Annotated in this window: 41 protein-coding genes and 2 pseudogenes (1 of these 43 running past the window's edge); 31 read left to right on the top strand and 12 right to left on the bottom strand. The window is 56.7% G+C overall.

Annotated elements, in window-relative coordinates:
- On the bottom strand, positions 1-792 hold the 5' portion of the coding sequence (locus tag PQU98_RS16820) for an MFS transporter (protein WP_272746128.1). It extends 567 nt beyond the left edge of the window; only the first 792 of its 1,359 coding nucleotides appear in the window; its start codon is at positions 790-792; its stop codon lies off the left edge, out of view.
- 67 nt (positions 793-859) lie between these two features.
- Entirely contained in the window at positions 860-1,996 is a 1,137-nt protein-coding gene (locus tag PQU98_RS16815) for an ROK family transcriptional regulator (protein ID WP_272746127.1), read from the bottom strand.
- A 396-nt stretch (positions 1,997-2,392) separates the two neighbouring features.
- Between PQU98_RS16815 and PQU98_RS16810 the strand changes: the two genes are divergently transcribed.
- From PQU98_RS16810 to PQU98_RS16800, 3 genes are read left to right on the top strand one after another with little or no spacing between them, the layout of a single operon-like run.
- Positions 2,393-4,969 (top strand): TonB-dependent receptor, encoded by a 2,577-nt coding sequence (locus tag PQU98_RS16810; RefSeq protein ID WP_272746126.1) that lies wholly within the window; start codon positions 2,393-2,395, stop codon positions 4,967-4,969.
- Positions 4,970-5,027: 58 nt separating this feature from the next.
- Positions 5,028-5,903 carry a phosphodiester glycosidase family protein gene (locus PQU98_RS16805; RefSeq protein WP_272746125.1) on the top strand — a complete coding sequence of 292 codons (876 nt, stop codon included), beginning with the start codon at positions 5,028-5,030 and terminating at the stop codon, positions 5,901-5,903.
- Between the two features lie 19 nt (positions 5,904-5,922).
- The gene (locus tag PQU98_RS16800; RefSeq protein ID WP_272746124.1) at positions 5,923-6,804 is read left to right on the top strand and encodes a hypothetical protein; all 882 of its coding nucleotides are present in this window, start codon (positions 5,923-5,925) and stop codon (positions 6,802-6,804) included.
- Positions 6,805-6,955: 151 nt separating this feature from the next.
- Here the strand turns inward: PQU98_RS16800 and PQU98_RS16795 are convergent.
- The 3 genes and pseudogenes from PQU98_RS16795 to PQU98_RS16785 form a co-directional block, all read right to left on the bottom strand.
- A pseudogene (locus tag PQU98_RS16795) lies at positions 6,956-7,605 on the bottom strand (IS1595 family transposase).
- A 284-nt stretch (positions 7,606-7,889) separates the two neighbouring features.
- Positions 7,890-9,206 (bottom strand): metal-dependent hydrolase family protein, encoded by a 1,317-nt coding sequence (locus PQU98_RS16790; RefSeq protein WP_272746123.1) that lies wholly within the window; start codon positions 9,204-9,206, stop codon positions 7,890-7,892.
- 46 nt (positions 9,207-9,252) lie between these two features.
- Complete coding sequence (locus PQU98_RS16785) at positions 9,253-10,704, bottom strand: M61 metallopeptidase family protein (RefSeq protein WP_272746122.1); 1,452 nt, start codon at positions 10,702-10,704, stop codon at positions 9,253-9,255.
- A 756-nt stretch (positions 10,705-11,460) separates the two neighbouring features.
- On the opposite strand from PQU98_RS16785, the gene PQU98_RS16780 reads away from it, so the two are divergent.
- From PQU98_RS16780 to PQU98_RS16735, 10 genes are all read left to right on the top strand, one after another.
- Positions 11,461-12,531, top strand: a complete 1,071-nt coding sequence (locus PQU98_RS16780; RefSeq protein ID WP_272746121.1) for an ABC transporter ATP-binding protein — start codon at positions 11,461-11,463, stop codon at positions 12,529-12,531.
- Positions 12,531-13,409, top strand: coding sequence for a carbohydrate ABC transporter permease (locus PQU98_RS16775; protein ID WP_272746140.1), 879 nt, complete (start codon positions 12,531-12,533; stop codon positions 13,407-13,409). The genes PQU98_RS16780 and PQU98_RS16775 overlap by 1 nt, the downstream gene beginning before the upstream one ends.
- Before the next feature lie 68 nt (positions 13,410-13,477).
- On the top strand, positions 13,478-14,242 hold the full coding sequence (locus PQU98_RS16770) for a carbohydrate ABC transporter permease (RefSeq protein ID WP_272746120.1): 765 nt from the start codon (positions 13,478-13,480) through the stop codon (positions 14,240-14,242).
- Positions 14,243-14,250: 8 nt separating this feature from the next.
- A complete protein-coding gene (locus PQU98_RS16765) occupies positions 14,251-15,552 on the top strand; it encodes an ABC transporter substrate-binding protein (RefSeq protein WP_272746119.1) in 1,302 nt (433 codons plus the stop codon).
- Positions 15,553-15,561: 9 nt separating this feature from the next.
- A complete protein-coding gene (gene arfA, locus PQU98_RS16760; RefSeq protein WP_272746118.1) occupies positions 15,562-17,076 on the top strand; it encodes an arabinosylfuranosidase ArfA in 1,515 nt (504 codons plus the stop codon).
- 331 nt (positions 17,077-17,407) lie between these two features.
- The gene (locus PQU98_RS16755; RefSeq protein ID WP_272746117.1) at positions 17,408-20,245 is read left to right on the top strand and encodes a TonB-dependent receptor; all 2,838 of its coding nucleotides are present in this window, start codon (positions 17,408-17,410) and stop codon (positions 20,243-20,245) included.
- An 82-nt stretch (positions 20,246-20,327) separates the two neighbouring features.
- Positions 20,328-21,344: an arabinan endo-1,5-alpha-L-arabinosidase gene (locus PQU98_RS16750; protein ID WP_272746116.1), complete on the top strand. Its 1,017-nt coding sequence runs from the start codon at positions 20,328-20,330 to the stop codon at positions 21,342-21,344.
- Positions 21,341-22,087 carry a FadR/GntR family transcriptional regulator gene (locus tag PQU98_RS16745; protein WP_272746115.1) on the top strand — a complete coding sequence of 249 codons (747 nt, stop codon included), beginning with the start codon at positions 21,341-21,343 and terminating at the stop codon, positions 22,085-22,087. The genes PQU98_RS16750 and PQU98_RS16745 overlap by 4 nt, the downstream gene beginning before the upstream one ends.
- A 30-nt stretch (positions 22,088-22,117) precedes the next feature.
- The gene (locus PQU98_RS16740) at positions 22,118-23,698 is read left to right on the top strand and encodes an alpha-N-arabinofuranosidase (protein WP_272746114.1); all 1,581 of its coding nucleotides are present in this window, start codon (positions 22,118-22,120) and stop codon (positions 23,696-23,698) included.
- 63 nt (positions 23,699-23,761) lie between these two features.
- Complete coding sequence (locus PQU98_RS16735; protein WP_272746113.1) at positions 23,762-24,955, top strand: ricin-type beta-trefoil lectin domain protein; 1,194 nt, start codon at positions 23,762-23,764, stop codon at positions 24,953-24,955.
- Positions 24,956-25,145: 190 nt separating this feature from the next.
- Here PQU98_RS16735 and PQU98_RS16730 read toward each other — a convergent pair.
- From PQU98_RS16730 to PQU98_RS16710, 5 genes and pseudogenes are all read right to left on the bottom strand, one after another.
- Positions 25,146-26,340: pseudogene (locus PQU98_RS16730) on the bottom strand (IS3 family transposase).
- A 280-nt stretch (positions 26,341-26,620) separates the two neighbouring features.
- Positions 26,621-26,905: a hypothetical protein gene (locus tag PQU98_RS16725; protein WP_272746112.1), complete on the bottom strand. Its 285-nt coding sequence runs from the start codon at positions 26,903-26,905 to the stop codon at positions 26,621-26,623.
- Complete coding sequence (locus tag PQU98_RS16720) at positions 26,905-27,348, bottom strand: hypothetical protein (RefSeq protein ID WP_272746111.1); 444 nt, start codon at positions 27,346-27,348, stop codon at positions 26,905-26,907. Before PQU98_RS16720 ends, PQU98_RS16725 begins: the two co-directional genes overlap by 1 nt.
- A gap of 589 nt (positions 27,349-27,937) precedes the next feature.
- Positions 27,938-28,648 (bottom strand): histidine utilization transcriptional repressor HutC, encoded by a 711-nt coding sequence (hutC, locus tag PQU98_RS16715; RefSeq protein WP_272746110.1) that lies wholly within the window; start codon positions 28,646-28,648, stop codon positions 27,938-27,940.
- Entirely contained in the window at positions 28,645-30,003 is a 1,359-nt protein-coding gene (locus tag PQU98_RS16710; protein WP_272746109.1) for a formimidoylglutamate deiminase, read from the bottom strand. Before PQU98_RS16710 ends, hutC (PQU98_RS16715) begins: the two co-directional genes overlap by 4 nt.
- A 147-nt stretch (positions 30,004-30,150) precedes the next feature.
- Here PQU98_RS16710 and hutI point away from each other — a divergent pair, with 147 nt between their 5' ends.
- The 7 genes from hutI (at position 30,151) to PQU98_RS16675 (ending at position 41,329) form a co-directional block, all read left to right on the top strand.
- A complete protein-coding gene (gene hutI / locus PQU98_RS16705; protein WP_272746108.1) occupies positions 30,151-31,365 on the top strand; it encodes an imidazolonepropionase in 1,215 nt (404 codons plus the stop codon).
- Positions 31,362-32,900: a histidine ammonia-lyase gene (gene hutH, locus PQU98_RS16700; protein WP_272746107.1), complete on the top strand. Its 1,539-nt coding sequence runs from the start codon at positions 31,362-31,364 to the stop codon at positions 32,898-32,900. The genes hutI and hutH overlap by 4 nt, the downstream gene beginning before the upstream one ends.
- Complete coding sequence (hutG, locus tag PQU98_RS16695) at positions 32,897-33,706, top strand: N-formylglutamate deformylase (RefSeq protein ID WP_272746106.1); 810 nt, start codon at positions 32,897-32,899, stop codon at positions 33,704-33,706. Before hutH ends, hutG begins: the two co-directional genes overlap by 4 nt.
- A 9-nt stretch (positions 33,707-33,715) precedes the next feature.
- Positions 33,716-35,395 (top strand): urocanate hydratase, encoded by a 1,680-nt coding sequence (gene hutU / locus PQU98_RS16690; protein WP_272746105.1) that lies wholly within the window; start codon positions 33,716-33,718, stop codon positions 35,393-35,395.
- The gene (locus tag PQU98_RS16685) at positions 35,392-35,937 is read left to right on the top strand and encodes a HutD/Ves family protein (protein WP_272746104.1); all 546 of its coding nucleotides are present in this window, start codon (positions 35,392-35,394) and stop codon (positions 35,935-35,937) included. Before hutU ends, PQU98_RS16685 begins: the two co-directional genes overlap by 4 nt.
- A 467-nt stretch (positions 35,938-36,404) precedes the next feature.
- The gene (locus PQU98_RS16680; protein ID WP_272746103.1) at positions 36,405-38,717 is read left to right on the top strand and encodes a TonB-dependent receptor; all 2,313 of its coding nucleotides are present in this window, start codon (positions 36,405-36,407) and stop codon (positions 38,715-38,717) included.
- 68 nt (positions 38,718-38,785) lie between these two features.
- On the top strand, positions 38,786-41,329 hold the full coding sequence (locus PQU98_RS16675; protein ID WP_272746102.1) for a M14 family metallopeptidase: 2,544 nt from the start codon (positions 38,786-38,788) through the stop codon (positions 41,327-41,329).
- A 102-nt stretch (positions 41,330-41,431) separates the two neighbouring features.
- On the opposite strand, the gene hutC (PQU98_RS16670) is transcribed toward PQU98_RS16675, so the two are convergent.
- Together hutC (PQU98_RS16670) and PQU98_RS16665 are read right to left on the bottom strand one after the other, a co-directional pair.
- Positions 41,432-42,163: a histidine utilization transcriptional repressor HutC gene (hutC, locus tag PQU98_RS16670; RefSeq protein WP_272746101.1), complete on the bottom strand. Its 732-nt coding sequence runs from the start codon at positions 42,161-42,163 to the stop codon at positions 41,432-41,434.
- A gap of 89 nt (positions 42,164-42,252) precedes the next feature.
- A complete protein-coding gene (locus PQU98_RS16665) occupies positions 42,253-42,903 on the bottom strand; it encodes an FMN-binding negative transcriptional regulator (protein ID WP_272746100.1) in 651 nt (216 codons plus the stop codon).
- Positions 42,904-43,118: 215 nt separating this feature from the next.
- Here PQU98_RS16665 and PQU98_RS16660 point away from each other — a divergent pair, with 215 nt between their 5' ends.
- The 11 genes from PQU98_RS16660 to gabT all read left to right on the top strand — a co-directional run bounded on the left by PQU98_RS16660 (position 43,119) and on the right by gabT (position 57,543).
- Complete coding sequence (locus tag PQU98_RS16660) at positions 43,119-44,168, top strand: phosphotransferase (RefSeq protein WP_272746099.1); 1,050 nt, start codon at positions 43,119-43,121, stop codon at positions 44,166-44,168.
- Positions 44,165-45,418, top strand: coding sequence for an aspartate aminotransferase family protein (locus PQU98_RS16655; RefSeq protein WP_272746098.1), 1,254 nt, complete (start codon positions 44,165-44,167; stop codon positions 45,416-45,418). Before PQU98_RS16660 ends, PQU98_RS16655 begins: the two co-directional genes overlap by 4 nt.
- Positions 45,419-45,533: 115 nt before the next feature.
- On the top strand, positions 45,534-46,931 hold the full coding sequence (locus PQU98_RS16650) for a P1 family peptidase (RefSeq protein WP_272746097.1): 1,398 nt from the start codon (positions 45,534-45,536) through the stop codon (positions 46,929-46,931).
- Positions 46,932-47,095: 164 nt separating this feature from the next.
- Complete coding sequence (locus tag PQU98_RS16645) at positions 47,096-49,228, top strand: TonB-dependent receptor (protein ID WP_272746096.1); 2,133 nt, start codon at positions 47,096-47,098, stop codon at positions 49,226-49,228.
- A gap of 66 nt (positions 49,229-49,294) precedes the next feature.
- On the top strand, positions 49,295-50,641 hold the full coding sequence (locus tag PQU98_RS16640; protein ID WP_272746095.1) for a peptide MFS transporter: 1,347 nt from the start codon (positions 49,295-49,297) through the stop codon (positions 50,639-50,641).
- A 12-nt stretch (positions 50,642-50,653) separates the two neighbouring features.
- On the top strand, positions 50,654-51,643 hold the full coding sequence (locus PQU98_RS16635) for a LysR substrate-binding domain-containing protein (RefSeq protein ID WP_272746094.1): 990 nt from the start codon (positions 50,654-50,656) through the stop codon (positions 51,641-51,643).
- Positions 51,644-51,813: 170 nt separating this feature from the next.
- Positions 51,814-52,989 carry a serine hydrolase domain-containing protein gene (locus PQU98_RS16630; RefSeq protein WP_272746093.1) on the top strand — a complete coding sequence of 392 codons (1,176 nt, stop codon included), beginning with the start codon at positions 51,814-51,816 and terminating at the stop codon, positions 52,987-52,989.
- A gap of 4 nt (positions 52,990-52,993) precedes the next feature.
- Positions 52,994-54,364, top strand: coding sequence for an aminotransferase (locus PQU98_RS16625; protein ID WP_272746092.1), 1,371 nt, complete (start codon positions 52,994-52,996; stop codon positions 54,362-54,364).
- Between the two features lie 2 nt (positions 54,365-54,366).
- Positions 54,367-55,827 carry an NAD-dependent succinate-semialdehyde dehydrogenase gene (locus PQU98_RS16620; RefSeq protein WP_272746091.1) on the top strand — a complete coding sequence of 487 codons (1,461 nt, stop codon included), beginning with the start codon at positions 54,367-54,369 and terminating at the stop codon, positions 55,825-55,827.
- Between the two features lie 70 nt (positions 55,828-55,897).
- Positions 55,898-56,269 (top strand): RidA family protein, encoded by a 372-nt coding sequence (locus PQU98_RS16615; RefSeq protein WP_272746090.1) that lies wholly within the window; start codon positions 55,898-55,900, stop codon positions 56,267-56,269.
- Positions 56,266-57,543: a 4-aminobutyrate--2-oxoglutarate transaminase gene (gene gabT, locus PQU98_RS16610; protein ID WP_272746089.1), complete on the top strand. Its 1,278-nt coding sequence runs from the start codon at positions 56,266-56,268 to the stop codon at positions 57,541-57,543. The genes PQU98_RS16615 and gabT overlap by 4 nt, the downstream gene beginning before the upstream one ends.
- Positions 57,544-57,671 lie beyond the last annotated feature (128 nt).

The following is a 57,671-nucleotide window of genomic DNA, read 5'->3' as shown; positions in this document are numbered from 1 at the left end:
ATAGGGCTCAAGTTTCTCAAAAAACGGCGATGTCCCCGACAGCGCTACCATCGCCAGCAGGATATAGATATAGGTGGGGCTGATCGGGCCGGGTTGCGTGTGCTGCGCGGATGCGTCGGGTATCAAATTCGCTGTGACAGGGGCTGGTGCCGTCTTAGTCGTGGCGTGAGCAAGATGCAGTAAAAACGAAAACCCGGCCGCAATCACACCCAGAGCCAGAGAGATAAGAAAAAAGTCCGTCTCGATATTGGCCTCAAATGACTTGCCTGTCTGGGTCAGGCCTGTCCGGCGCACCCATGAGGCGGTCAGGGCGGTGAGAAATAAAGTGGCCGCGCCACTGGCGATATAGCGAACCGAGGCCAGGGCAAAGCGCTCCTTGTCCGAGGTAGCTTTCAGCGCAAAATAGGTATTGTGGGGGACGTCATAAGTGGCATAGGCAATGCGGAATACAGTTAAGGTCGCAATACAATATAGGAGACGGCTGGCTTGCGGCACATGACCGGCATAGGTAAATGCGACGAAGCTTATGCCGGCGGCCACACTGCCGACGAACTGGGCGCGCGCGGCCGTTGCGGCCGTGTATACATAGCGCGTCATGACCCTTCCGGCGACGAGGTCGGCAAAGGCGTTCAGCACGAGCGAGCCGCTGATAATGGTGCCCGCGACCGCCGGTTCGAGCCCCACCGTTTCAGTCAGGAAGAAAATAAACAGCAGACTTGAAGCGTTCCACAGCAGCGCCTTGCCGAAACTGGCCAGGCCATAGATGAATTTCAGATGAGAAATCAGGAACATTACAGAGGCTTTCAAGGCGGCCCATCATAGACGCCCTTCAGTACACTGATGTGACAGGCTGCGATCGTCAGAAGATCTCGGTCTTAAAGACCCGCAGCTTGAGCGGTACGGCTGCGGCCCCAAGGGCGGTCGCGTCACCCGTGACTTCTGAAGGCACGATGCGGGGCTGGGGCCGGTAAATGCCTCTGCGTGGTGCGTGGCGCATATCTACGCGTTCGATCATGCGGGCCGCCAAAGCTTTCGGTACGCGTCCGCCGATAACAATCGCTTCGGGATCGACGATGGCCGCACAGGCTGAGCAGGCCAATGACAGGGAATCACCTATGCGGTTCAGCCAGTCGTTGACCGCCGGGGCTTCGACATCAAGGACGTTCAGCATGTCGCCGATCGTGTCAAATTCGTCGCCGCGGCGCGCAAAGCAATGGCGCAGGAGTTCAAGGGTCGGGGGCGTGTAGATAAATTTCGGCAGAGAGCCGGCAAATTCTCCGGCATTACCATGCACGCCTCGCATCAGTTGGCCATTGATGACCAGACCCCCGCCAAAGCCGGTGGCAATATACATATAGGCAAAGGTTCGCGCCCAGCGTCCGATGCCTAACAGGCTTTCTCCTGCGGCGGCGACGTTGCCGTCGTTGTCAGCCCACGCCGGCAGGCCAAAAGCGTCCTCGAAAATTCCGGCTACGTCGACGCCTGACCATTCATCCAGACTGCGGGGCCCGTTGAAGCGGCGGCCATCTTCCAGGGCAAAGCCGGTAATGCCAACCCCCATGCCGATCACCCTGTCGGTTTGCGCCCGGGCGGCTGCACACAGGCTTTCAAGGGCGTCGCGTACTGTGCCCAGCACCCCCTCGCGTGACATTACCGGCGGGCTCAGGCGCAGATATCCGCGCTCCCGCCCGGCCATGTCCATAAGCAGCACCGATACGGCATCGGCCATGATCGATATGCCAAGTGAGAACAGGTGGTCGGGATTAAGACAAAGAACTGTGCTTGGCTGGCCACGCCGACCGGACGAAATTCGTTCACCTGTCGTCAACAGACCCTGCGCGATCAGATCGCCGACGGTTCGGGAAACGGTCTGCTGCTTGAGTGCGGTGCCGGCGACTATATCGGCCTGCGTTGTGACCTTGCCGGTCTGGATCAGGCTCAGGATTTGCCACTCGGTGGAGGATGTCGGCAGCAGGCCGTCTCTGGGGAGGAACATGATTATCCAAACAAATTCGGTCGGTTAGAGCGTTTGCCAACAAATGAAGTCATTTGATGGATCGGAAAGAGCGACAGCCAAAAAACGAGAGCAAATTTATGATCCAGTCTGATCGAAATTTGCTCTCGCGCGTGGTGCCTTAATTGAGGCCGACTTCGCAAATACCGGCTTGCACCGCTATGTGCAAGTCATGACATCGCGTAATTAAAATTAAACCCATATAAAGTTTAAAATGATGAACATCTTCAGCATAAGGTGTAATTTTAGGCCAGATTGGGCGATAGTGGTTCCGTTTAGTGCACTTAGTGAGTGAAAATAATCGCTATCGTCACAAATAATACGCAATACGGGTTTAAATGGCTGCGGCAAGGTTAAGCCTGTATTGGAGGGTCTGTCATGCTTAAGTTCAATTTGCGCCGTGGGGCGTCACTGGTTTCACTGGCCTCGGTTCTGACGGGGATGGTAGCACTACCGGTCATGGCTCAGGACGTGACGGCATCATCGGATGATGGGGTTCAGGAAGTGGTGGTCACGGGCTTTCGCCTGCAAAACCGTCAGGCTATGATCGCCAAAGACAATGATGAGCGCATCGCCGAATTTATGACTGGCGACGAACTGGGCCAGCAGCCCGATTACAATATCTCCGACTCCTTTCGCCGTATGCCGGGCGTGCAGACTGAATTCGATGAGGATGAGGGCCGCTTTGTCGGTATCCGGGGTCTTGATCCCAACTTTACCGTCGGCGCGCTCGATGGCTCGACCATCGCCACGTCAGAGCGCGGCAACCGCCAACTCAACCTTGAATCGGTGCCAACCACGGCGGTCAAGCGTCTTGAAGTGTTCAAATCGCGCACGCCTGACATGGAAGGCAATGCCATTGGCGGCACGATCAACCTCGTTACCCGTTCGGCCTTTGATAAGCGTGGTCTTTACTGGGTAGGCTCGGCCTTCATCGGCATGGGCGACAGTCAGGATATTCCAGGCAAGGGCTATGGTCGCGATAGCGATGACGGTGTCAATTACCGCTTTGACGGCACGGTGTCGACCACCTTTGGTGATGCCGATCAGTTTGGCGTTCTGTTCACCGGCGCGTTTTCACGCAAGCGCCGCGATCAGGAGAGGTTCGTGCCGGGCGGCTATAACCTGACCAATGGCGTGCCGGTGCAAGCATCTCATCTGTGGTCGAGCTACCCTAACACGGTTGATCGTTACGGCGGTACGCTTAAACTGGAATGGCGTCCGATGGAGACCCTGACCACGGCCCTGACCTCAACCTATTATATTCAGGCCGATCAGGAACTGCGCCACTCCCACCAACTGACGCGCGGCGCGGTATCGACCGATCCGGCCCTGACATCCGGCAACAAGGCGCGGGTGACAACAGCGGGCGGTTTTGTGCGCTTTAACGATTTCCCGATCGATAAGCCGCTGACCATCGTGCAGGGCAGCGCTGACTGGACGCCGGATGATAATAACGTCGTCAAGTTCCGCGCCGCCTATTCAGAAGCTTCGTTTGTCGAGGCGTCCAATCAGTTGCAATACAATCTGGCAACCTCGGCAGCCAATGCCTATAACTACACGATCAATGACGGCATCCCGTCGGCGGTGCTAGATAACAGCGCAACCTTCCTCAATCCGTTCAACTACAAGTTCAACAGCTATAATCCCTACGAGGACGACAGCGATGAATATATCACTGAGGCCTCACTCGACTGGCGCTTCAATATGGAGCGCGGTGATTACGGTTGGGGTTTTGGTGCCGGCGCCAAGACGCGCGATCTGACCCGTGACTTCGACCGCTTTCAGAATGTCTATGCGCTCGCCTCAGGTCAGACCTCGACCCTTCAGGATGTGCTGATGCCGACCAACTATACCTCGGTCAATGCCACCACCCCGCAACTGTTTATTGACTTTGACAAGTTCCTGGCCGACAAAAACGCTAATCCGTCGAAATATATCTTGAATGCGGCAACTTCCAACCTTAACCGCATCAGCAACGACTATGTGGTCAACGAAGGCGTCGATGCGGTCTATGTGCAGGCTCGTCATGCCGGTGAGCGCCATAGCCTGATTTTCGGCGGGCGATACGAAGACACCACAACCGAAATTGACGGCTACCGCGTCAATGGCAGCACGGTGACGCCCCTCAGCCGTAAGGGTAATTACAACAACTTCCTGCCGTCGGCGGTGTTCAGCTACAATATTCTGGATAACATGAAGTTCCGGGCCGCCTATTATGAGGCTATCGGGCGGGCCAACCCTTCCGATCTGGGGACGAACGAAAGCCTTAACCAGACGGCACTCACCCTGTCGCGCGGGAATCCTGACCTCAAGCCGCGCAAGGCCAAAAACTATGATGCAGCGGTCGAAATGTACCTGCCGCGAAAGTCGGGCATGGTGTCGGTGGCGGTCTTCTCCAAAGACATCAAGGATGAAATCTACTCTATGACCCTGGGGACGACGACGATAGACGGCGCTCAATATACCATTACCCAGCCGCAAAACGTCGCCAATGCCAGTGTCTCCGGTCTGGAACTGAGCTTCGTCAAAAACGAACTCGATTTCCTGCCGGGTCTCCTGTCGAACCTTGGTCTGTCGGCCAACTATACCCGCTTGCATGGTGAGGCCGAACTGCCGAACGGTGTGCGTACCGACCGCCTGAACCGTCAGCCCGCCCATCAGGCCAACCTGGCGGTCTTTTATGAGGATGGCCCGCTCAAGGCGCGGGTGTCATACGCCTATACCGGTGAGCGTTATACCTCGTTCTCAACGAGTGATCCCGCCACCAATCGCTATGACAAGCCGTTCAAGCAAGTCGATTTAACCGCCCGCTATAATCTCGGCCGGGCGCAGATCATCGGCGAAGTGCGCAACCTGACCGATGAACATCGTGAAAACTACGATCAGTATGGTGTCCGCGACCTGAACTATTTTGGTCGTCAATTGTGGCTTGGTGTCGCATTCAAGCAGTAAGCCGTTTTATGACCGGCGGACAGGGCAAGCTGTCCGCCGCTTTGCTTTGGTTATGTCTATGAAATTTTTACACCTTTTTATCGCCATTTCGATGGTCTCTGCGGCGCCGGCCTGGGCTGATCCGGCGCGCCCGCTATTTGACGGCGTTACCTATGAACAGCGCGTGCGTGGAGGTGCGGCGCCCACGGTGTCGCACATTGTCACCCTTGATCTGACGCGTCCGGGCCTGCGCTTTGAAGTCACCCCAAAGGACGACAGTCGCGGCATGGAGCATGTTGCCTGGACGGCTAGTGAATACCAGCGCAAAACAAAGGCCCAGATTGTGGTTAACGCCAGTTACTTCCTGCCCTTTGCCGGTGGCAGCAAGGGGGCGGATGACTATTACCCTAAAAGCGGTGATCCGGTGAATGTATCGGGGGCCGCCTTGTCTAAGGGGACACAGGTTTCGCCGGTCGAAACCGATCTGGACATAAGGGTCAATGCCATTGTCTGTTTCAAGACGGCGCAGGTTCTGATTCGTGATGGTCAGGTCTGCCCGGCTGGGTCTGCTGATGCCGTCGCGGCCGGGCCGCGTCTGCTGGAAGACAAGGCTCCGCAAAGTTTTGAAGCTTTTGACAATAATTATGCCATGACCCGCGCGCCGCGCACAGCCGTGGGCCTGTCGGCAGATGGAAAAACCGCATGGCTGGTGGTCGTGGATGGCCGTCAGAAGGGCTACAGTGAGGGGGCTACTCTTGGCGAACTGACGGAATTGTTCATAAGCCTTGGGGCGTCGGACGCGATCAATCTCGATGGGGGCGGGTCATCCGCTCTGGTGCAGCAGGGCCGGGACGATCAGCCGCAAGTGCTTAATCGTCCGATTCACACCGGTGTTCCGGGGCGTGAGCGACCGGTCGCCAACCATATTGCCGTCTTTGCAAACCCGGCCCGATAAGATTCATCAGGAGACTAACATGCGGGCTATATCCCTTGCCCTGATTATGGCGCTTACCGCACCGATGGCCGGGGCGCAGCCTGCGGGCTTTCCCAAATTAGAAGCGTGGGAGCCGCCCGTTGTGCAAACCGGAACGGCGAAGATGGTCCGGGAATATCAGGCCCCTGAAGCGCGGCAGGGCGTGGCCGTTGATGGCAAATATGTCTACGCCATCGTCAACTCGATCATCGGTAAGTATGACAAGACGAGCGGTGAACTGATCGCCCGCTGGATGAGTCCGCGTCATGGCCCGATCCGGCATATCAATTCCTGCTATGCCGCGAAGAACGAATTGTGGTGCGCCAATTCCAACTTCCCCGAAGTGCCGATGGGGTCTTCGATTGAGGTGTTCGACACTCGCACTATGACTCACAAACATAGCCATAGTCTGGGCTTGCTGGATGAGGGCTCCCTGACCTTCTTCGAGCCCTATGGCAAGGGCTTTATCGCCGGGTTTGCTCATTATGACGACAAGATCGGTACGGGTTACAAGAACAGTCGATATGGCAGCGTTTTCACTTATGACGCCCAGTGGCGGCGCACGGGTGGTTGGCTGATCCCTGAAGCGGTGCAGACGCGTATGGCGCCGCACGCGGCCTCCGGCGGAGGCATTGGACCCGATGGCCTCCTCTATTTGCTCGGCCATGATCGTACGGAGATTTACGTATTAGCCAAACCCAGACTTGGGCCGGTCATGATTCATCTGGCGACGATCGACATTGCCGCCGAAGGTCAGGCTTTTGTGTGGGACCGGTCGGTTAAGGGCCGCAGGCTTTATGCCATAAGTCGCCCTAATGGTGTGATCCGCGCTTTCGATATACCCGAAGTCCACCTTGATCATCCCGATGCCAAGCGCTTCTAAAGTTTTAGTCTCTATCGTGAATGTGTTGCCAGTAATATGGGCGAAACGGATCAAAAATAGTATGTGTAGGGCGCCAGTCGGGCTCTGGCTTTTTTATTGAGGCCACCCATAGCCTTAATCCAATTAAAGTAGGGGCTGTCGTAGATAAGGATCAGAGTTTGGCCCAAAGTCGGAGTGTTTTGAGCTGCTCTTTGGGCGATCCGTGATTGAATCTAAACTCGCACTCCTTGATGAACAAGAAGAAGTTTTGCTTCGGGATGCCATTGTATTTTCTGAGCACACGCTTGGCCTGGTTCCAGAAATTCTCGATGCCGTTGATGTGGTTCTGTCCGTTGGCAAACAGCTTGGAGTGATTGATACGGCTGTGATGAAACTCGGATACATCGAGCGCGCTGTAGCTGCCGAATGTATCGGTATAGACGATGCTATCGGGTTGAATTTTCTTGCGAATAATAGGCATCAGGGGGTAGCCTTGGCGTCTGAAATAGGGACGACAAAGACTTTTCCGCCCCGTTTCAGCAAACCGAATACCGGCACCTTACCAAGCGCACCGCGACCCCGCTTGCCCTTGCGCACACCGCCGAAATAGCTCTCGTCAACCTCGACTTCACCGCCGAGCAATTCCTCGTTGGCTGCCGCCTGCTCGACGATCAGTTCGCGAACCTTGCGGTAAAACAAGGCCACTGTGTTGGCCTGCAAATCCAGCACATCCGCAGCCGAACGCGCGGTCACTTCCAGAACGAAAAATTCCAGAAGCCGCAACTGCACTTTTCGACTTAATTTACAGCGCTTTAAGCCCATATCGCCACCATAGATAAGTTGCCTTATCTACGACAGCTCCTTAAAGTAAGCTACCGCACTTGCGATGTACGATGTCTGCTAATGGGATTTTTCGGCATTTGCCAAATGTCCGCCTTGGGCGCGAAGTGGCGAACGGCCCGTAGTCGTGTCAGGATGAGATTTCGTTAGACGGAGAGCGGAATTCGCTCAGTAGCTATTTGTTGGCCCAAAGTCGCGGCTATGTTGGTAAGCCAATTCAAATATATAGCGGATGCCGCGTATTCGGCAAAGATGAGGGGCTCCGATTAGTTTGACAGAGAAGAGGCGCCCGCCTTGTTTTTATAAACGGTCCCGCCTTTCATAACGAAGTCAACATCTTCCAGTTCACGGATGTCAGCTAACGGATCGCCATCGACGGCAATCAGGTCCGCGAAACGTCCTGGCTGAACCGAACCCACGCTGTGGGTCGCACGCAGTAATTCTGCACCATTATAGGTCGCTGATTTTATCGCTTCCATAGGCGTCATTCCATCCTTTACCATAATGGCAAATTCGCGGGCGCTGCCGTCATATGGGACGAGTCCGGCAACATCGGTGCCAAACGCAATTTTGACGCCGGATTTTACCGCGGCCCTGAACATTGCCTGATGGACGGAAACTATTTTTCTAACCTTTTCTTGAGGACTTGGTCCGCCTAGGACGGGTTTGTCATCAGCCTGAGCGGCGACAAGTTCCGGCACAAGAAGGGTAGGAACTAAATAGGTTCCGTGGGATTTATAGAGTTTGAACGATTCCGTATCCCCATAAGTACCGTGCTCGATGGAGTCGACACCGGCGCGAATAGACGCATCGATAGCAGATTTTGAATGCGCATGGGCCGCGACCGGCATCCCAAGGCTATGCGCTGTGTCAACGACGGCTTTGATTTCTTCATCGGTCATGAGTTTCTGGCTTGGATCCGAACTGTCGCCAGAATTACCTACGGCGCCTGAGGGGAAAATCTTGATGACATCCGCGCCGCGACGCTTGTGCAGGCGAATCTGCTTGATCGCCTCGTCCTTGCCGTCGATGATATGGGAGCCCCAATGATCGTGGTGCCATCCTTCATCGATCCCGTTCTGAGGATCGCTGGGACCGCCTGTTGGGCCCAGATACTCCAGAGACACCCACATGCGCGGACCTTCGATATCGCCTCGCTTGATCGCTAATTTCAGGGCAAGATCAGTTCCGCCTTCAGAGCCAAGATTACGGATCGACGTGAAGCCGCTCATCAGCAGTTTTTTTACTTGCCCGACGCCGGCCAGTGCATCGGACATGTCATTGCCCGTTAGCCTTACCGACATGCCGCCCCGTCGATAGGCGACGTGGGCATGGGCTTCGATGAGGCCCGGTAAAACGGTTGACTGGCGCAGGTCAATGACCTCAGCCCCTTCAGGCGTCTGAAATCCCGGGCTTACAGAAACGATTTTGTCGCCTTTGATGATAATCGAGACATTATGGACAGGGCTGTCGCTTATCCCATCAATCAGATTCCCCGCGTGGATGACCTTGTCGCCAGCGATGGTTTGCACAGCGATCAAGTTGCTCACTGCAATCAGAGCTACGCCAAAAAACAATCTCATACCTTTGCCCCTTATTTTATGTCGGATTCTCACGGTAAGGAATATTTCAGAATGAACACCCATCGGATGGCCCGTTTTTAAAGTTCCATTTGTACCCTGTTATCACGGCGTCTTCGGTGGAAAAGCTAAACAGGGTGGGGGTGCTGCCCCTTTGAACCACAATGTCAACTTTCGGATCGGCGACCACATTGGCGGCGCTGTGGGCGATGCGTTCCCTTACGCCTGTAAACGAGATGATATCGTCGCCGTCTTTGAGGCCGCTTTTGTCTGCGGCGGATCCGGGAATAAGTCCCGTTACTTTGTAGGGTGTCATTAGAAAGCTGTCTTCGGACATGCCCAGGTTCGTTCTTGGGTGGTTTGATACCTGCCGTTTAAAGCACTGACCAAAGGCATCTGCCGTCGGGATAATGACCTTGCCCTGAAGCATCTGATCGAGACCTTCAATACCGCTTGCGCCCAACTCATCGAGCAGTAGTGCGCGCCAGGCCGTTTCATCGTAAGGTTGCCCTGAACGCTTTCGCTCAAGCATGGCGAGGACAAGATTATCAAGTGACCGCTTTCCCTCCGATTTCGTACGAATTTGAGCGTTCAGATCGACGAAGTACATAAACCCGCGAGAATAGGGGATAGACTGCGCGTCGCTTCCATCCCATCGGGCCTTGGCTAAGTCGCTATACGGCGTCGCTACAAGAGACGAAGCGTAATAGGTGCGGGTCATATAACCGATTTCGCGGCCAATATCATTGACATGTATCAGGCCCGCATCAAGTGTCAGCCGAAGCTTATAAAATTCCGCCAGCCCCTCACCATACCAGGCGACAGCGCTTGAATCGCCGTCCAGTCCACTTACGAAATGATGGATCATCTCATGAGCAAACATTATGCGACGGGACGCATCATCCATCCGGCCCTGACCATATTCCAGCATAAAGCCGCCGCGGGCAGCGCCACCACCATCGCGCGGCCGGGTGTAGGGCCGCATCAGAAGGGTATAGGGCGTTTTGTCCTGATCCTTAAAAAACGCTTCTAATGTCCCGAAGGTCTTGCTGGACCAGTCTGTCATCGTTTGCGTGTTAAATGGGGGAGTACCGATCCAATGAGCCTGAAACGACGAATGTTCGGCTTCGGTTCCTTTAACATTCCCGGTCAGAAAGAAGGTTGGATAAACCTCCATAGGCGCAAGTTGCGCCTTTATATTGGCGGGACCTGAGGTCGAAACCGTCTTGGCGCCAGAGGGTAATGCGCTGGTATCCCAGACCAGATTCAAATCGATTTTTGGTGCCTGCAGCGGCAAGAGTAAAAAGGAAAAATAGGCCCCTCCGGCGCCCCCTTCCGTGCCTCTGAGATCATAGGATGGTCCGCGTTTTCTGGGCGTGAAGGCTGGCGTTACTTTGGCGGTATAGGTAACTGTTATGGTGCCGGAGGTCTGGCGATTTGCCTTGAAATGCCGAAATTGCAGCGGAACACCGGCCGGTACATAGTCCAGAACCATTGTCACAGGTAGGGGGCCGGTTTGATCAGAAAACGTCACCTCATTAAGGCTGTAATCCTGACCCGCCGTCAGTGCGATGCGCGCGGGGACGGATAGTATGGCCTCACCGGGGGCTGCAGAAATGTCCTTAATAGTTTCGACAATCCGGATCTGAGACAACTGCCCGTCAGCTACCAAAGGGGTAAGTTTAACGTCGACCTGTGGTAAGTCTTGGGCTTGAGATGATGCGCAAACGACGACTAACAGGCCGGTGACCGTAGCGGCAAAAAAACGCCTCATCTTAATACCCTTATGTTAGCAGGCCGGGACCATACCGAATTGAAGGAAGCTTAATCGGCCCTGAGGGCTAGGGTTTTGCAAACTTGGCGGACCACCGAGCCATTTTTGCATAAAATATGTCAAAGCCGACTGCGAGTGATGTGTTTGACCTTAAAGTTCACATGGCCTTCCACAACAGGTTTGTGGCTCGGTTACTGGAACGATTGTCCGCTTTCGAGCCAATCGCCATGTATCAACCGCGATGTCCGCATTGGGCGCAAGGTAGAACAATTTAGGGGTCAGTGGAATGTTCGGCCCCAATAACATCCGAAATAAGTGGCTTGCCGAAATTGACCCATGATGTTAGCTATATTGTCTGAGTTTTTAATGCTGCAAATAAGTGGTGGGGACTCACAGGGACAAGATATTCATCTCTTTATATAAAAAAGCCCTTAGATTTAGAGGCTTGAAAGGGATGGACCAGGGAGCAAAGGTCTAAGCGTCGTGAGCGCACTCGACATCCGTAATGTCACCAAGGCCTATGGGCCGACTACGGTGCTGGACGATATTTCGCTTAGGGCGGAATCCAATGAATTTATTGCCTTTCTGGGCCCGTCGGGCTGCGGTAAAACGACGCTGTTGCGCATGGTCGCGGGCCTTGAAACCGTTGATAGCGGACAGATTCATATCGGTGGACAGCGTATCGATGAACTGGCGCCGGGGGAACGCGGGGTGGCCATGGTGTTTCAGCACTATGCCCTTTATCCACATATGACCATCCGCGAAAATATGGCGTTCGGGCTAAAGAATATCAAAATCAGTAAGACTGAAATTGACGCCCGCATAGCCGAAGCGGCGCGCATTCTGGAGATCGAGCCATTCCTTGATAAAAAGCCGGGGCAGTTATCTGGCGGACAGAAACAGCGCGTCGCCATCGGCCGCGCCATCGTTAAAAAGCCGGACATTTTCCTGTTTGATGAGCCGTTATCGAACCTCGATGCCGCCCTTAGGATGCGCACGCGGCTTGAGTTGGCGCAACTTCGGCGGCGGTTAAAAGCGACCATGATACTGGTCACCCATGATCAGGTTGAGGCCATGACCCTGGCTGACCGAATTGTTGTGATGTATGGCCGAAAAATCCAGCAGGTCGGTACACCAATGGAAATCTACGGTCAGCCGGCTAACAGGTTCGTGGCCTCTTTTGTCGGCTCGCCACCGATGAATTTTATGCCGGTTACGGTAACCGGAACTCCTTCTGTGGTGACCTTGCGCGATGGTACTGTCCTTACGACCGCTATTGCCAACTTACCTGAAAGTGCGTCGTGGGAGTTGGGGTTGCGGCCTGAGAATGTGCGCGTCAATGACACCGGTGTTTCCGCCAAGGTTGAGTTTGTTGAGCGCTTAGGGGAGCGCGCCCTGATTTACGCGCGTCTCAGTGATGGCACAGCAATCACTGCCGAAGATGTCGGTCTGAGCCGCTTGACTATAGGGGATGAGGTGCATTTGTCCATCGACGCGCAGGCGGCGCACCTGTTTGACGCGGATGGTCGCGGTTATCATGCGGAGGCGGCGTGATGCTGTCCGCCAAGGCCAAAACCCAGTTTGGCAATTTTCTTTTTGTGGCACCGTATCTGTTTGTGTTCGCGTGGCTTTTGGTATGGCCGCTGATGTCCGGAATGGGCCTTAGCCTGTTTAAGGCTGACCTTTTCGGCGGGGCCACGTTTGTCGGCTTTGAGAACTATGCCCGCCTGATGAGCGATCCTGTGTTCTTGCAAGCCGTCGGTAATACGTTTTTGTTCGTGCTTTTGTGCGTGCCGCCATTAGCGATCATCCCGCTGCTACTGGCGTTGCTACTTAATCGCTCTACGCGCACGGCAGCCTTTTTCCGGGGGGTATTTTTCTCCTCATCCGTTTTGTCGGTCACGATCGTCACCCTGATCTGGCGGATGGTCTTAATACCCGACGGCGGGTTTGTGGCCAATATACTGGCGGTTTTTGGACTGCCGCCAATCCCGTTTTTTTCTGATCCAGGTATCGTAATGGGATCGATGGCGATTATCACCGTGTGGTGGTGTCTGGGCCTGCCGATGATGCTGTACCTGTCGGCCTTGCAACAGGTGCCGCAGGATATTTATGAAGCCGCCGCCCTTGACAACAGCCGGTGGTGGACGACGCTCACCCGCATCACCCTACCCAGCATCAGTCGTACGGTTGTGCTGGTGGTGATTATGCAGTGCGTGCTGCAGTTTCAGTTGTTCGGTCAGCCGCAACTGATCACACAGGGCGGACCGAACGGTGCATCACGTCCCATTGTGCTGTTTATTTTTGAGGTTGGGTTCCGGCGCTGGGATATCGGTTATGCGGCGGCCGCGTCGCAGATTCTGTTTGCGATCATACTGCTGGTGACACTGGGGCAATATCTCTTATCCAGAAAACGCACAGGTGACGCATGAGCCATTCGCGGAACCAAAAATGGCGTGAAGTTGGTGTTTTGATTTCCCTGATCGTAATGGGTTTGATCATGGTCAGCCCACTGATCTGGACGGTCATGCTGTCGCTGAAATCCAATGGTGAGTTACTGCGCTCGACCACCAATGCCTTCCATCCGCCCTATACGGGAGAAAATTACGCCGCGATCATGGCTAATTCCGGTGTGTTTCGCTGGCTGCTTAATTCGGCCTTTGTGTCGATCCTGCAAACGCTTGGGGTACTGATCCTGTCATCTCTGGCCGGATATGGCTTTGCGCGGCTGGAGTTTCCGTATCGTAATCAGTTGTTCCTGATTGTCCTGTTTGGGCTGGCGATTCCTGAACAGGCGGTGATCATTACCCGTCATCAGATGTTTGCTGATCTGCACCTGCATAATACCTATCCGGGGCTGATCCTGCCGGGACTTGCGGCACCATTCGGTGTGTTTCTGATGACCCAGTATTTCAAGGCCATCCCGAAGGAGTTGGATGAAGCCGCCATGCTGGATAATGCCTCGCGGTTCAAGATATTCTGGAAGGTATTGTTGCCTCTGACCCTTCCGGCGCAGGCGACGCTTGGGATTTTCACCTTTCTGGCGTCGTGGAACGATTACTGGTGGCCGCTGATTTCGGCCACGCGGGCGGATATGTTTACGCTGACCGTCGGCATCGCGTCATCGCAGATCAACTTCGCCCAGACATCCGGCTTGGGCTACCTCATGACACAGGCGGTGTTTGCTTCGCTGCCGATCCTGATTGTCTACGCCATCTTCCAGAAATACATTGTGCGCGCCGTCGCCGGGGCGGCCGTACGATGAAGACACTCGTGTCTATTTTAATAATGGCGTTGGCGATTTCGGCCTGCTCTCCCAAAGACGAGCGCACCCACATCACGGTGCAGCGCATCTTTGGTGAGTGCCGGGCCAATGTCCCGCGCGATCAGGCACCGCTGCGTAATCCTGATGGCGAATGCGAAATCCTGACCGGCCTGATTGACCGGTTCGAGCGCGAAAACCCTGACATCGACCTGACCGTAAATATCGTCGCCTGGCCGGGCTATGATCAGCTATCGGCACAATATGCCGCCGGTGATCCGCCGGATGTGGTGTCAATCCACATGTCCTCCATGCCGGATTATCAGTCACGTGGTTTGATCGTGCCGCTGACCGCCGAACTGGCGCAGGATGGAGTTTCAGCCAAGGCTTTTACCCCTGCGGCCCGTCAGGGCATAACCATTAAAAATGAGCTTTACGGCCTGCCCTTCGATAACTGGACGCCGCTATGGCACATCAATACCGGCCTGTTCGCCAGGGCAGGACTGATGAAAGACGGTGAGCCCATCCTGCCGCATACACCGGAAGAACTGCTGGCTCAGGCGCGGCAGTTCAAGGCCGCGACCGGCAAGCCCTATTTCGTGCAGTCGATGATCAATGAGCGCGCGGCCTATACCCGCAACCTCTATACCTATCTGATGAACCAAAAGGCGGTGTTTTTCGAAGACCCGAAACATATCCGCCTCAATACCCCCGAAGCCCGCCGCATCGTCGCCTTGTTCAAGCAAATTTACGACGAAAACCTGACCACAAAGGATCAGGACTATTCGTCGGCGACCCAAGGGTTCATGAACGGGCAGGGCGGGGTTTATCTGGTCGGTACGTGGATGATCGGCGCCTATGAGGCCGAGGCGAACACGCCGGGGCAGCCGCTTTATAAATCATATGCAGTCAAACCTTATCCCATGCTGTTTGGGGCAGAACGGGCTGCCTATGTCGATGGCCACGCCTGGGTGGTGTCAAACCGTGAACGCAGCCTTAAGCAGGATGAAGCCGTGCGGCGGTTTCTTAAATTCCTGTATGACCACAATTATGACTGGTCACGTACCGGACATCTGCCTACCGTTCAGGCCGTGGCGCAATCCTCGCAATACCTAAGCCTGCCGCACCGCCGCGATATTGTCGCCCTGTCGGAGATTGGCCGGACTTTGCCGTCCGAGGTTCAGCGCCAGTTCGCCATTCAGGACATCATCGGGGATGAGCTGTTTTCTGCCATAGCCGGCCATAAACCGATCGAGCAGGCGCTAACCGACGCCGAAACCCGCACTAATGATCTGCTGTTCCATCTTCTCTAAGAGACTGTCATGACCCTCAAAGCCACCGTTATTGCCGATGCTGATTTTGTCATATCCAAGCTGGATCGCCGCCTGTTTGGCACCTTTGTTGAGCATATGGGCCGCTGCGTCTATGGTGGCATATATGAGCCCGGTCATTCGACCGCCGATGCCAATGGCTTTCGTCAGGATGTCATGGCCCTGACCCGCGAACTGGGGCCGACCATCGTGCGATATCCCGGCGGCAATTTCCTGAGCGGCTATGACTGGGAAGACGGGGTGGGGCCAAAGGAAGACCGGCCGGTCAAGCTCGATCTGGCCTGGCATTCGACTGAGACCAACGAATTTGGCACCAATGAGTTCATGATCTGGTGTAAGCAGACTGGCGTTGAGCCTATGTTTGCTGTGAACCTGGGGACGCGCGGGCCGGATGAGGCGCGTCATTTTCTGGAATACTGCAATCATCCGGGCGGGACTTACTATTCCGACCTGCGTATTTCTCATGGCTTTAAAGAACCCCATAACATCAAGTTCTGGTGCCTTGGTAACGAAATGGACGGGCCGTGGCAGACCTGCGCCAAGACCGCCCACGAATATGGCCGCATCGCGCAGGAAACGGCCAAGGTCATGAAATGGGTTGATCCGTCGATTGAACTGACCGCCTGCGGGTCGTCTCAGCGGCTGATGCCGACCTACGGCAAGTGGGAATATGAAGTGCTCGATACCTGCTTTGATCAGGTCGACTACATTTCCCTGCACCACTATATGCGCAATGATGGCAACGACATCAAAGAGTTCTTTGCCGAGATCGAGGCGCTCGATTATTTCATCACCGAAGTGGCCGCCATTGCGGATGCGGTCGCCGCCAGTAGGCGTTCAACCAAGCGCATCATGCTATCGCTCGATGAATGGAACGTCTGGTATAAGGCCCACACGCCCGATGATCTGAAAAAGCCGGGCTGGCCTAAGGCGCCGCCGCTGCTCGAAGAAATCTATAATTTTGAGGACGCTATGGTGGTCGGTGGCGCGCTGATTGTCATGATGAACCATGCCGACCGCCTCAAAGCCGGATGTCTGGCGCAGTTGGTCAATGTCATTGGCCCGATCATGACCGAAACCGGCGGCCCGGCCTGGCGTCAGACCATTTTTCACCCGATTGCTGACTGCACACGGTTGGGCCACGGTGAGGTGCTACGTCTTAAGGTCGACACCACCACGTTTGAGACCAAGTCTCAAGGCGATATTCCGCACCTGTTGACGGCGGCGGTGCGTGACCCGCAAACCGGCCATGTGGCCATCTATGCGCTCAACCGCTCTACCGAGGACGCGATGGAGTTAGACATCGATCTGCGGGGTATGGGCGAGGGGCTGGCTCTGGTTGCCGCCACCGAATTGCATCACGCGGATCTGAAAATCGTAAATACCAAAGATAATGAAGTCATTAAACCGGCACCCAATGGATCGGCGACTGTAAAGGGTAGCCGGCTCACAGCACAGCTTAAGCCACAGTCATGGAATGTCTTTGCTATTGAAACTCAGCAATAGACCTGACCACTCACGATGTTTGGTCTGACAAATAGGCTGTCGCTTCATTATGAAATGTTGCGGCAGCTTTTTTTATTTGTAATTTCAACTGACAAGTTGCTGCATCGCGGCATTTCCTGAATAAAAAGTATAAAGTATGATTTCATACGTAAAAAATAACTATGGCAATATCCGTTGCGAGATAGATACACTGTAGTCTCCACCCTCTGAAAGCGAACATTATGTCTGAATATTGTTCTTGACTCTGGTTTTATGTCAGACAATTCTGCCCTGACAAATAAAGGCGTGAGTCCGGTGAACCGGAAACGCTATAAACCAGGGAACACATCAAATGAATAACAGGGTCAAAGGCCTGAAAAAGGCATATCTGCGCTCCGGCGTCGGCATGGTCGCGCTGGTGGCGGGCGTCATCGCCGGTCAGGCATTTGCGCAGGATACGACAACCGCGCCAGCCGCCTCTGAAGAGGTCACCGAAGTGGTCGTCACCGGCGTGCGCGCCAGTATGGCTAAGGCGGTCGCAGTCAAGCGCCGCTCAGTCCAGATTGTCGATTCAGTCATAGCCGAAGACATCGGTAAGTTGCCTGACAACAACGTCGTCGAAGCGCTGCAACGTGTGCCGGGTGTTCAGGTCACCAACCGCGCCGGTGGCGAAGTGTCGGGCATTTCAATCCGCGGTATGCCGGATATTACCACCACCTGGAATGGTCGTTTCGTGTTCACCGGCACAGGTCGTCAATTGGCTTTGCAGGACATTCCGGCCAACCTGATCAACCGGATTGATGTGTTCAAGACCCGCACCTCTGATCAGATAGAAACCGGTATCGCCGGTCAGATCGATGTATCCACGCACCGCCCATTCAACTTCAAGGGGCTCCAGATTTCGGCGGCGGCACGGGGTGTCTATCATGAGCAGGCGGGTGAATATAACCCGAACATCAGCGCCCTGATTTCCAACCGTTGGGATACCGGCGCGGGCGAAGTCGGCGCACTTCTGAACGTATCATACTCGCGCACCAAATACCGCAATCAGGACCTGAATGTCGGGGCTATGGTGCCGTTCCTCACTGAAAGCCCACCGGCAGGCTTTGTGCCGCTTGAGCGCCTATTCCCGGATAATCCTCGTTCGCCCTGGCCAACAGGTCTCGAAAATGGGCTGCCTTATGCGCCGGGTTCAACCCTTTTAGTGGACGGGGTGGCGACACCTTATTACCTAGCGCGCGATGCGATGATTGCGACCGATCTTTACGGTGACCGTGAGCGCCCTGCCGTTAATGCCGCTTTACAGTGGCGCCCCAACGACTGGTCTGAATATACCTTTGAATATTTCTACGAAGGCTACCGTAACGAAATCTTCAATTCGATGCTGTTCACGTTCGTTGACTGGTGGGGATCACTTGGGCCTAACCCCGCTTCGACCTTTGAGCTGATGCCAGGTACGAACATCATCAAATCCCGTGCGGTCAATGATGTGTACGGTTTCAACTCGTCAGACTACACTAAGCAAAAGACCGATACCCATGTCTATGCCCTGAATGGTAAATGGAACCTGCCTCATAATCTGGCGGTTGTTGGTGATCTGTCCTGGCAAAAAAGCGATTTCTCATCAGCCTTCTTTGCTATGCGCACAGAGCGCGCCGGTCATGATGTTGTGATCGATTTCAATGCCAAGGATGGCCTGCCAGCCTATTCCTTCACCGATCCGAATGTGCTCACTGACCCAACACAGTGGGGTATTGCCCAACTCTATGACAATATTAATGAAGACAAGGGTGATGCCTTTACGGTCTCTTTGGATGCTGACTGGACGCCGGACGATTCTGTCCTGAAAAGTGTCAGCTTTGGTATCCGCTATGACGATCGCGGCGCAGCCCATTCATTCTGGGGGCAGGACGCTGGGGTGTTAGGTCGGCCTCTGTCATCCCTGCCGGCCGAAGCCTTATTTTATAACGAGGGCTTCTTTGATGGCGAAGCTGATGTACCGCAATCATGGGTGTTGCCGGACGGCCGTTATCTTTATGCTCATGCCGATGATATCCGTAGCCGATACGACGCCGTGTTCCCGCACATTGTCACTAGCGATGGTATCAACCTGACGGAAGACTTCGACGTTCAGGAAGTGACGCAATCGGCCTATATCATGGCCGATATTGAGCCGCAGGTCTTTGGTCGCACCCTTTTGGTTAATGCCGGTTTGCGTTATGTCAAGGTCGATACCGATATGGCTTTCACGGATCGTTTGTCGGGCCTTACGTCTTCGGCTTCGGCATCCGTGCGGCGTTTGCTGCCCAGCCTGACCCTGCGCTATGATCTGACCGACAGTATACGCCTGCGCTATAATTATGGCGAAACCCTCCGCCGTCCGAACTTCGGTGATCTAAACCCAAACTTTACCCTGACGGGCGATTTGTCGAATATCGGCCGTGGATCGGGTAATCGCGGTAATCCAGATTTGGCTCCGACCGAATCGAAGAACCAGGATCTGGCCATTGAATGGTATTTTGCGCCCGACAGCGTGGTGCACTTGACGGCCTTCAAGCGCGAAATCGAAGGTCTGGTCGTAACAACGCCGCAGGTTTACACTTTGACCGGCACGGGGCAGAACACGAATACATTCCTGATTAGCCAGCCGGTAAATGCGTCTAACGGCGTACTGGAAGGGGCTGAACTGGGGCTGACCTACTTCCCGGATTATCTGCCAAGCCTGCTCGACGGTCTGGGCGTTCAGGCCAGCGCCACCTGGCTAGACTCCTCGCAGAATATTCCGATCTACGATTCGTCCGGCGTAACCCCTGTACTGCTGGGTCAAGATACGTCGTCCTTCTTTGGCGTGTCGGAGTTCTCCTATAATGTGACGGCGGCATACGAAAAAGGTCCAATTGGTGCGCGTCTGTCCTATGTGTGGCGCGATGATTTCCTAGCGTTCAACGAAGCGCGGTTGTTTGCCAATCCGCTTGGGGTTTGGAACCGTCCGGAAAAAAGCCTCGACCTTCAGGTCAATTACGATGTGACCGATAAGCTGTCGATCTCGTTCGATGCGGTCAACCTGACCAACGAAATCGGCCAGAACTACTATGCGTTTGGTAGCTCAGGCGGCCCTGACACCCATAACCACGTCAGTGGTCTGTGGAGCCGTCAGTTCGCGGTCGGTCTGCGTTGGAGACTTAACTAACCTTCCCAGAAAGTATCCTCTGGTCACTGGGCGCTGTTCCCCAAAGGTTCAGCGCCCCTTTTATTTCGGATGGAGGCTTCCAATGTTTGACCGCAGGCAAGCCCTGATCGCCTTTGGGGCTCTGGGGGGGGCTCTGGCTAATCCGGCATGGGCTGCGAGCGAGGTGGCGTTCAGTGACAGCCTGACGGGCAATCTGTCGCCGGTGCACGATCCGTGCATCATTAAGGCCGATGGCCTCTTTCACATATTCTCAACGTCGCGCCTGAACGAAGGGCCGGGGGCGATCCACTGGCGTACCTCTAAGAATCTCATCAACTGGGAGCTTAAAGGGGCCGTGATGACGCAGTTTCCGGACTGGGTGAAGGATGAGTTGCCCGACACTCGCGGAGCGTGGGCACCGGATATAATCTATACCGAAGGACGCTACCGGCTATATTATTCCCTGTCTATGTTCGGTAAGAACACCTCTCGCATTGCGATGGTCAGCACGCCGACCTTAGATACCACGCGGCCTGACTTCGGCTGGCGTGACGACGGCATTGTGGTGCGTTCTGATGCGCGCAATGATTATAACGCTATCGACAGCCATACCTTTATTGATGACGATGGCCGCCACTGGCTGAGTTGGGGCAGTTTCTGGACGGGGATCAAGCTGGCTGAGCTTGATCCAAAAACGGGGCTGCTTTTGAAGCCAAAGGCTCTGCCGCGCTCACTGGTTAAGCGCGATCCGCCGGGCGCGGTTGAGGCACCGGTGATCTTTAAGCGCGAGGGCTATTACTATCTGTTTGTCTCCTATGATTTTTGCTGCCGGGGCGTGAATTCGACCTATCATACGGTGGTTGGGCGGTCGAAATCGGTCACTGGCCCTTATATCGACGATCGCGGCAAGCCTATGAAAGATGGCGGCGGGCGTATCGTGCTTCATGCCAGCCTTGATCCGACCGGTCGCTGGAAAGGGCCGGGACACTGCGATGTCTTGAGCGATGATGGCCGCAATTATATTGTCTATCACGCTTATGACGGCCAGAATGGGGGGCGTGCGACCTTGCGCATCAATACACTAACGTGGACCGCTGATGGCTGGCCAGTGGCGTCATGATGGATGACTTAACAGACAGCTTTGCCGGAGCGGGCGACATGGGGGCGGACGGCTCACCGGAACGGCTGCATGGGGCGCTGGCCCACCGGCTGGCGGTCGATATTCTTAAAAATATCCATCCCCCCGGCACGATCCTGCCGTCAGAGATCGAATCGAGCGGCACGCTTAACATATCCCGTTCGGCCTACCGCGAAGCCATCCGTATTTTGGCCGCGAAGGGCATGGTCGAAAGCCGTCCCAAGGCGGGCACACGGGTGACGCAGAGGTCGCGCTGGAATATTCTGGATCCAGATGTGCTTGGATGGATGTTTGAGACGGAACCGTCCGAAGACTTCATCAAGGGCCTGTTTGAACTGCGGTTGATAAACGAACCGGCGGGAGCTGGCTTAGCCGCCCTGCGCCGCACAGACGCGCAAATAAAAGACATGGCTGATGGCCTTGAGCGCATGGCTAAATATAGTCTGGCGACCGAGGCGGGCCGCAAGGGTGATATTGACTTTCACCATGCCCTGATTACCGCCACCCACAATGAGGCGCTGGTCTCGCTCAGCACCTCTATCGGGGCGGCGATTACCTGGTCGACGCGTTTTAAACAAAGGCGCAACGCCCTGCCGCGTGATCCTATGCCGGATCACATCAAGGTGTTTGACGCGATTGTGGCGCAGGATATCGGGCTGGCACGCTGGTGCATGGAATCGCTGGTTCGTATGGCGCTGGATGATACCCAGCGCAGTATGGATTAGGACGCAGAGTTAAATGAAGAGGAACCCATAATGCTAACCGGACTGAAAACCCTGATGACAGGGGTGGCGCTTGCCGCAACACTTATGGCCGCCCCTGCGCTGGGGCAAACGGCGGTCAAGGCTGATCTGACGATCGATACCGCCAATTCTGGCAAGGTAATTCCGCCGGAAATCTATGGTCATTTTGCCGAACATCTGGGGCGCATGGTCTATGAAGGCGTATGGGTCGGCGAAGATTCCAAAATCCCCAATACGCGCGGTATCCGCAATGATGTCGTCGCCGCTCTCAAGCATCTGAACGTGCCGGTGATCCGTTGGCCAGGCGGGTGTTTTGCCGACCGCTATCATTGGATGGACGGCATCGGCCCGCGCGATAAGCGCCCGGTGACCATCAATACCATCTGGGGCGGAGTTGAGGAATCTAACGCCTTTGGCACCCACGAGTTCATGGATTTTGCCGAACAGATCGGCAGTAAGATCTATATCGCCGGCAATGTCGGCACTGGCACCCCGAAAGAGATGTCCCAGTGGCTGGAATATATGACGGCCAGCGACAATTCCCAGATGGCCAAACTGCGTCGCCAGAATGGTCGCGATAAACCGTGGAGGGTCGAATATTTCGGCGTTGGTAATGAGACCTGGGGCTGTGGCGGAGATATGACGCCGGAACATTCAGCCAATCTGTTCAAGCAGTTCGCCACCTTCTCAGACAATTATCACCCGGATCAGAAAACGCCGGAAACCCGCATGGTCAAGGTCATGTCGGGGGCCAATGTGGCTGACTTCAACTGGACCGAAGTGTCCATGAAGATGAAGAATCACAACACCCATGCCTTGTCTCTGCATTACTACACCTCGGCGGGACTGAACTGGCCGCCGTCGCGTCCGTCAACCGGCTTTGATGAGGCGGGCTGGGCTGTGGTTTTGAAAGAAGCCTTCTATATGGAGGAACTGGTTCAGAAACATTCGGCCATTATGGATAAGTACGATCCGGAGAAAAAAGTGGCGCTCTATGTCGATGAATGGGGCACCTGGTATAAGACTGATGATCTGAAAAATCCGGGCTTCCTCTATCAGCAGAACTCACTGCGCGATGGTCTGGTGGCGGCCCTGCATTTCAACATCTTCCATAAATATACCGACCGGGTGAAGATGGCCAATCTGGCCCAGACCGTGAATGTGCTTCAGTCGGTCATCCTGACCGACAAAGAAAAGATGATCCTGACGCCGACTTACCACGTCTTTGATCTCTATAAGCCGTTCATGGGGGCGACCCACATTCCGGTGACGCTCAATTCGGCTAAATATACGGTTGGCGACATTTCCCTGCCCGCCGTTGATGTATCTGCGGCCAAGGGTAAGGACGGAAAGATCTGGCTGGCGGTGGTTAACCTCGATCCTAACCGTCCGGCTGAAGTCAATACGTCGACGATGGGCTTTAAGGCCAAATCCGCGTTTGGCCGGGTGCTGACGGGCGACCGGATCGATGCCCACAACACCTTCGATAAGCCCAATACGGTAACCCTGAAGTCATATGAAGCCAAGGCGTCGGGCTCCGGGTTGGTGCTGAAACTGGCGCCGAAATCGGTGACCGTGGTTGAACTTCGTTAAAACGCAAACTCAATAAAAAGAAGCGGTGCCTCATGGGGCGCCGCTCATACCGGGAACAATATCATGAAAATCTTTATAACGGGTCTTGGGTTTCTGGCCGCAGCGTTTATGTCGGTTACGCCCGCTCATGCCGCAACGCCGCAAATGTCGATCGGTAGTAAATTCGCCGACGGTCAGTGCCTTGAGACCCGCGCCGACGGATCGTTGATCATCAATAAATGTAACGCGCAGGGGACACAACTTCTCCGCTACGATGATGCCACAGGCCGTTTGCATCAGGGCGATCAGTGCCTGTCGGCAGCGACGCGCGGCCAGCCGCTGGTAGCCAAGGCGTGCGGCGAAGGCGATGACCAGAAATGGAGCTTTGCGGAAGACGCCACCCTGCGCAGCGATAGCGGTCTTTGTGCGGACATCCTCAATTTCCGCAAGGATGCCGGTACGGCGGTAATCGCCTGGGATTGCACCGCCACTGATAACCAGAAATTCTTTGCGACCAACGTCAAGGTTACCGCACCGGCCCCTCAGCAGGTTGTGGCGGCTATTCCCCCAATCAACGGCCAGCCTGTCCTGGCCACCTATTATGTGCAGGGGCGTTGTCTGAATGTCACCGGGCGTTCCACCGTGACGATCGATGTATGTGAGCGTAGACCGGCTCAGGACTTCCGCTTCCGCAGCGGTGCCAGTGGCCAGATCGTGCAGGGTGATAAATGTCTGGCGTCATCGGTCAAGGGCGAGCCTCTAGTGGTCAAGGCGTGCGCCAATGTCCCTGAGCAGGACTGGACCCTGACAGGGGAGGGAACCCTGCGCAACCGGGTGGATGTCTGCGCAGATATCTTTGCCTTCCTGACCCGCAACGGCACGGATGTGATCGCCTGGGATTGTACGGGTACTGACAATCAGAAGTTCTATCCGGCCATTGCCGCAGAATCGGGGTCGTTCTCACTGGGTGAGGCTCTGGCTAAACAATTATCTGGGGCTGACGGTAAGGTCACAACCGTGTCGATGGTAGGGGGCTATTCAGCCTATAACCTCACCGGCTCCGGTGGGCGGACGATCTCGGTCGATGCCAAAGGCCGTATAACGGGCGGAGAAGGCGGTACCCTGGTTGTCGGCGGTGCAGGCGTTTTGACCGTACGCTTCGTCAACGGTCTGGCCGCCCCCGGCATCAAGGCTGAACATGCCGCAGCGACCAATATCCTGCCTAAAGAGTGGTCATTCTTTTCCGGGGATACTGCAGGTACGTTGATGGTAAAATAGTGGAACCATGGAGTATTTGACTTTGGGTGCAGACGTTCACTGGACAGAGTGAAGGCACCGCCTGCGGCTATACCCATTAGTTAGATACGTCGCACGTACCGCAACTCTGTTGACCCGATTATGTATGCCGTAGTCACGTCACTTACGTTTCATGTTAGAAAGCCTCACATAGCGACGTTGCCCCTTGATGTTATCCAATCTTGAGTTCGCTCTGGCGGTTGGTTTTTCCGTTTTGGATACTGGTGGGAGCGTCGGTGACCGGCGCGGAGCTTTGCGATGAGCGCAGCGCCAGGTCACTACGACGCGGGTTAAAATTGCGGGCATACTCGACCGGCGTCAACCAGCCGATCCGCGAATGTGGTCTCAGGGTATTGTAGTCAGTCCGCCACGTCTGGAGCACGGCTCTGGCATGAGCCAAAGACGTGAAGAGCGTTTCGTTGAGCAGCTCATCCCTCAGACGCCCGTTGAAGCTTTCCACGAAGGCGTTCTGGTTCGGCTTGCCCGGTGCGATGTAGTGCCATCCCACCCGGCTGGAATCCGCCCAGGACAGGATGGCGTTGCTGGTGAACTCCGTTCCGTTATCGCTGACGATCATCTTTGGTCGACCACGTTCAGCTATAATCCGGTCGAGTTCGCGCGCGACGCGGCCGCCTGACAGCGAGGTATCGACGGTGAGCGTCAGGCATTCCCTGGAACAATCATCGACGACACACAAGATGCGCAAACGGCGGCCATCCGTGAGCTGATCAGACACGAAGTCCAGCGACCAGCGCTCGTTCGGCGCCATGGGCAGCAGCATGGGCGAGCGCGTGCCCATGCACGCTTACGGCCGCCGCGGCGTCTCACAGTGAGCTTCTCCTCCCGGTATAAGCGGAAAAGGCGTTTGTGGTTCACGACGAAGCCTTCCCGTCGCAACAGGACATGCAGGCGACGATACCCAAAGCGACGGCGCTCAACCGCCATAGACCGCATGCGTTCGCGCAAAACCGCATCGTCGCCACGCCTGGAGGCGTAACGGATCGTCATCCTACAACATGAAATGACCTGACACGCCCGTCGCTCGCTCATCTCGTAGGCAGCTTCGAGATAAGCAACAGCTTCCCGCTGAGCGGCGGGCGCTACCATTTTTTTCCAAGCAGGTCTTTCAATGCGACATTGTCGAGCATGGCGTCGGCCAGCATCCGCTTGAGCTTGGCGTTCTCATCTTCCAGCGACTTCAGCCGCTTGGCCTCAGACACTTCCATGCCGCCGTACCTCGCCTTCCACTTGTAGATGCTGGCGTCACTGACCCCGTGCTTAAGGCACAGGTCAGACACCGGAACACCGGCCTCGTGCTCCTTCAAAATCGAGATGATTTGCTCTTCTGTAAATCGGTTTCGCTTCATTCTCTGGTCCTCTTTTAAGGCCAGAGCTAACTTTAAACTGGATTAAATCCCGGGGGCAACGTCGTCTCAAATCTGCGATTTTAATGCGGCCGCCGAGAATTCTCGGAGGTTCAAGTGCGGCCCCACGTCTGTTTTCAGCGACAATGAGGGTCAATACATTGAGCGGTGGGGAACCCTTTTGGGGGATGGCAAATATCTCAGTCACTTGGGCCTGATCATAAACGCCTAGTATTCCGTGCCTGAGCAAATCTTCAATTTTTTGCACGTCCATTTGACTTCCTCAGCCTTGGCCTTCCAGCCCGACCCGTTTTTCGATCTCGGCCAGCGCCTTTTCGAATATTTCCGTCGCCACGCTTTCGCGTTCCGGCGGACTAAGCGAGAGCGAAAATAACGGCTGCTTGCAGCGCGTTCCCTTCGCTATGGCTTCAGCTTCGCGCAAGGCATCGACGATATTGCCGGAGAGAAAGCCCCTGATTTCGTGGACGGTAATGTGCTCGTTCTCAGAGCTATTGAGGTGAAGGCCCAATGCACGGCCTCCACCACGTTGGGAAGCTTTCAGGATCATTATTCCGGCCCCACCAGCTTATAGATACCCAAGGCCCGCATCAGCAGGTGGCGGATAATTCTGTCATTGTCGCGGGCTTCTTTCAGAACCGCCGCGATATGTTCATCCGGTGGTGGGGAGCCGGACTCGAATGCCCGCGCCAGCGAAGCAAGGTTCGTGGCTATCCCATCCCTGCCGCGTCGCGCGGCGATCTGGCTTAGTGCGATCTGGTCTTTTGCCGGAACCTTGACCCGCTTGCGCTGGGTCGGCTTTTTCAGCACCTTTGAGCGGCAATAGGCGCTGATGTTATCGTCGCCGCCCGCATCATGGCTTATCTCTTGATACTCTTCAGCCGTGACGCGGAAGGCTATGACGATAGATTTACGGCGCTTGGGTTCAATTCCCGAAGCAGGAATTGAACTGGCGGCCTGCTCGAAGGCCGCGCTTGGTTTTGGAGTCTCCATTTCAAATCACACCCTAGGGATTTGAAATGGCTGAAGAATCTAAGTCCTTGTGATTCTGGCCTTTTTTTTTGCTCAATCAGCCTTTCAATACCCCATGCTATGTGTATGAAACGCTGGCGGTTGCGCACCCCCGCAACCAAACTAAAAAGGCGCCCGAAGGGGCGCCACTTTAGTTTGGTCATGTTGGTTTGGTTATGGGCTCATACTGAACGGACGAGAAACGTCAGTTCAACCGCAGTCGCAGGCGCGCGTAAGCCCGCCGATCAGTGGCTGGGTCGGGGAGTAAAGCGACCCAAATCGCGATCCCGAAATCACACTTATCGCAACTAAATCAACAGATTATAGACTCCTTGTGGAGGCTTTTGTGCGTCCGTGAAACACACCGACAAACTCGTCGAGCGGGCGGTTGTTTTTTGCGTTTTGGATACTGTTGGGAGCGCCGGTGCACGGCGCGGGTTAAAATTGCGTGCATACTCCGCTGACGCCAACCAGCCGATCCGTATAGACTCTTTATAGCTTGCTGAAACGTTATCGGCGTCCGCTTTGGCCTGATCCCGTGTCGTGCATTTTTTGGCTTTACGGGCTCAATTCAGGCTTGATCAAACCGTGCAATCAGGCGGTAGCGGGTGCCGTCATAGGTCTGGCGCACCGTCGTGATCCGTTCCGTTCCGCGCCATGTGCGGCGGTCGAGCACCAGACAGGCTAAGCCTTTTTCAATCCCCAGCCGCCGTGTCAGTTCGATGTCGGCATCGGTGGCGCTGATTTCATTTTCGACCTGCGTCCACGGTACGGCTTCCAGCAGCCAGTGACCGGGCGACAGGTGGCTGAAATCGACCGTTTCAGCTTCCGGCACGGCCACCAGATTGATCAGACGTTCTTCGACCGCCAGTGGCTTGCCTGACGCCAGATGCAGACCGGTCAGGCTTAAGACCCGACCATCCTCGCCGGCCAGTTCGCGTTCCTTGAGCGTCACGGCGGTGCGGACGCGCCGGTCAATCAGTTGAAAACCATAGGCTTCGCCACGGGCGGTAATGTCGATCTGAATGTCGGGAATGTCGATGACGGTTGAATCCAGCCGCGGTAGTTTGACAAAGGTGCCCGCCCGCTTGCGCCGTTCGATCAGACCGGCTGCTGACAGGGCGCTCATGGCCTTATTGACCGTCATGCGTGAGCAATCATAGGTGATCATCAGTTCGTGCTCATAAGCGATCTTTGAGCCAGGTGTCAGCACACCCGAACGAATCTGATTCTCCAGATCGCGCCGTATCCTGATGTGCAGGGGCATGGACGGGCTGGTCATGACAGCAGCCTTTTCATCAGGCGGGCATAGTCGCCTGTGATTATATCACGTGCCGCGTGCCGTCCACCGCTGACCCATTTGCGCCCCTGCCGCCAGACGCAATCTATGGCGCCGGTGGAGGTCGCAAAGATCAGGCTGTCGATCACGTCCGCGCCCCCCTTGGCCACAAGTGATGGATGATGTGAGTTCAGACTGACTATATCCGCGCTGTGGCCGACGGCAATACCTGCGGATACGCCCAAAGCCTGAGACCCGCCGGTGAGAGCGCCGGAAAACAGCCGTTCACCTGTCGATCCGCCAGCGGCCGCCAATACATTACGGGCGCGGTGATGCAGGCGCTGCGGATATTCCAGCATCCTCAGTTCTTCGGCCATGCTGATCTGGACGTTGGAATCCGAGCCAATCCCGAACCGGCCGCCATGACTGAGATAATCTGCCGCCGAGAAAATACCGTCGCCCAGATTGGCCTCGGTGATAGGGCACAGGCCTGCCACAGCCTTCGATCTGGCCAGCCGCAGGGTTTCATCTTCGGTCATATGGGTGGCATGCACCAGACACCACTGGGCATCGACAGTTACATGATTAAGCAGCCATTCTACTGGACGCTGGCCGCTATGGGCCACGCAGTCGTCGACTTCGCGTATCTGCTCGGCGATATGAATGTGAATCGGCGCACCTTCGGCCAAAGGGATAAGGGCCGTCAGTTCGTCACCCGTCACCGCCCGCAGGGAGTGAGGTGCGATGCCGATCACGGCATCCGGCAGATGTGCGGCGTGCCGACGCGCACCCTCAAGTAATCGTGCAAACCCGCTGATATCGTGGATGAAACGTGCCTGTCCTGTCGTCGGAACCTGTCCGCCAAAGCCAGAATGGGCATAAAAAACCGGCAGCAGGGTCAGGCCCATGCCGGTCTGATCTGCGGCTGCGCAGATCATCGCCGACATCTGGGCCGGATCGGCAAAGGCATGACCGTTTTGATCGTGGTGCAGGTAGTGGAACTCACCGACGCGCGTAAAGCCTGCCTCCAGCATTTCCATATAGGCCAGGGCGGCGATGGCTTGCAGTTCATCCGGCCCGATACGGCCCTGAAGGCGGTACATCTGGTCGCGCCAGCTCCAGAAGGAATCGGTATCGGGGCCACGCCGTTCGGTCAGGCCGGCGATCACCCGCTGAAAGGCATGGCTGTGCAGGTTGGGCATGCCGGCTAAGCCTATGGCATGGCGCTCATCCGTGGATTCGGGCATAGTGCCGGTGGTGATCGCACTGATGCGCCCGCCGTCGATCGTTAGCCGGACTTTGTGCGCCCAGCCTTCGGTGAGCCGGGCCTGTTCAAACCACAGATGTGAACGGGTCATCATATTTTCCTGAGTGGTTTTCAGTGACGTTCAAAAAAGTTTGCGCACCTGCACAATGACGCTTGCCAACAGATATGTCTATACATTATCAAAAATGTCTAGACTTATTTTTGTCGTGTTTCTGTCCGTAATTCACAGGCCCACACTATGCCCGAAATCGTCAGTTGCGATAGCCTATGGACCAATGCCCGCCTGCTTATAACGGACGGGCAGGGCATGCTTTCAATTGTGGCCCCCGGCATGATTGCGGCTCGTGACGGGCGGGTCGTCTATGCAGGGGCGGCTCATGATAATGTGCAGGCGGATCGCGTAGTCAATGTTGATGGGCGGCTGATTACGCCCGGCCTGATCGATCCGCATACCCATCTGGTTCACGGTGGCGACCGCGCCCACGAATTCCGGTTGCGATTGGAGGGGGCGTCCTATGAGGAGATCGCCAGAGCCGGTGGCGGAATTGTCTCCACCATGACGGCGACCCGTGCCGCCAGTGAGGCGGAGTTGATCGCCCAGGCCCTGCCGCGTCTCGATGCGCTGTTGGCCGAAGGGCTATCAACGATTGAGATAAAGTCCGGCTATGGCCTGACGCTTACGGACGAACTTAAGATGCTCAGGGCCGCAAAGGCCTTGACGCAGCATCGGCCGGTGCGGGTGGTGACCACCTTTTTGGGGGCGCATGCCCTGCCGCCGGAATTTACGGGGCGGGCAGATGACTATATCACCGAGGTGTGTGAGCGGATGATTCCGGCGGTGGCCGCCGAAGGGCTTGCCGATGCGGTCGATGTGTTCTGCGAAAATATCGGGTTTAGCCCCGCCCAGACGGAACGGGTGTTTCAGGCGGCACAGGCGCAGGGTTTGCGCGTCAAACTCCATGCCGAGCAGCTATCAAATTTGAACGGCACGGCGCTGGCGGCACGGTATGGCGCGCTGTCGGCGGATCACCTTGAATATCTGGATGAGGCGGGCATTGCCGCCATGAAGGCATCCGGCACAGTGGCGACCCTGTTGCCGGGGGCGTTTTACTTTGTGCGGGAGACAAAACGGCCGCCGGTTCAGGCTCTGCGCGACGCTCGCGTGCCGATGGCGCTGGCTACCGACAATAACCCCGGCACATCGCCGCTGACATCACTGTTGCTGACCATGAACATGGCCGCGACCCTGTTCCGGATGACGGTTGATGAGTGCCTTTTGGGGGTGACGCTCAATGCCGCCCGCGCATTGGGCCTTGATCGTGATCTCGGCAGTCTTGAGGCCGGTAAGGCCTGCGATCTGGCGATCTGGGACGTCGATCGGCCCGAAAAACTGGTTTACCGCATCGGGTTCAACCCGCTGCATCAGCGTGTTTTTAATGGAGTAGAGGTATGATTACGCTTAATCCCGGTCAAGTCCCCTTGTCGCAATGGCGGGCCATTTATCGCGGCGCGGCCTTTACGCTCAATGCGGGCTGCCTGCCGAAGGTCGCCGAAAGTGCCGCTGCCGTTAGCCGCATCCTGTCAAAGGGGGAGCCGGTCTATGGCATCAATACCGGCTTCGGTAAGCTGGCCTCAACACGCATTGACGATGCCGATCTGGCCACGCTTCAGCGCAATATTATCCTCAGCCATGCCGCCGGTGTTGGCGCGCCGTCGCCCAAATCGGTGGTGCGCCTGATGATGGCGCTCAAGCTGGTCAGTCTGGCGCAGGGCGCCTCCGGTATCCGGCCGGAGACGCTGGAACTGATGCAGACCATGCTCGATCACGACCTGATCCCGGTGGTGCCGTGTCAGGGTAGTGTGGGGGCCTCCGGCGACCTGGCGCCTTTGTCACACATGGCCGCGACCATGATCGGGGTGGGGGAGATCGAAACGCCGCAGGGGGTGTGGCCCGCGTTAGAGGCTCTGCAATCGGCCGGATTATCGCCACTCACGCCCGGCCCGAAAGAAGGGCTGGCCCTGCTTAATGGCACCCAGTTTTCGACCGCCAATGCTCTGGCCGGCCTGTTTGAAGCCGAGGTGTTGATGCAGACGGCGCTGGTCACGGGCGCATTGTCGACCGAGGCGGCCAAGGGATCGGACGCGCCGTTTGATCCGCGTATCCACAATCTGCGCCGCCATAAGGGCCAGATCGATACGGCGTCATCCTTGCGTGAACTGATGAACGGGTCGGCCATTCGGGCTTCCCACCTCAAAGGCGATGAGCGCGTGCAGGACCCGTACTGCCTGCGCTGCCAGCCGCAGGTGATGGGGGCGGTGCTCGATGTCCTGCGTCAGGCGGCGGTGACCTTGCTGACCGAAGCCAATGGCGTGTCGGACAATCCGCTGATCTTCACCGGGGTGGGTGGGGCGGAAGACGAGGCCCTGTCAGGTGGTAATTTCCACGCTGAGCCGGTCGCCTTTGCCGCCGACATGATCGCTATGGCGGTGTGCGAAATCGGCTCTTTGTCGGAACGGCGCATTGCTATGCTGGTCGATCCGGCCCTGTCGGGATTGCCCGCGTTCCTGACGCCGCGTCCGGGGCTAAACTCAGGCTTCATGATACCGCAGGTAACGGCGGCGGCCCTTGTTTCGGAAAATAAACAACGCGCCTATCCGGCCTCGGTTGACTCAATCCCTACCTCAGCCAATCAGGAAGACCACGTTTCCATGGCGGCTCACGGGGCGCGCCGATTGATGGAGATGTGCGAAAACGCCTTTGCGGTCATCGGAATTGAGCTTCTGGCGGCCGCGCAAGGCGTCGATTTCCACGCGCCCCTGACCTCATCTGCGGCGCTGGAGCGCGTGCGTGACCTGACCCGCCGGGCCGTGCCGTCGCTGGATCATGATCGTCATTTCCATCCCGATATGCAAAAGGCGATCACCCTGGTGCGCTCAGGGGCTATCGCCGCAGTGGCCGAACTTAAACTGCCGGATGTTGCGGCATGAGTGGTCTTGAAATCCATCGGGGGAATGCGCCGTTAATCGTGGCGTTTCCCCATACCGGCACGGAGATCCCGCCCGATATCGAAGCGCGTCTGATAGATCCGTGGCGGGCGCGCAAAGATTGCGACTGGTGGATCGATCAGTTGTACAGCTTTGTGCGCGACTTAGGTGTCACCACTATCCGTGCCACGATGTCGCGCACGGTGATTGACGTCAACCGCGACCCGTCCGGTGCTTCGCTCTATCCGGGGCAGGCGACGACCGAGTTGTGTCCGACCACCACCTTTGATGGTGAGCCTCTGTACCGGCATGGCTGGGTACCGGATGAAACCGAAATCAGCCATCGCCGCACGCTATGGTTCGATCCGTATCATGCGGCGCTGGCGGCTGAGATTGCCCGCCTGAAGGCCGATCATGGCAAGGTCGTGCTGTATGACGCCCATTCGATCCGCTCACATGTGCCACGCCTGTTTGACGGCGAGCTGCCGCAGTTCAATATCGGCACCAATAATGACACCACCTGCGATCCGGCTTTAAGTGAAGCGGTAAAAAGCGTTTGTGAACAAAGTGGTTTTAGTCATGTTTTGAATGGCAGATTCAAGGGCGGCTGGACCACACGTCATTATGGTCAGCCGCTGATTGGCGTACACGCGATCCAGATGGAACTGGCCTGCCGCGGCTATATGGATGAGCCCTCAATCGTTGATTTCAGTAACTGGCCCACGCCGTTTGAAGCGGAGCGCGCCGATGCTCTGCAAACCCAGCTTTCTCATATCATTGCGGCCAGTCTGGCCTTTGCTCGTAATTAAGGACTCCCCATGAACTCGCACCCTACATTTCCGGGCAATGTTCGCGTTATTAAACCCGCGACCGGCACCGAACTTTCCGCCAAAAGCTGGCTGACCGAAGCACCGTTACGGATGCTGATGAACAATCTGCATCCTGATGTGGCTGAGCGCCCCGAAGACCTGGTGGTTTACGGCGGTATCGGTCGTGCAGCCCGCGATTGGGACGCTTACGATAAGATCGTTGAGACTCTGAAGCGTCTTGAGGACGATCAGACTCTGCTGGTGCAATCAGGTAAGCCGGTTGGCGTGTTCCAAACCCATGCCAATGCGCCGCGGGTGCTGATTGCCAACTCCAATCTGGTGCCGAAATGGGCGAACTGGGAGCACTTCAACGAACTCGATAAAAAGGGCCTGATGATGTACGGCCAGATGACGGCCGGATCATGGATCTATATCGGCACGCAAGGCATCGTTCAGGGCACCTATGAGACCTTTGTCGAAATGGGTCGTCAGCATTATAACGGCTCGCTTGCAGGCAAGTGGCTTCTGACCGCAGGGCTTGGCGGCATGGGCGGAGCCCAGCCTCTGGCGGCGGTCATGGCGGGGGCGTCGTGTCTGGCGATCGAGTGTCAGGCGTCGCGCATCGATATGCGCCTGCGTACGGGTTATCTGGATCGCTCAACCGACAGCATTGATGAAGCGCTGGCGTGGATCGAAGAGTCCTGTGCCGCCAAAACCCCGATATCGGTAGGCTTGCTCGGCAATGCTGCCGACATTCTGCCGGAACTGTTTAAGCGCGGGGTGCGCCCCGATTTGCTGACCGATCAGACCTCTGCTCATGACCCAATCAACGGTTACCTGCCGTCGGGCTGGAGCGTTGAGCAGTGGCAAACGGTGCGCGAAACCGATCCTGAAATGGTTGCCAAAGCCGCCAAGGCCTCGATGGCCCAGCATGTTCGCGCCATGCTCGATTTCGCCAAGGCCGGGGTGCCGACGACCGATTACGGCAACAATATCCGTCAGGTCGCTAAGGATGAAGGCGTCGATAATGCCTTTGATTTTCCTGGGTTTGTGCCGGCCTATATCCGGCCGCTGTTCTGCCGCGGGGTCGGGCCGTTCCGCTGGGTGGCGCTGTCGGGCGACCCCGAAGACATCTATAAAACCGACGCCAAGGTTAAGGAACTGCTGCCGGATAATGCCCATCTGCATAACTGGCTCGACATGGCACGCGAAAAGATCAAGTTTCAGGGCCTGCCGGCGCGGATTTGCTGGGTGGGGCTGGGCGATCGCCATCGGCTTGGGCTGGCCTTCAATGAGATGGTCAAAAATGGTGAACTGAAGGCGCCGGTCGTGATTGGCCGTGATCACCTCGATTCGGGCTCGGTCGCGTCGCCAAACCGTGAGACCGAGGCCATGAAGGACGGATCGGATGCCGTATCCGACTGGCCGCTGCTCAATGCGTTGCTGAATACGGCGTCCGGGGCAACCTGGGTGTCGCTGCATCACGGCGGTGGGGTCGGCATGGGTTATTCGCAACATTCGGGCATGGTCATCGTCGCTGACGGTACAGACGACGCGGCTGAGCGTCTGGGGCGTGTGCTATGGAATGATCCGGCAACCGGCGTTATGCGCCATGCCGATGCGTGCTATGATATCGCACTCGACTGCGCCCGTGAGAAGGGGCTGGATTTGCCGGGTATATTGGGGTGATCCGTTTCCTGCCCGCCAGCGCACGCGTGCCTCAGCCGTGGAAAAACGGCGGCGGGGTCACGCGTGAAGTGCTGGTTTGGCCGCCGCAAGCGTCCATGACCGATTTCGACTGGCGCATCAGCATGGCCACAGTCGATGCCGCAGGTCCATTTTCGGCCTTTGACGGAATCGACCGGCATCTGAGCGTGCTTTCAGGGCAGTTGCGTCTGACGGTGGATGGCGTAGCGCATCAGTTGGTAGTCGGGCAGGGACTTGCCTTTGCGGGAGATGCGCCGGCAAGTGGCGAACCGCTCGACGGGCCGGTCATAGACCTGAATGTCATGACCCGACGGGGGCGGTTTACAGCTTTAGTTACGTGCATCCCGCCACAGGTAAGACTTACCCCCTGTGACGGGCAGACGGTTTTGCTGGCGATTGCCGCCACAGATGTGTGCAGTCATAAGCTTAAAACCTATGACGCGGTGTGGCTGGATGACTGGCCGACTGAGGGCGCGGTGAACGGTAACAGTGCGTTAATCCGCATCGATATTGCGAACACCTGAAATAATTATACCTGATCGTTAAAAGGGCCGCAGATTCCGATCTGCGGCCCTTTTTTAGTGCACATTTCACCGTACGGCGGTTGGCAGGTTGAGTTATTTACCCTCTGGGTTGAGCGGCTATGAGGTCACGGTTCCGCATTGTGAAAAAAATACGACGATGAATTTCACTTATGTGTAATGAATTGTTGCGATGCGTGATAATTACAGTTCACGTAAATGTAAAAAAGTAAAATATTGCGTTATTGCATAAAATGACCTGCATAATAATGAATTGAAAATAAATAATTTAATCTAACTTCCGTATACATAATAAAGAATATTTGTTACGGCGGATACGGCTTCGCAGGTGCGTAAAAACAGTTGACGATATCTGAATGTCGTTGTGAATATGTCTAGACATAATTTCTCACACTGTCTGATCCGTCGATCAGGGCGCGGTGGTGAGAAGTCTGAAAGGGGATATTCAGATGGCTATCAATACTAAGACGTTTCATGGTTTGCGCACCCGCTCCCTGCGGCTGGCCCTGCTGACCACATCGATGATGGCGGTAGCAGGTTTTGCCTATGCCAATGAGGCCGCCGACCCGGCGGATGCGCCCGCTGCCGATGAGCCGGTCGCCGAAGTGGTGGTTACGGCCACCAAGCGTAATACCAAGCTTCAAAAAACCCCGATCGCGATTTCGGCGGTCACCGGCGACACCCTTGCCAAGGTCGGCGCCATGACCATGGACGAATATGTCAAGTTCGTGCCGTCGCTGAAAGTTTCCGATGACGGCCCCGGCCGCGGCCGGATATCCTTGCGCGGGATTCAGGGCACGGGCGAGGCTCTGGTGGGGGTGTTCTATGACGAAGCCCCGATTACTGGTTCGGTCGGCGTGTCGTCTGATGCTGGTGGCCGGAACCCGGACACTACGGCGACCGACGTTGAGCGCATCGAAGTTCTGCGCGGCCCGCAAGGCACCATGTACGGCGGTTCGGCCATGGGTGGTGCGGTTCGCATCATTATGAAAAAGCCGCGTCAGGTCTATGAAGGCTTTGTCTCCGGCAATTACTCCAGCGTCGACGGCGGCAAGGCCAATCACCAGTTGTCGGCTATGGTTAACGTGCCGCTGATCGAGGACAAGCTGGCGGCCCGCGTCGTTATGTATGAGCGTGAGCAGGGCGGCTGGATCGACAACCGTTACCTCGACCGCGAGGATATCAACAAAAGCAGCACCAAGGGCGGGCGCCTGCTGCTGCGCTATACCCCGCTCGATAACCTGACCATCGATGCCGCCGCCTTTGTTCAGAGCACGGATGCCGTGTCGAATAACAACTGGAACCCGGCCTACGGCGACTATGTGCAGGAATCAAAGCTGCTGCTGCCTTACGAAGAAGACACCAAGGTCTATTCGCTGTCGGCAAACTGGGATATCGGCGACTACACCATCACCGGCTCATCCAGCTATTTCGTGGCTAAATCGATCTATGCGGCGGATGACACCACCTATGTGGCCAGCTACCGCACACCGGCGCGTTGCTCGGCCTATCTGGGCGTGACCTGCGTGGCGGGCACCCAGCAATACACCGACTATCTGGCCTATGTGAACTCCTACTATCCGGCCGCGATCTACTATCCGGACGAAGTGCGCAACTGGACCAATGAAATCCGCGTCAGCTCCAACTATTCCGGGCCGATCAATTTCACAGCCGGCGTCTATTACGAAAACCGCGATCAGGACACGGTTGGTTCCGACGTTCTGGCCGATGAAGCCACCGGCGAGCTGATCAAGCCGATCAAGTTCATCTATCACCGCTATGTCGATGACCATCTGGAGCAGAAGGCCATCTTCGGTGAAGTCAATTATGACGTGACCGATAAGTTTAAACTCACTCTGGGCGGCCGTTACTTTGAGTATGAAAAATCCGTGGGTGGTGAAACCGATATTCCGTGGGATCTGATCGGGGCTAACTACCGTCCGTACTACGTGCGCCGCACCAAGGAAGACGGCACGCTGCTGAAGTTCAATGCCAGCTATGAGTTCAATGACGACATCATGGCCTATGTCAACGTAGCCGAAGGCTATCGTCCGGGCGGCGTCAACCAGACCTTTGGCTTGCCGGATGCGCTCATTCCCTATGAGTCCGACAGTCTGACCAACTATGAAGCCGGTATCAAGACGGGCTGGTTTGATCGCACCCTTTATGTCAACGCCGCACTCTACACCGTCAAGTGGGAGAACATGCAGGTGTCGGGCCGTACCCCCAACGGCGCGTTCAGCTTCATCTCCAATGCGGGTGCGGCTGAGGTTAAGGGCTTTGAGCTGGAATCAACCTGGACGCCTCTGCCCGGTCTGACCATCAGCGGTAACTACAGCTACAACGACGCCCAACTGACCGAAGACCAGATCAATTCCTACGTGACGGCGGCCGGTCGTAAGGGGGACCGCATCACCTTCATTCCTAAGAATAAGGGCGCGATCTCGGCCGACTATAGCCGCCCACTCACGGCTTCGCTTAAGGGCTTTATCCGTGGTGATGTCAACTATGTCGGCATTTCCTACTCGGAGCTGTCAGTGGCCAATGTCTACCGCATGAAGAACCCGGCCTATACGCTGGCTAACCTGCGCGCCGGTTTCAGCCCGCTGGACGGTAACTGGGAAGCGTCGGTGTTTGTCCATAACCTGTTCGACCATGTCGCCATCACCCGCCTGACCAATTCCTCGACCACTCCGGTCGGTGGCTCGGCAGTCTCGGCTCTGCCGCGTACGGTTGGTGTCAGCCTGACCAAGAAGTTCTGATCCTGAGTGCGGCCCGCGAGGTTCATGTCTTGCGGGCCTTTTATAAAAAATTATGAGGAATATGTGTAATGTTACAGCGGGTTAAACTCAAAACCTATGCGATGCTGGCTGCCTCGATTCTGGCACTGGCTACGGCCCCTATAGCGCTGGCAGACGTGCCGACCGCCGCCTCAGTAATCGGCTTTACGCCCGGCGATGATTACAAACTCGCCAACTATCAGGACTCGATCAAATATTTCAAAGCGCTGGCCGCCAGCTCTGACAAGATCAAAATGGTTGAGGCGGGTAAGTCGACGCAAGGTCGCGTGATGCAGTATGCGGTGATCTCATCGCCGCAAAACCTTGCCAAGCTTGATCACTATATCGCCATCTCTAAAAAGCTGAGTGCTGCCAAAGGACTGACCGATGAGCAGGCCAAGGCGTTGGCGAAGGAAGGCAAGATCATCATTCATATCGACGGCGGCATGCACGCCTCGGAAGTGGCGGATCACCAGTTGCCGCTGGCTCTGGCCCATAAGCTTTTGTCGTCTCCGAACGATCCTGAAGTTCAGGCTATTCTTGAAAACGTCATTCTGGTGCTGTGGCCGACGCTCAACCCCGACGGTCAGGACATGGTGGTTGACTGGTATCGCAAGAACCTCGGCACCAAGTATGAAACCAGCCGCATGCCCTATCTTTATCAGGAATATGTCGGCCACGATAACAACCGTGACGGCTACATGCTGAATATGAAGGAAAGCCGCGTCGCCACCAAAGCCGCACGCGACTATGATCCGGTCATCTGGTACTCGCAGCATCAGACCGCGCCCATGCCCGCCCGTATCTGGATGCCGCCGTTTGCCGATCCGGTATCGTCGAATATCAGCCCCTATATGCGGATCTGGACCAGCGCTATCGGCACCAACATGATGACCCGCTTTGAGTATGAGCAAAAGCCGGGCGCGATCGCACAGGCACGGTTTGATAACTGGTATGCCGGTTTCCTCGACTACACTCATGTCTTCCGCAATACGATCTCGTTCTTTACCGAGGTCGCCCACGATTCCGCGACGCCTAAGGTCTATGATCCCAAAGATTTCCCGAAAAACTATCAGGATCAAAAGGCCCTCATCATGTATCCGAACCCCTGGAAGGGCGGCCTGTGGCGCCTGAAGGACTCGGTCGACTACATGATGACCGCATCGATGTCGGTACTTGACACCGGCGTGCGCTATAAAGAGGTTCTGCTCTATAACCGTTATCAGGCCGGGCGCGACAATATCAAAAAATTCCCGTCCGAAGGGTTGCACGGCTATGTCATTCCGGCTGGTCAGACCGATATGGGTGAAGCTGCCGAACTGACGCAAAAGTTCATTGATCTGGGCGTCGAGGTTCATCAGGCGAAATCGGAAATTACTCTGGGCGGTAAGGTTTATCCGGCGGGTTCGTTCGTGCTGCTAACCGATCAGCCGTTCTCCGGCCTTATTCCGGAACTGCTGGGCGTTCAGAAATATCCGGATGCGGTTCTTGCGGGTGAGGGGTCTGCGGCTGATCTGCCGTACGACACGACGGGCTGGACCCTGCCGCTTCAGATGGGGGTGACCGCCGAAGCCGTTCAGGCACCGGTCGGTGAGGCCGCGCGCGCTCAGTTGGCGGTTGTCTCCAAGGCATCGGCGCCGGACGGCAAGATCACGGGTAAGGGCAGCCGTTATACCTTAAGCCGTAAGGTCAACGCCTCCTATGCCGCGACCAATGATGTTATCAAGGCTGGCGGTAAGCTGTCGGTGGCTAAGGAGACGGGCGATTTCGTTGTTACCGGCCTGAAGCCTGCGGCCATGCAGACCATAGCGTCAAAGCATAAGCTGGCGGTGACGACGGCGGCCTTTGGTACGGGTACTGAGTCGATTAAACCGGCCCGTATCGGCATGTATCGTCCGTGGGGATCCAACATGGACGAAGGCTGGACGCGCTGGGTTCTGGAGCAATATAATTACGGCCTGACCAGCCTTTATAATGGCGACATCAAGGCTGGGGCTCTGGACGGCAAGTATGACACCATCATTCTGCCGGATATGGGTGGCCGTCGCTCCGGCGCCCTGAAATCCATGAAAGAGGGCCTTAGCTCCGAAGATACACCGGCCGAATATGCCGGTGGTATCGGTGACGAAGGGGCCGAAGCTCTGAAAAGCTTCGTCTCGGAAGGCGGCACGCTGGTGGTCATGAACAATACCTCCGATGCTATCATCGAACTGTTCGACCTGCCGGTGACCAATGTCCTGAAAGGGGTGAAGCCCGAAGTCTTCTTCTGTGCCGGGGCCCTGCTTGAGGTCGAACTGGGTGAGGCGTCTGAGGCTACAGCCGGTCTGTCGGCCAAGCCGATCATCATGTTCCAGGGCGGCCCGGCCTTTGAGGTCAAGGACGGCTTTAAGGGTAAGGTGCTGGCCTCTTACGCCAAGGATTCAAGCCCGCTGCGCTCCGGTGTGATCCACGGCCCTGAGACCATTCAGGGTAAAGCCGCAGCCCTTGAGGTCGAATATGGTAAGGGCAAGATCCTGCTGTATGGCTTTGAGCCCCAATGGCGTGGGCAGACCCATAATACCTATAAGTTCGTCTTCAACAGCTTTTATAAGTAACTGAACTACAGGGAAAATCGTGAAAGCGAACTAATCCTCAGTTGGTAAGCATAAGCGTGCGATGCGGCGGCCTTCAGAAGCGTGAAGGTCGCCGTTTTGCGTTCAACTATTTTCGTCACGGGTGGAGCGCGCAATCAGACGGTAGGTGGCACTATCAAAGATCTGGCGCACATGGGTGATGCGTTCCGCTCCCCGCCAGGTGCGTCGTTCAACCAGCAGACAGACCATCTTGCGGTCGCCCCATAACAAACGCGCGGTCTCCGCATCGGCATTAATGGCGCTGATCTGGTTTTCGACCTGCGTCCACGGCACGGCCTCCAGCAGCCAGTGACCAGGGGATTGCGTGCTGAAATCGGCATGTTCGGCTTCGGGCACTGCGCCCAGATTAATCAGGCGGTCTTCATGGCCCATCGGCCGTTCCGCCGCATAGTGTACGCCGGTAAGGTGCAGGATGCGTCCGTCTTTACCGGCCAGCTCGGTCTCAATCGCTTTAGAGGCACGTCTGACGGTTTTGGATGTCAGTTCAAACCGGTAAGTTTCACCGCGCGCAGCCACCTCAATCTGGATGTCCGGCACATCCAGTACGGTCGAATCCACCCGCGGCAGTTTTACAAAGGTGCCGGCGCGTTTGCGCCGCTCGATCAGCCCTTCTGCGCTCAGGGCTGACAGGGCCTGATTAACGGTCATGCGGGCGCAGGCATAGGTCTGCATCAACTCGTGCTCAAACGGGATTTTTGCACCGGGTTTCAATTCGCCGTTGCGTATCTGGGCTTCGATATCCTGACGGATGCGGATGTGTAGCGGGCGCTTATCGGCAATTATTGTGTCATTCATCGTCGGTTAGGTCGAAGGATTTGTTTGACCACGAGATGTATAGACGCAAATGGCGGACGTAAAGGTTTTGGTTCCTGACTTTATGAGACTTACAGTTTGGAATTGAGAATGACGCTGGGTTTTTCGTTCTCAATATTGATCATGTGATCGGCCAGATCGGAGGAAGGATCAGCCTTTAAGCCTGAGATGATGCGGGCGCGATCCCCGGAAGGGTGGGTCTGGCTGAGTTTAGTAACGCCTTCGATCGTCTCCACATGGAGGCGAAAGCTGCGGATCAGCGGCAGGAGTTGATCGACCTTACCCTCAGGCGCGTCATCGATTGACCACGGCGTGTCAAAACCCGCTTCCATCAGGTCGATGCTGCGGCGAAGAATGGCCAGTTGCGCAGCATCATCCGTCACCACCTCTAACGTACCGCGCACATGGGCCGAGACATAATTCCAGGTTGGCACGCTCGGCTTTTCTACATACCAGCGCGGCGATATATAGGCATGCGGTCCGGCAAATACCGCCAGCGCCTGATCACCCGTTTGCAGGCTCATGGCATGGGCGTTGCGGCCGGCCATATGGCCGACCATGACATCGCTGCGGTCATCGAACTCAAAAACGATCGGGGTGAAGGTGGCGTGCATCTGAGGCGACATCAGCAGGGCAAACGGATGGTCGTGCACAATTTTTACCGCATCAGCGGCCTGATACGCGGCGGGACGATAAAGCGGCGGGACAGGTGTATCGGCCATGTTGGGCATCCGGTTGCAGAAGAATGGCTGACACTGGCCTAAGCTGCCTGAATTGCCAAGCTGCCGATACGGGCGTCAGTGGTGCGCCAGCATCACCATAGATGGCGCCTATTCTTGCGGTGACACTGCAACACCAGTGCAGGCGGCTTTTGCATCCCGAAAGCCCGGTGCATCGGGGGTAGGCTTTGGTGTCACCAAGCCAGCGAAAGGGCGTCATGTCCGCGAACCAATCCGAAGCGTCTTTGTCCGACACCCATGTGCCGCGCATTTCAATCGCGCAGGCGCAGGCCCTTGCCCTTAAGCACTATGGGCTGAACGGGCAGATGCGGGAACTGACCGGAGAGCGCGACCGCAATTTTCACCTCAAGGCCACCCAAGGCGAATATGTGCTGAAAATCTCCAGCGCCCTTGAAGATCCGGCGACGACCGCCTTTCAGAACGCCATGCTGGGCCATCTTGAGGGGACGGGCACGGATGTGCCGATCCCGCATCTTATCCCGACGATTGAGGGGGCGGATGAAGCCCTGATCGAGGCAGATAGTGGCGCCCGCCATATTGTCCGTTTGGTGACGTACCTCAAAGGTACGCCTCTGGCCTATTGGCCGCCGTCACATGCCATCCGCCTTCAGGTGGCACAGATTTCAGCGCGCATGGTACTGGCGCTTAAAGCGTTCACATCCTCCTATACCGATACTCAAATGCTGTGGAATATCGCCCGCGCTGACCGTATCCGGCCATTGCTCAGCGCGGTTGAAGATCCGGTGGTGCGAAACATGTCTGAGGCGGTTTTTGCCCGCTTTGATGAGGTGGTCAGGCCAGCCCTTACGGCATTGCCGACTCAGTTCATTCACAACGACCTCAACCTGCATAATCTGATTGTTGGCGATGGCGGATTGATCAGTGGTGTGATCGACTTTGGGGATGCGGTCAGATCTCATGCCGTATGTGATCTGGCGACCGCGGCGGCCTATCAGCTATTTGAAGTCGATGATCCGATTACCGCCTTGTCGGAGATGGTGGTGGCGTTCCATACGGTGCGGCCGCTGAGCGAGCCGGAAATTGACCTGATCTTTGATCTGGTCAGAGCGCGCTGGGCCATTACGGTCGGCATCGCTCATTGGCGGGCACGGCGTCATCCGGCCAATGGCGCCTATATCATGCGCAATGCCCCGCGTTCGATCACGGCGCTTAAGGCGGTAGCGAGCGTGTCACCCGCCAAGGTCGCCGATATATTGAAAACGATCTGCGAACGGAGCCCCGCATGACCCAAACTGATCTGATCACGCGCCGTGAGCGCCTGCTGGGGCCTGCCTACCGGCTGTTTTATGATGAACCGGCCCATTTTGTGCGTGGGGAGGGCGTGTGGCTCTATGATGCGGCGGGCGACGCCTATCTTGATGTCTATAACAATGTCGCCTCACTGGGCCATTGCCATCCGCGTATCGCCTTAGCCATCACCCGTCAGGTGGAAACGCTCAATACCCACACCCGCTACCTGCATGAGACGATTTTAGATTGCGCGGAAACTCTGCTAGCAACATTGCCGGATCACATCGACCGGGTAATGTTTACCTGCTCAGGCAGTGAGGCCAATGATCTGGCGGTGCGGATAGCGGAGGCCTATACGGGGCGGACGGGTATCATCGTCACCGAACTGGCCTATCACGGGGTCACTCAGGCGGTCTCGCAGATGTCGCCCTCTTTGGGGGAGGGTGTGGTGCGCGGGCCGCATATCTTCACCGTGCCATCGCCGCTGCGCTTTTCGTCTGAGACACGTGCCGCTGGGTTTGCGCAGGCGATGGATGACGTGATTGCGCGCATGACCAAGGCCGGGTTTCCGCCCGCCCTGTTTATCTGCGACACGCTGTTCTCCAGCGACGGGGTGATTTCTGATCCGGCGGGGTTTCTAAAACCCGCCGTCGAGCGGGTGCAGGCGGCGGGCGGTTTGTTTGTCGCCGATGAGGTTCAGGCCGGTTTCGGCCGCACCGGTGAGGCCATGTGGGGTTTCCAGCGTCACGGTCTTAGCCCTGATCTGGTCAGCATGGGTAAGCCGATGGGCAATGGCCATCCGGTTGCGGGTATCGCCATGCGGGCCGAACTGATCGAGGAGTTTGGAAAAAAATCCCGTTATTTTAACACCTTTGGCGGTAATCCTGTGTCCTGTGCCGCGGCCCTTGCTGTGCTGAATGTCATTGCTGAGGATGAGCTGATGGTCAATGTTCGTCAGGTCGGCGCGTACCTGACAGACGGTCTGCGTACGTTAGGTGATGAGAGCAAGGCCGTGGGGGAGGTGCGCGGCGCGGGTCTGTTTTTCGGCGTGGATATTGTGACTGATGGCCAGCCGGATGGGGATCGCGCCCGCCGGATCGTCAATCACCTGCGTCAGCATAAGGTTCTGATCAGCGCCACCGGCCAGCAGGGTAATGTCCTTAAAATCCGGCCGCCTCTGGTGTTTCGCCCTGAGCATGCCGATCGGCTTATGGCCGCGCTAAGCCGTGCGGTTTCTCATCCCTGATCATTGACGAGGAAGCGAGTGGTGATCAAGAGTCACCATTGGTGACAATTTTTGCAATGCAAACTCCTCCGGCAATGGCGCAAGTTCAATCCACAGTCCCAACAGGATGTCCGATATGATGACTATGAAATCCCGCTTATCACTAATGGCGCTCACCCTGACGCTTGGGGCCTTGCCCGCCCAGTCCCAGACGACAACACCACCGACTGCCAAGCTTAATCCGCCCGACAGTCAGGCCGATCTGAAGCCGGTGGTCAATACGGGCGGCACGGTCATGAATTTCGACTGGCCGATGCTGAAAATCGGTATGGCGGAATACAGCGAGGGGCCAACCGGCGTGACGGTTATTCGCTTTGGCCGTAAGGTACTTGGTGCCGTTGATGTGCGGGGCGGCGGGCCGGGGACGGTCAATACTGAATTTCTTGATCTGTACTATAACGTGCCTGAGGTGGACTCAGTCGTCTTTTCGGGCGGTTCCTGGTACGGGCTTGAAAGCGTCACCGCTGTAAATACCGCCCTTAAGGATGAAGGCGCACGCACCGGTAATTGGGACAATATCGGCCTGGCGGTTGGTTCCATCATTTATGACTTTGGTGATCGCCGTCTCAATGAAATCTATCCGGATAAGAAGCTGGCGCAGGCCGCTCTGCGTGCCGCGCAAACCGGCATATTCCGTAACGGATCGGCCGGCGCAGGACGCAATACCCGCAGTGGTTATTATTTCGGCTGCAACGCACCGTCCGGTCAGGGTGGAGCCTTCAAACAGCTTGGTGATCTGAAAGTCGCAGCTTTTACGGTCGTCAACGCGTTTGGCGTGGTTGTTGACCGCGATGGTAAGGTCAAGGCCTGCTATGGCGGCGACGGTTGGCCTAAAGAGCTTGAGGTCAAGGATCTGATGCAGAACCTGCCTGATAGCCAGAAGCCTGGCTGGACTGTCCCCGGAGGCCCCAAGCGCAATACGACAATCAGCCTGATTGTCGTCAACCAGAAGATGGACCCGTCAGAGCTTAAACGGCTGGCGGTGCAGGTTCATACCTCAATGGCGCGGGGCCTTCAGCCCTATGCGACCATGGGCGACGGTGATGTCATGTATGCCATATCTACCGCTGAGATCGACGCACCGGAAGGCATGACCAATCCGCAACTGGGCGGTATCGCCAGTGAAGTGATGTGGGACGCTATTCTGAACTCCGTGCCTGAGCAGCCACCTTTGCCGGTGGTGACATCAGCGCCACAGGTTACGGAAAAGGCGATGAGAGCCTATGCGGGTGATTATCGTTTCTCCAACATCGTGAGCGTGAAAGTGACCGCGGAGGGAGGTAAACTCTATGCACAAGCGACCGGTGAGCGGAAGGCTTACAATGTGCCTAAAGACGCAAAGGTGGAGCTAATCGCCTATAAAGACGGGGTTTTTATGGTGCCTGGCCGATATCCGACCGTGCTCGATTTCACCACCAAAGGGAAGCTGGTGATGAATCCGGGGCAGTGGCAGCAAACCGCCGCAAAGAAGTAAAATAGCTAAATCCCCCGTGGTGCGTAAGGGGCACCACGGGGGATCGTTTCCGCGCCTGTTCATAAAACGGTCACGAAAACACTGTGGGCGTCGTGGATTTAAGAGGATGTCCACACCGTTTTTGATACAGGCGATTTTTGAAATAGGGGATGAGTGACATGAGTATGACAAAACAACACCAATCGGGTTTGAAAACCATGCTGTGGGGCGCATCCCTGATCGCGCTGATCGGCGGGGTTCCGGCCTATGCGCAGGAAACGGCGCCGGTGGTGGCGGAGGAAACTACAGAAGTAATCGTGACCGCCCAAAAGCGTCGTCAGCGCGCCATAGACGTGCCGATCGGCATGAATGTCTTAAGCGGTGAGGCGCTCGAAAAACGCGCCATCGATACGGTCAACGATCTGCAATTTTCCATTCCGGGCCTGACCCTGCGCTATGACGGGCCGGGATCGTCGCAGATCTTCATGCGCGGTGTTTCCAACATCCGCGGATCCGATGCGCAGGTGTCGATCTATATGGACGAACTGCCGGTGACTATGACCGGCGGTTATCGTCAGCTTGACCTGCGTATGCTGGATATCGAGCGTGTCGAAGTCCTGAAAGGGCCGCAAGGCACACTGTACGGGCAAGGCGCTATGGCCGGTACGATCCGTTACGTGACCGCAACCCCAAGTCTGACTGGCGGTTTTACCGGTGAGGTCAAGGCTGACTATTCGGTTATCAAGGACGGCGATGCTAACCCGAAACTGAGCGGGGCTGTGACCGTGCCGTTGATCGAAGGCAAGATGGGCTTACGTCTGGCTGGGCAGATCGAAGAGGGCGGCGGCTGGATTGACCAGCCGGGTCTTGGCATCGAAGACGGTAACAATCAGGACCTCTATAATCTGCGTGCCAAGCTCTATTATAAGCCGAACGATGTCTTTGACCTGACCGCCACCGCCGGTATTTACCAGATGGAAAGCGAGTTCGGTCTGGCCTATGAAACCGAAGACCGCACCCGCCCGACGCCGGTTAGCGACGATTATGACCTGCTGCCGCCTCGCAACGACCATGCCTGGTATTACAATCTGACGGCCAATTATGATCTGGGCTTTGGCCGTCTGACCTCATCGACCAGCTATTCGCGCCTGAACCGCGACTACACCCTGACCTATATCGCAGGCCCCGGCACCGGCTTTACCTTCCAGAACGAAGGCTTTGACGGCAACAGTGACCGTGCCAAGCAGTTCACTCAGGAAGTTCGCCTGTCGTCTTCGGGCGAAGGGCCGTGGCAATACACGGTAGGGGCCTTTTACCGCGATGCCGAAGGCAATCTGGATGACGCCGGTATCTCATACTATGCGGGCGGCACCTATCCGTTCACCTACCGCAAATATGACACGTCCGAGTCCATCTCCCTGTTCGGTGATCTGTCCTATAAGTTCACCGATAAGCTGACGGTCGGGGCGGGTGTGCGTACCTTCCGCGATAAGGCGACAGCGGTCGGGCTCGACAACAACATGCAGAGTGAGACCTTCAAATCGACCGATCCGCGCGTCTATTTCACCTATGCTCTGGATCGTCGTCTGAACATCTATGGCAATATCGCCAAGGGCTTCCGTTCGGGCGGGTTCAATGCGGCAGGTCTGCCCGATTACGATCCGGAAAAGATCCTCAACTATGAACTGGGCACCAAGGGGCAGGTGGCTGAGGGCCGGGTGCGCTTTGATCTGGCGGCGTTCTTCAGTCAGTATGATGATGCCCTGCGCACGGGTCAGTTCTTCAACTTTGATGAAAATGGCGGCAGCGTCGTCAGCCTGACCCGCAATGTCGGGGAGATGGAGATCAAGGGCCTTGAGGGCAGCGTCGACTGGTGGATCAGCCCTGACTGGTCGGTCTCAGCCACGGCGGCCTATACCGATAGCGAAGTCACCAAAGTCAATGTCGGCTCAGGTGAAACCGCCGGTGTCGAAGTCGGCGACCCCAGCGACTATACGCCGAAACTCAGCTACTCGCTGGCCACGGACTATGAGTTCAACTGGTCACCGAATGTCGAAGGCTTCGTCCATGCCGACTATAGCTGGCGTGACAAGATTTCGGCCACAGACGGCTCAGTGCTGGTGCCGCGCACCCAGTGGTCGGATTCGGTGGGATTGCTCAATGCCCGTATAGGCGCAAAATGGTCGTCGCTTGAGATGGAGGTGTACGTCAACAACATCACCGATGAGAACAAGACCCTCGATCCGTACTGGGTATGGCAACAGTCGTCCCGTTCCAAGCCCCGCACGATCGGCATTACCCTGTCGCATTCGTTCTAAACCTGCTTAATGTATCGCCCGTCTCCTGATTATCAGGCGGCGGGCGAACTGTTTTTCGGAGTCCGTATGAGTAACATCGCGACACCTAAAGAGTTTTTCGGTCACCCCAAGGGCCTGACCTATATCGCCGTCACCGAAGCCTGGGAGCGCTTTTCATTCTACGGGATGCAGGCGCTGCTGGTCCTATATATGAACGACCGCCTGTTTCAGCCGGATGTCATCGACGGCCTGTGGGGCTTTGACGGATTTCGTATGGCTCTTGAGACCGTCACCGGGCCATTGTCGATACAGGCCCTGGCGGCGCAGGTGTTTGGCATTTATGTCAGTCTGGTCTATTTCGGGCCGATTGTCGGCGGGCTGATCGGTGACCGGCTGCTGGGCCGCACCAAAGCGGTATTGCTGGGGGCGGTGTTCATGGCTGCCGGGCATTTCCTGATGGCGTTTGAAGCGGCCTTTTTGCTGGCGGTATCGGCCCTGATTATCGGGGCCGGGCTGCTGAAAGGTAATCTGGCCGCTCAGGTGGGCGCGCTCTACCCCAAGGAAGACCGTCGGCGTGATGGCGGCTATACCATCTATTTTACGGCGATCAATGTCGGGGCGTTTATTGCGCCGCTGATCTGCGGCACCTTGGGTGAGCTTTATGGCTGGCACTACGGCTTTGGGGCGGCGGGTGTCGGCATGATATTGGGTATTGTCATTTATCTCAAAGGCGTTCGCCACCTCAATGATCCGCCGCTGAAGCGCGATCAGGGTGAAAAGGTCCGCCTCAATGGTCGCGAATGGCAGGTCGTGGCCGCCCTTCTGGTCATGATCCTTATCACTTCGCTGTTCTGGACAGTGCAGTCGCAGATCTGGAACACCTACCCTTTGTGGGTGCGTGAATATGTTAATCTCGATATCGGCGGGGGCTTAAGCGTGCCGGTGACGTGGTTTCAGTCCCTCGATTCGCTGGTGGTTCTGGTGTTGGCGCCGATGACCATTGCCTTCTGGAAGGGTATGAGCAAACGCGGCGCTGAGCCCGTCGATCTGACCAAGGTGGCACTGGGCTGCTCGCTGTTCGGCCTGGCCTGTTTGCTGCTCAGCGGCGGGCAGATGCTGGCAGGGGCCGATAAGGTGTCGATCCTGTTTCCCGTCCTGTTTCATGTTGTGGTTGGGCTGGGTTATCTGTTTTCCGCGCCGGTGGCCCTGGCGCTGGTGTCGCGGGTGGCGCCGGCCGCCGTTAATGCCATGATGATTGGGGCCTATTATCTGGGGTTGTTTATCGCCGGCATCACGTCGGGCTGGCTGGGTCGGTTTTACGAACCCTTGCAACCCATTGGCTTTTGGGCGTTACATGCGGGGATTGGCCTGACTGGCGCGGTACTTTTGATGATCCTGCATCGGCCTCTGAGCCACTATTTCGCCAAAATCTGACGGAGCACAGGCATGGAACGTAACGGCGAAGATCGTCAGATATCGGCCTATAACCCGCCGTCGCGTAAGACGATCCCACCGTTTGAGGCTTTGCGCGCCTTTGATGCCGTGGCACGTTTGGGCGGGGTGCGCAATGCCGCGCGTTCACTGGGCCGCGATCATGCCGTCATCAGCCGACACCTTAAGACCCTTGAGCAATGGACGGGGGCCAAGCTGATTGAACGCACGGCCCGCGGCGTGGTTCTGACCGATGACGGGCGCCGGTATCATGCCGAAATCGCCGCAGCTATGGATGCCATTGCGGCCTCGACCATCGACCTGATGCGGCGGGGCTATCACAACCATCTGCATATTTCGTGCGCGCCGGGCTTTGCCCTGCACTGGATGTCGCGGCGGGTCGGCATGTTTGAAAAGCTTAACCCCGATGTTGAGATCGAACTGCGCCCGACCGACCGCAGCCCGGATTTCGGACTCTATGAGAGCGATATCGAAATCCGCTTCGTGCCGTCTTATCGCACGGTCACCAAGATCGAAACCGGCATGCAGTATCAGGAAGTAGCGGCAGTGCCCATCGTGGCGGTCGCCAGTCCCGACTATCTGGCCTCAGGCCCGGCGATTGAGGCACCTCATGATCTGATTGAACACCGCCTGTTGCATGAGCATGACTTCGATAGCTGGGCGCACTGGCTGGCGGCGCATGGCGTGTTCGATGAACTTGATCTGACCGGCCCACGCCTGTGGCAGGGGCATCTGACGCTGGATGCCGCCCTGCATGGACGGGGCGTGGCGCTGATGAACTATCTGGTGGCCGAAAGCTTTATCGCCAGCGGACAGTTGATTGAGATCGGCCGCGACCAGCCAGCGTTTCAGCCTTATGCCGACGGCAAATACCTGATTTTTTCACGCGCCGACCGCTGGGATACACCGTTGATCCGGCGCTATCGGCGCTGGCTGATCGATGAACTGCGCAAAGACCATTCCGGGTTGAAAAAGACCGCGTGATTTTTGCGGGCCATGCCGGTTTGGTGCGCGTAAATTTTCAGTAAATTCAATGGATTGAGTGTGGGTTAACGGCTGGTGTTTTTGGCGCACCGCCGCCCGTGCGGTACGCACCTTCGTAAAGGGGCAGCACGGATGTAGTCCATAAGGGTGACCTGATTATGGAGCCCGCCGTGAGTCAACCGAAGCTGAACCCTAAAGATGCCGAACCGCCGCTTGATACCGGCTGGATGGTTGATCTCTATGCCGGTCAGATGATGCCGGATGAACAGGTTCAGGCGCTGCAAACGAGCGAGCGCGCCTTTGCGACGCGGGTTATCAAACGCGGCGGGGCTGTGCGCGGGTTCAAAACCTCGGCGAGGCAGATCGAGGATTTTCCGATCCGCTCGAATGATCAGGACTATGATCTTTACGACTATGTGTCGCGCAACCGCGTGGCGGGTTTGCTAATCACCCACAATGACGCAATTGTCCATGAACGTTATGAGCTGGGTTTTGACGCCGGTTCACACTGGCTGTCGATGTCGATGGCCAAGTCGGTGGCCACAACCCTGATCGGGGTGGCGATCCATGACGGCTATATCGGCTCGGTCGAAGAGCCCCTCACCAAATACCTGCCCGAACTGATCGGCAGTGCCTATGACGGCGTGTCGATCCGCCATCTTATGCAGATGACCTCCGGCGTGAAGTGGGACGATACCCACACCAATCCGGCCTCTGAGCGTCGCCATATGCTTGAGCTGCAACTCTCTCAGGGGCACGGCGCGATCATGGCCTACATGGCCTCCCTGCCGCGGGTGGCTGAGCCGGGCACGGTCTGGAACTATTCGACGGGTGAGACCCATGTCGTGGGCGCGCTGGTCAGGGCGGCTACCGGTAAATGGCTGGCGGATTATCTGTCGGAAAAAATCTGGTCAAAGCTTGGCATGGAATCGGATGGCCTGTGGTGGCTGGAAGCCCCCGGCGGCCTTGAGGTCGCGGGGTCCGGCATATGTGCGACTTTGCGCGACTATGTCCGCTTTGCGCGTTTTATCCTCGAAGACGGCGTCATTAATGGTGAGCGTGTCCTGCCCGTAGGTTGGGTCAAGGATGCCGGAGCCGCCCGCGATGTCGGCGGGCAACTCACCCACTACGGCTATATGTGGTGGTCGGTACCTGATGCCGCCGGATCGCTGGCCGACGGTGCGTTTTCGGCGCGTGGAATCTTCGGGCAGTTCCTCTACATCAATCCGAAAAAGAACATCCTGATTGCGGTTTTGTCGTCACGTTCCAAACCGCGTCTGTCCGAAGTCATTGTTGACAATGACTTTTTCAATGCCGCCGTCACCGCTATAGCCCAAGGGTACTAAGGCCATGTTCAATCCGCAAAAAGCTACCGGTGAGTGGCAAACCCTGGATGCGCGCCACCACCTGCATTCGTTTACCGACCCTAAGCTGATCGAGACCGAAGGCTCGCGCATCATCGTGCGCGCCGAAGGCTCCACCGTCTGGGATAATGACGGGCGTGAAATTCTGGATGGCATGGCCGGTCTGTGGTGCGTAAATATCGGTTATGGCCGCCGTGAACTGAGCGATGCGGCCGTAGCCCAGATGGCACTGCTGCCCTATTACAACAACCATTTCCAAAGCGCCTCACCGCCGATGATTGAGCTGGCAGCGCGCCTGGCAGGTCTGACGCCGGAGGCGATCAATCACTTTGCGTTTGCCAATTCGGGGTCGGAAGCCAATGACGCCATCGCCCGTCTGGCGCGTCAGTTCTGGCAGCTTCAGGGGCGCGGCACCAAGCGCACCATCATCAGCCGCACCATGGCCTATCACGGCTCAACCGTCATGGGCTCGGCGCTGGGTGGGATGCCGCACATGCACGTCATGGACGGCGGCGTGTCCAACGACGTGGTGCATATCGCGCATCCGCACTGGTACCTTTTTGGTGAGGGGGCGTCGCGCGATGAGTTTGGCCTTAAGGCCGCCCGTGCGCTGGAGGAAAAAATCCTTGAGCTGGGGGCAGACAACGTCTGCGCCTTTATCGGTGAGCCGGTGCAGGGGGCGGGCGGGGTCATTGATCCGCCAGCTACCTATTGGCCGGAAATTCAGCGCATCTGCAAGCAGTATGATATTTTGCTGATTGCCGACGAAGTTATCTGCGGGTTCGGGCGCACGGGGTCATGGTTCGGGTCGCAAACCTTTGAGATACAGCCCGATTTCATGCCGATGGCCAAGGGCCTGTCGTCGGGGTATCTGCCGGTGGCGGCGGTCGGTATCCATGACCGGGTTTACAATGTCATTGCGGGCGGCGGCCATCTGGCGCACGGTTATACCTATTCCGGTCATCCCGTGGCGTGTGCGGTAGCGCTGGCCAATATCGACATCATCGAAAACGAAGGTCTGGTGACGCGGGTGCGCGACGATATCGGGCCGTACTTTATGGCCGCACTGGATAAGCTGGTGGTCTCAAGCCCGATTGTGGGTGAACGGCGCGGGATCGGTATGATGGCTGCGCTTCAACTGGTGAAAAATAAAACCACCCGCGAACTGCCAACGCTGGCGGATAATGCAGCCATTTTCTGCCGCGATTATTGCTATCATGAGGGCCTGATCGTGCGGGCGGTAGGGCAGTCGATCGTACTTAGCCCGCCGCTGATCTTCACCCATGCCGAGGTTGACAAAACCGTTGATATTCTTGGCCGTGCGCTAGAGGCCACCGCCCGGAAACTGGGAGTGTAATTATGTATGACCTGATCAAAACGGCACCACTTGCGGCGGACATATTGACCGATGTGCTGACCTTTGCTGGCCGCTATAAGGCCGAGAAAACCTTCACTGTATATAATCCGGCCACGGGTGCCAAAATCGCTGACGTGGCCGATATGACGGCGGCCGATTGTGAAGCTGCCATTGTCTCTGCCAAAGCGGCCTTTCCGGCCTGGGCCAAAAAAACGGCGGCTGAGCGGGCGGCGATAATGCGCCACTGGCACGGCCTGATTTATAAGCGCAAGGACGCGCTGGGCCAGCTTCTGACCTTGGAGCAGGGCAAACCCATCGCCGAGGCCACCAGCGAAGTCACCTTCGGCGCCAACTTCATCGAATGGTTTGCCGAAGAGGGTAAGCGTCTGTACGGCGATGTTATACCGTCGCACGCACCCGATAAGCGCTGTCTGGTCATCAAGCAGCCGGTGGGGGTCGTGGGGGCCATCACGCCGTGGAATTTCCCATCGGCCATGATTACCCGCAAAGTCGCCCCCGCTCTGGCGGCCGGTTGCACCATCGTCATCAAGCCGGCCGAAGACACACCCTTATCGGCCCTGGCTCTGGCCATGCTGGCTGAGCAGGCGGGGTTTCCGGAAGGTGTGATCAATGTGGTCACAGCCTCCTCCGCGCCCGAAGTGGCCGGGGTTCTGACGTCCCACCCCGATGTGCGCAAAATCTCCTTCACCGGCTCGACACGGGTGGGCAAGCTTCTGATGCAGCAATGCGCAGGCACGCTTAAAAAGCTATCGCTGGAACTGGGTGGCAATGCGCCGTTTATCGTGTTCGATGATGCCGATCTTGATGCTGCTGTGACCGGTGCGATTGCCACCAAGCTGCGCAATGCCGGTCAGACCTGCGTATCGGCCAACCGGTTTTACGTGCAAAAAAGCGTGGCGGCAGAGTTTGCCAAACGCCTTAAGGCTGCCGTCGAAGCCCTGCCGGTCGGAGATGGTCTGGACGGTAACACCCGCATCGGGCCGCTGATCAATCAGGCCGCGATTGATAAGGTGTCTGGTCTAGTCAAGGACGCGATTGATAAGGGTGCCAAGGCTGAACTGGGCGGTACGCGCCATGACCGTGGCGGCAATTTCTTTGCGCCGACGATCCTGACCGGCATCACGCCCGACATGGAACTGGCGACCGCTGAGATTTTCGGCCCTGTTGCGCCGCTCTATGAGTTCGAGACCGAAGAGGAGGTCATCCGACTGGCCAATGACACGCCCTATGGTCTGGCGGCCTATTTCTGGGCGCGTGATATTGGCCGCATCTTCCGCGTGGCTGAGGCGCTCGAATACGGCATGGTCGGGGCGAATGAGGTGCTGTCGTCCAATCCGGCCACCCCGTTTGGTGGCATCAAGGAATCCGGCGTGGGCCGCGAAGGCTCCCGCTACGGCCTCGAAGACTTCACCGAAATCAAATATCTGGCCATCGGGCTCTAAGCCTTTTTTGTCGCGATATTGTAGCCCAAAACCGCTCACACTTTTGGGCATATCGCTTGAGGATCACATCATGAAAAAAACACCGATTAATCCCACCGGCACCGGCTGGGCGCAGACCAACCGTGTCGAAAATGCACAAACTCTTGTGTTCGTAAGCGGCCAAGGCCCGGTCGATGCGGCGGGCCATGTCCCCGAAGATACTGCAGAGCAGATCCGCTTGGCCTGGGGCAATGTCGAGACTCAGCTTAAGGATGCGGGCCTGACACTGGCCAACCTGACCAAGGTGACGACCTATCTGACTGATCGCGCCTACATCCCGGAGATGATTTCAGTCCGTAAGGACGTGCTGGGGCTTGAGATCGCGCCGACTATGACGCTGGCGCTCTGCGGGCTCTATGATGAGCGCTGGAAAGTCGAAATCGAAGCAATAGCGGTGGCATGATGAGCAATTCTGATCTGATGAACCGTCGCCTGAATGCCATTCCCAGAGGGGTCGCCAATGCCAGTGGTATCTTCGCCGTCCGCGCGCTTAATGCCGAAGTCTGGGATGTGGAGGGGCGACGTTATATTGATTTCGTCGGTGGTATCGCGGTTTTGAACACCGGCCATAACCACCCGCGCATCATTGAGGCGGTCGAGGCCCAGCTTAAGGCTTTTCACCATACCTGTTTTCAGGTTCTGCCGTATGAGCCCTATGTGGCACTGGCCGAAACCCTCAATAAACGGGCGCCCTTTACAGGGCCGGCCAAGACCATATTTTTCAACACCGGCGCCGAAGCGGTTGAAAACGCCGTAAAAATCGCCCGCGCCGCCACCGGTCGCTCCGGTGTGATTGCCTTTTCCGGCGCGTTTCATGGCCGCACTCTGATGACCTCGGCCTTGACCGGTAAGGTCACGCCTTACAAAAAACAGTTTGGCATTATGCCGTCCGAAGTCTGGCATGTACCGTTTCCGGTCGAGCATTACGGTGTCACGGTTGAGGACAGCCTCAAGGCGCTGGAGACTCTTTTCCGCGCTGATGTCGATCCGTCGCGTATCGCCGCCATGATTATCGAGCCGGTCCAGGGAGAGGGCGGGTTTCACGTCACGCCGCCTGACTTGCTGAAGGCTCTGCGCCAACTGTGCGATACGCATGGCATCAAGTTGATTATCGATGAGGTTCAGACCGGTTTTGGGCGGACGGGTAAGATGTTTGCCATCGAACATGCCGGCGTTGAGCCCGACCTGATCACTATGGCCAAATCGATGTCGGGTGGCTTTCCGCTGTCGGGGGTTCTGGGGCGTGCCGACATCATGGACGCTGTCGATCCGGGCGGGCTGGGTTCAACCTTTGGCGGATCGCCCCTGTCGTGTGCGGCAGCACTGGCTGTGCAGCAGGTGATTGCCGATGAGGATTTGCTGGCGAAATCAGAAGCTCTGGGCGCGCGGATGCGGGCGAAATTTGCCGCCTGGGCCGGTCGTAAAGACTTGTTACCAATTGCCAATATCCGCGGTCTGGGGGCCATGATGGCCTTCGATCTGGTCAAGGTGCGCGGTGGTAATGAACCGGATGGGGAGGCCACTAAGCGCGTGACAGCTAAAGCGCTGGAATTGGGGCTGATCCAGATATCGTGCGGGATCTATGGTGAAACACTGCGCTTTCTGATGCCGCTGACAATTCCAGCGACGGTATTTGATGAAGGCATGGCGATACTGGAACAGGCACTTAAGGCATGAGTAAGTTCGACTGGTTCGATCCTTTCCTGCTGGATGCGCAGTTATCCGACGAAGAGCGGCTGATCCGCGATGCGGCGCACGACTATGCGCAAAGCGCGTTGATGCCGCGGGTTTTGCGCGCCTATGCC

The sequence above is a fragment of the Asticcacaulis machinosus genome (genome assembly GCF_028550435.1).
Taxonomy (GTDB): domain Bacteria; phylum Pseudomonadota; class Alphaproteobacteria; order Caulobacterales; family Caulobacteraceae; genus Asticcacaulis; species Asticcacaulis machinosus.
This window is presented reverse-complemented; position numbering and strand designations above follow the sequence as displayed.

Excerpts from the sequence above, each read along its gene's own strand:
- PQU98_RS16815 (WP_272746127.1), bottom strand. The coding sequence starts at position 1,996 with ATGTTCCTCCCCAGAGACGGCCTGCTGCCGACATCCTCCACCGAGTGG.
- PQU98_RS16810 (WP_272746126.1), top strand. The coding sequence starts at position 2,393 with ATGCTTAAGTTCAATTTGCGCCGTGGGGCGTCACTGGTTTCACTGGCC.
- PQU98_RS16805 (WP_272746125.1), top strand. The coding sequence starts at position 5,028 with ATGAAATTTTTACACCTTTTTATCGCCATTTCGATGGTCTCTGCGGCG.
- PQU98_RS16800 (WP_272746124.1), top strand. The coding sequence starts at position 5,923 with ATGCGGGCTATATCCCTTGCCCTGATTATGGCGCTTACCGCACCGATG.
- PQU98_RS16790 (WP_272746123.1), bottom strand. The coding sequence starts at position 9,206 with ATGAGATTGTTTTTTGGCGTAGCTCTGATTGCAGTGAGCAACTTGATC.
- PQU98_RS16775 (WP_272746140.1), top strand. The coding sequence starts at position 12,531 with ATGCTGTCCGCCAAGGCCAAAACCCAGTTTGGCAATTTTCTTTTTGTG.
- PQU98_RS16770 (WP_272746120.1), top strand. The coding sequence starts at position 13,478 with ATGGTCAGCCCACTGATCTGGACGGTCATGCTGTCGCTGAAATCCAAT.
- arfA (WP_272746118.1), top strand. The coding sequence starts at position 15,562 with ATGACCCTCAAAGCCACCGTTATTGCCGATGCTGATTTTGTCATATCC.
- PQU98_RS16755 (WP_272746117.1), top strand. The coding sequence starts at position 17,408 with ATGAATAACAGGGTCAAAGGCCTGAAAAAGGCATATCTGCGCTCCGGC.
- PQU98_RS16750 (WP_272746116.1), top strand. The coding sequence starts at position 20,328 with ATGTTTGACCGCAGGCAAGCCCTGATCGCCTTTGGGGCTCTGGGGGGG.
- PQU98_RS16745 (WP_272746115.1), top strand. The coding sequence starts at position 21,341 with ATGATGGATGACTTAACAGACAGCTTTGCCGGAGCGGGCGACATGGGG.
- PQU98_RS16740 (WP_272746114.1), top strand. The coding sequence starts at position 22,118 with ATGCTAACCGGACTGAAAACCCTGATGACAGGGGTGGCGCTTGCCGCA.
- PQU98_RS16735 (WP_272746113.1), top strand. The coding sequence starts at position 23,762 with ATGAAAATCTTTATAACGGGTCTTGGGTTTCTGGCCGCAGCGTTTATG.
- PQU98_RS16725 (WP_272746112.1), bottom strand. The coding sequence starts at position 26,905 with ATGATCCTGAAAGCTTCCCAACGTGGTGGAGGCCGTGCATTGGGCCTT.
- PQU98_RS16720 (WP_272746111.1), bottom strand. The coding sequence starts at position 27,348 with ATGGAGACTCCAAAACCAAGCGCGGCCTTCGAGCAGGCCGCCAGTTCA.
- hutC (WP_272746110.1), bottom strand. The coding sequence starts at position 28,648 with ATGACCAGCCCGTCCATGCCCCTGCACATCAGGATACGGCGCGATCTG.
- PQU98_RS16710 (WP_272746109.1), bottom strand. The coding sequence starts at position 30,003 with ATGACCCGTTCACATCTGTGGTTTGAACAGGCCCGGCTCACCGAAGGC.
- hutI (WP_272746108.1), top strand. The coding sequence starts at position 30,151 with ATGCCCGAAATCGTCAGTTGCGATAGCCTATGGACCAATGCCCGCCTG.
- hutH (WP_272746107.1), top strand. The coding sequence starts at position 31,362 with ATGATTACGCTTAATCCCGGTCAAGTCCCCTTGTCGCAATGGCGGGCC.
- hutG (WP_272746106.1), top strand. The coding sequence starts at position 32,897 with ATGAGTGGTCTTGAAATCCATCGGGGGAATGCGCCGTTAATCGTGGCG.
- hutU (WP_272746105.1), top strand. The coding sequence starts at position 33,716 with ATGAACTCGCACCCTACATTTCCGGGCAATGTTCGCGTTATTAAACCC.
- PQU98_RS16680 (WP_272746103.1), top strand. The coding sequence starts at position 36,405 with ATGGCTATCAATACTAAGACGTTTCATGGTTTGCGCACCCGCTCCCTG.
- PQU98_RS16675 (WP_272746102.1), top strand. The coding sequence starts at position 38,786 with ATGTTACAGCGGGTTAAACTCAAAACCTATGCGATGCTGGCTGCCTCG.
- hutC (WP_272746101.1), bottom strand. The coding sequence starts at position 42,163 with ATGAATGACACAATAATTGCCGATAAGCGCCCGCTACACATCCGCATC.
- PQU98_RS16665 (WP_272746100.1), bottom strand. The coding sequence starts at position 42,903 with ATGGCCGATACACCTGTCCCGCCGCTTTATCGTCCCGCCGCGTATCAG.
- PQU98_RS16660 (WP_272746099.1), top strand. The coding sequence starts at position 43,119 with ATGTCCGCGAACCAATCCGAAGCGTCTTTGTCCGACACCCATGTGCCG.
- PQU98_RS16655 (WP_272746098.1), top strand. The coding sequence starts at position 44,165 with ATGACCCAAACTGATCTGATCACGCGCCGTGAGCGCCTGCTGGGGCCT.
- PQU98_RS16650 (WP_272746097.1), top strand. The coding sequence starts at position 45,534 with ATGATGACTATGAAATCCCGCTTATCACTAATGGCGCTCACCCTGACG.
- PQU98_RS16645 (WP_272746096.1), top strand. The coding sequence starts at position 47,096 with ATGACAAAACAACACCAATCGGGTTTGAAAACCATGCTGTGGGGCGCA.
- PQU98_RS16640 (WP_272746095.1), top strand. The coding sequence starts at position 49,295 with ATGAGTAACATCGCGACACCTAAAGAGTTTTTCGGTCACCCCAAGGGC.
- PQU98_RS16635 (WP_272746094.1), top strand. The coding sequence starts at position 50,654 with ATGGAACGTAACGGCGAAGATCGTCAGATATCGGCCTATAACCCGCCG.
- PQU98_RS16625 (WP_272746092.1), top strand. The coding sequence starts at position 52,994 with ATGTTCAATCCGCAAAAAGCTACCGGTGAGTGGCAAACCCTGGATGCG.
- PQU98_RS16620 (WP_272746091.1), top strand. The coding sequence starts at position 54,367 with ATGTATGACCTGATCAAAACGGCACCACTTGCGGCGGACATATTGACC.
- PQU98_RS16615 (WP_272746090.1), top strand. The coding sequence starts at position 55,898 with ATGAAAAAAACACCGATTAATCCCACCGGCACCGGCTGGGCGCAGACC.
- gabT (WP_272746089.1), top strand. The coding sequence starts at position 56,266 with ATGATGAGCAATTCTGATCTGATGAACCGTCGCCTGAATGCCATTCCC.